Raw genomic sequence first — 55,851 nt, 5'->3', positions numbered from 1 at the left:
ATTTCCATATTGCTTACTACCTTGGCGTTTTAGCAGCAAACGACTCTACCGGTTGTTTTCACATTATTTCAAAAGATACCGGCTTTGATCCGTTGATCAAACATATGAAGGCAAGAAAAATTTCTGTTACACGATCAATTTCTATAGAGCAAATACCTTGCCTTATCCCACCGCCAATAAATGGCAAAAGTGCGAAGGATAATGCGGCTGCAGCCGATCAAAGCAATTCATCAGCCAAAATATCAATTGATGAATCAATTAAAATTATCGTGAAAAATCTCATTAAACAAAAAGCATCCAAGCCAGGCACACCAAAAACTTTAATAAGTACTATTCATGCAAAATGCGGCAAAGATACTTTAACTGCTGATATAGAAGCTGTATATAAAGGTTTAATATCGCGTGGCTATATCAAAGTCGATGGCGCAAAAATAACTTATCATTTACCTGCCGTGTAGGTCTGACAAAGCTACCCAGTCCCCATTTCCTTCCTGCTACTTAATCCAAATCGTTTTGATATTCACGAATTCGCGGATGCCGTGGTACGACAGTTCGCGGCCGTAACCGGATTCTTTCACGCCGCCGAACGGCAGACGCGGGTCGCTTTTGACGATGCCGTTGACGAACGTGCAACCGGCATGAATTTGCCGCGCCAGCGCTTCGCCGCGTGCGGAGTCGCGCGTCCATACGCTGCCGCCCAGGCCGAAATGCGTCCGATTGGCTAAGCGAATTGCTTCTGCGTCATTATTGACCCGCACGATCGCTGCCACCGGACCGAACAGTTCTTCGTCAAACGCCGCCATGCCGGGTTGCACGTGATCCAGAATTGTTGGCGCGTAATATGCGCCCTGCGCGCCGATGAAAGCACCGCCGGTAACCCGCTGCGCCCCCGCCGCGATGCTCCGTTCCACCTGCGCGTGCAGATCGGCACGCAAGTCCTCGCGCGCCATCGGCGCAATCCCGGTGGCGTCGTCTTTCGGGTCGCCGCTTTGCAATTGACTGATCAATGTTTTCAATTGTCCGACAAATGAATCGGCAATTGCATCGCTGAGAATGAAACGCTTCGCGGCGATGCAGCTTTGTCCCATGTTTTGCAGCCGCGCCGTCAGCGCTTGTTTGGCTGTCGATGCAATGTCCGCATCGTCCAGCACGATGAACGGATCCGATCCGCCCAGTTCGAGCACGCATTTTTTCAGATGCTGCCCGGCGATTGCCGCGACACTGCGCCCCGCCGCGCTGCTACCGGTCAGCGTCACGGCGGCAATGCGCCGGTCGGCGATCACCGTCTCCACCTGTGCGGCGTTGATCATCAACGTGCGGAAGGTGTTGGCGGGAAATCCGGCCTGCCGGAATGCCTCTTCCAACGCCAATGCACAGCGCGGCACATTCGAAGCATGCTTCAACACCACCGTGTTGCCCGCCATCAGCGCCGGTGCAGCGGCGCGGATCAATTGCCAGAATGGAAAATTCCACGGCATGATGCACAACAGGGTACCCAAAGGCTGATAAACCACCAGGCTGCGGCTCGCATCGGAAGCGATCACTTCATCGCGCAAATACGCTTGCGCGTGGTCTGCATAATATTCGCAGCCAAGCGCGCATTTTTCCACCTCCGCACGCGCTTCTTTGAGCAATTTGCCCATTTCTTCGGTGATCAGACGGGTATATTCTTCGCTGCGCCGGCGGAATATCTGCGCGAGATTACGCATGAACCCGGCGCGCTGTTCAAAACCGAGCGCCGCCCAGCCGGTTTGCGCGATTTCCACTTGATTCAATACCGCATCGATTTCATCGGCTTGCCAGGTTGAAAAGGATTGCAGGGTTTGGCCTGTGGCCGGGTTGATCGATAGCATCGGCATAGCGGTCGTTCTCCTGTTAGTCATTTACTGCCAGCGCATCTGCGCTATTCACTTGGTCACGCAAATCAGCTCGTTCCAGTTCGTTGTGTATCTGGGACTGCGGTTTCCTTGTTTCATTTTCCACGGCGGAAGCCTTCGGACGCGAGCTTCAGCGTGCTGCCGCCCATTTTGGCATTGATTTGATCCATAACCGCCATTAATTGGCCGGATTTATTTTCTGCCGCTGCCAAACCAAACAGGTCGGATTGCCGGTTACCGGCGGAAACCAGTTCGAACAACATCACCCGCGCTTTCTGATAACGATAGCCACCGCGATAAATTTTACGCAACCCCCATAACGCGGCTTTGGTCAACCGCACGGTATCATCGGTTGGCACGGGAAGCGGAATAGACAGGCCATTGGCATAATACCGCTCTTCTTCGTTGAACGGACTGGTGCGGATCGCAATGTAAATCGCCCCGGCACACAGTTGCTGGCGGCGCAATTTTTCCGTTGCGCGGCGAACATACAACGAAACCGCTTCTTCCAGACTGGCCAGATCCGAAACGGCAACGCCAAACGAACGCGAGCTGACAATTTGCTTTCTCGGTGGCGCGATTTCTTCCAGCTCGATACAAGGCACACCATTGAGCTCACGGATAACTTTCTCCATCACGACGGAAAAACGCGAACGCATCCCGGCTGGGGAAGCTCGCTTCAGATCAAGCACGGTTCTGATGCCACTATCATACAGCTTGGGAAAAAGCCGCCAGCCGATACCCCAAACTTCACCCGCGGCAACCCGGTTGAACCAGTCATTTTGCTGATCGGACGGCATGCTGTTCAGGTCGCATACACCGTCTAATTGCGGGTATTTTTTGGCGATGTGATTGGCCAATTTGGCCAGCGTCTTGGTCGATCCGATACCAACGCAAACTGGCAGACCGGCCCACTGTTTCACGCAGCGGCGGATACGCTGACCGTAGGATGTCAGATCTTGTGTTCCGAATCCGGATAAATCGAGAAAGCATTCGTCAATCGAATAAATTTCCTGCTGCGGGCTGAACATGGCCAAAATGCTCATCACGCGGTTACTCATGTCGGCGTACAACGCATAATTGGAGGATTGCGCGATAATGCCGTGTTTTCTTGCCAAGTTCTTTAACTCAAACCACGGCTGCCCCATCTTCACGCCCAGCGCTTTCACTTCGTTGCTTCTCGCCACCGCGCAGCCGTCGTTGTTGGATAGCACCACAACCGGCTTGCCTTCCAGTCGCGGATTGAACACCCGCTCGCAACTCACGTAGAAGTTATTGCAATCGATCAAGGCGATCGCGCGCGTCATTTGCGTTCACGCATAGAACCGGTCACCATGTTCCATGCCTCGAATGATTGTGTGAAGATTGTGACGGCGAATTCCCCTGCCCGCATTTTCCATCGTGATGAGTTGTGCCTTTATGATATCGGAACGATATTCAAACATGGACGGAAAAGCATGTCAAATGGCCATTCCTAACTCCGGACAGCACTTATATCCGCAGAATCTTCAACCAGAATCCGAATCCCTCGAATCCATTTCCCGCTCAAATGAAAAAATCTTGAATAAAATATGATGACCCAACGATATTTCCCGTACGATACCCCGATGAAAAATTATTTCTCCCCGTTGCATCTACTGCTTTTCATTTTCCTGCTTGGCGTCATGATGGTGCTGTTTCAGGTGGAATTGCTGTCATTTGCCTTTGTAAAGTTGGGGCTGCCGCCGGAATCGGGTCTGATGATACTATTGCTTTCGTTGCTCGGTAGTGCCATCAACTTGCCGGTGGCACGGATCAAAAGCGATGTGCCGGTACAGGAACTCACTCCGCCTACTTACTGGGGATTACTCAGGATGCCGCCGCAACCATTTCATAATGAAACACAAATTTTGATCAATCTCGGCGGCTGCCTTATACCGGCAACGCTCTCGCTGTATTTGTTTTCCCACAGCACACTCAGCCTATCCTCCACGCTGCTGGGAATCGCAATTATCAGTGCGATCAGTTATTACTTCAGCCGCCCGATTCAGGGGCTCGGCATCGGCATGCCAATATTGGTAGCGCCCATCAGCGCCGCGTTGACCGGTTTGATCATCAGCCCGGAGCAAAGCGCCGCGCTCGCGTACATCAGCGGCACACTGGGCGTATTGATCGGCGCCGATCTGCTACACATGAAAGACATCTCCCGGCTCGGCACGCCGTATGCATCGATCGGCGGCGCGGGTACGTTTGATGGGATTTTTATCACCGGCATTGTGGCCGCATTGCTGGCTTAAAAGATTAAACGCTCACAAAAAACCCCGCCGAAGCGGGGTCAGTTGCGGTCTTACTTAGAATTCAGCTGCTGATTACTGTTTTCTGCGGCGTGCGGCAAATCCTATTAAACCCAGACCAGCCAGCAACATTGCGTAGGTTTCTGGTTCCGGAATGGCCGCGATGGCATCGATTTCGCCTTCACCGGGAGAAAATGGACCGCCTACCAGACGATCACCCGATACGACTGCAAAGTAATTATAGGAACCGGTGAAAGACCATTGTGACGTCCAGTCATCGGCATTTTTCAATGTGCTGCTGTCATCCACACCTCGCGCCCATACGCTGGTGATATGCCCTTCTTCAAGCAATGCGCCAGAAGAGTCAGAACCGTAAATACGGAATTCAAAAGGCTCCCAGAATTCACCGGTGTTGTCAGCATTCCAGCCGTGATCGATAGCCGGAATCGCCAATACGGAACTCAATGCAGCAGGACTATAGACCAGAATAGCCGGATCGTACTGCAACCAATGGTGATCGGCCGAACTCATCGCAGCAGCAGCCGTGAAGCCATCGCTACCGTAAGTCGATCCGTCCGCCCAGCCGGTTGCACCATTACCGCCGCTAACATAGCTCAGGTAGCTGGTTGGTGTTACCGTGCCGCTGTTCACCGTCGCGGTATCGGTCAGTGTTGCGCCACCAATCGTGGTTGTAGCAAATGCCGTAGAAATGGATACCGACAGCACTGCCGCAGTCAAAAGAATCTGTTTAAACATAAAGCCCCCTATTTATAAATTAATGCCCTTTTTATCCTCGCGCCAATCAACTTTAAAGTTGCATGTTTTAGTTAGCGCTTCTTACTTATTTCTATCATTAATAACCTTTTTCATTTAAGAAAAGGCTGTTTATTGTAATACGGATTACGTTTCTTTTTTATAAAAATAAGCAATATTTCATAGAACTAACCCTAACCATCTCTGCATTCCGGTCTTAACCCCGGTATACTTTTGCCCATGGATATTTCACGCCCGCACAATCCCGCTGCACCGCACCCGCATATACTGCATCGACTGTATGCGGTACAGCAGCAATTCCGGCATATTTCACCGCACGCCATGCAACGAACCGCTGCCGAATTCAATATACCGCTCAGCCAGGTGGCTGCGGTGGTGGCGTTTTATTCGTTTTTCTCCACGCAACCGCGCGGCCGTTTCGATATTTTATTCAGTAATTGCACCAGTTGCGGCTACCTGTCCGGAGATCAAGACTTGATGCGGATGCTGTGCCAACTCTCACAAGTCAAACCGGGCAAAACACGCGCAGATGGATTAATCAGTATCGGCGAAACCTCGTGCATCGGCATGTGCGATCAGGGCGCATCGCTGTTGATCAATGGACTGCCGGTCACCGCTTTGAATGCGGATAAACTGGCACAGATTGCGCAGCGGATCACAACGGAATCCCCGCTCACCGATTGGCCAATGGAATGGTTTGCCGTACATGACAAGATATATCAACGCGATCTGCTGCTAATGGAACCACACGCTCCCGGCAGCGCGCTGCAAACCGCACTGGCACAAGGCACTGATCAAACACTGGCAGTCATCCAGCAATCCAGCTTACGTGGCCGTGGCGGCGCCGGGTTCGATACCGGCAAAAAATGGCAATTGTGCCGTGAAGCACCCGGCGATGCGCATTATGTCGTTTGCAACGCCGACGAGGGCGAACCCGGCACATTCAAAGACCGGTTGCTGTTACGTGACCATGCCGATGCGATGATTGAAGGCATGACACTGTGCGCGTTAGTCATTGGCGCAAAACAAGGATTTATCTATTTACGCGGCGAATACCGCTATTTATTACCGCATCTGCACGCCGTACTCGATCAGCGCCGCAGCCAAGGATTATTGGGGCAGCATATTCTCGGATATGAAAATTTTGAATTTGACATCGACGTCGTCGTTGGCGCCGGTGCCTATATTTGCGGCGAGGAGTCTGCACTGATCGAATCGCTCGAAGGCAAGCCTGGCATTCCGCGCATCCGTCCGCCATTTCCGGTTACGCATGGTTATTTGGGCCAGCCAACCGTGGTCAATAACGTCGAAACGTTCATCGCGGCAGCGCATATCGCCGCACGCGGCAGCGCTTGGTTTAATTCCATCGGCACGGAGCAATCGCGCGGCACCAAAATCCTCAGTATCAGCGGCGATTGCGAGAAGCCCGGCATTTACGAATATCCGTTTGGCGTGAGCATTGATGAGGTTCTCGATGATTGCGGCGCACGGGATGTGCAAGCGGTGCAAATCGGCGGCCCTGCCGGAAAATTGCTCAGTCCAGTAGAATTTAATCGTACCATCGGTTTTGAGGATGTTTCCACCGGCGGATCGTTTCTGGTATTCAATCAGCAGCGCGATTTACTCGCGATCCACCGCAATTTTGCACATTTCTTCGCGCACGAAAGCTGCGGTTTCTGCACGCCCTGCCGCGTCGGTACGCAGTTATTGAAAAACAATCTGGATAAAATCGCCGAGGGTCGCGGCACTGCACACGATATCGAGGAGCTCAAACAGCTCAGCCATCTGATTCAGCACCAATCGCACTGCGGCTTAGGGCATACCGCCGCCCATCATGTACTGGATGGTTTACAGCATTTCCCGCACACTTTTTCCGTCCCGTTAAAACCCCATTTCACCGCGCGATTCGATCTCGATCAGGCACTGGAAAGCGCCCGGCAGGCAACACATCGTGACGATGCCGCTGCGCATCTGGATAACGGATAATGTCAGACAATCCAAACACAATCCGCATCGATGGCCAGGAAATCCCATTCACGGCGGGACAAACCATCATGGACGCCGCACTCACGGCAGGAATTTACATTCCACATCTGTGCCACTACCCCGGCCTGCCGCCGAGCGGCAATTGCCGCTTGTGCGTGGTGGAAACCGGTAACCGCAGTGTCGCCGCGTGCATCACACCAGCCGTAACGGGACAGGAAATCCGCAATAACACGCCGGAATTGAACGAAGCGCGCAAAGCCATCACACAAATGCTGTTCGTCGAAGGCAACCATATCTGCCCGTCGTGCGAAAAAACCGGCAACTGCAAATTGCAAGCGATGGCTTATCATCTGGGCATGCTGGACGATCACTTCCCGCAGTTCTATCAACGCCGCGAGCTCGATGCATCGCACCCAGAAATTCTACTCGACCGCAGCCGCTGCATTCTGTGCGATTTGTGCGTGCGCGCCAGCCGCGACGTGGATCAAAAAAATGTCTTCGCCATCGCCGGGCGCGGCACAGATGCACACCTGATCGTTAATACACCCAGCGGAAAGCTGGCGGATAGCACGATGGCAGTCACCGATCTGGCGGCAAATATCTGCCCGGTGGGCGCGATTCTGATCAAGGAAATAGGCTACGAAGTGCCAATCGGGCAGCGCATTTACGACCGGCAAACCATCCGCGAAACCGGTTTGCAGGAACATGTCGAACGGAAAAATGACGATTGAGCGTGCAACCGGATGATTGAAAACAGCGCCCTACCCTGCCAGCGCTTGCAGCGCACCTACGATGAAATGCGGCAAACCTGCTAAACTCCGCGCTAGATCTTGAGGTTCATGCACAGGAGAATGGTATGAAAGACGAAACAATCGCTATCCACGCCGGTTATCAAACCGACCCCACCACCAAATCGGTGGCGGTTCCTATTTATCAGACCGTTGCCTATGAATTCGATAATGCCCAGCATGGCGCGGATTTATTCAATCTCGCCGTGCCGGGCAACATTTATACGCGCATCATGAATCCGACCAACGATGTGCTGGAACAGCGGGTGGCGGCGCTCGAAGGCGGAGTCGCGGCCTTGACGCTCAGCTCAGGCCAGGCGGCGATTCATTATGCGGTGATCAATATCGCCGAAATGGGCAATAACATCGTCAGCGTGCCACTGCTGTATGGCGGAACTTATACGCTGTTCGCACACATGCTACCGAAATTGGGAATCGAAGTACGTTTCGCCAAGGATGACCATCCGGCGAGTCTCGAACCACTGATCGACCAAAAAACTTCGGCGGTATTCTGCGAATCGCTGGGTAATCCGGCAGGAAATATTCCGGACATGGAAGCCATTTGCGCGATGGCACACCGGCACGGCGTTCCGGTTATCGTCGATAACACTGTGCCCACGCCGGTCTTGATGAAACCTTTCCAATCCGGCGCAGATATCGTGGTACATTCGTTGACCAAATACATGGGCGGACATGGCACATCGGTTGGCGGTATCATCGTCGACTCCGGCCGGTTTCCTTGGTCGGATCACGCGGAACGGTTTCCGATGCTCAACAACCCCGAACCAGCCTATCACGGCGTCGTCTATACGCAGGAATTCGGCCCCGCCGCCTATGTCGGTCGCGTGCGCACCGTCGCGCTACGCAATACCGGCTCGGCCATGTCACCGATGAATGCCTTTTTCTTTTTACAGGGTATCGAAACCTTGTCGCTGCGTATGGAGCGGCACACCGAGAACGCACTGAAAGTCGCACAATACCTTGAGCAACATCCCGCCGTGGCATGGGTGAAATATGCAGGCCTGCCGTCATCGGAATACTATCAATTGGCGCAAAAATATATGCAGGGACGCCCATCGGCATTGATGACATTCGGCATTAAAGGCGGATTTGAAGCCGGTGTGAAATTTTACGATGCGCTCAAACTGTTCAAGCGGCTGGTGAACATCGGCGACGCCAAATCCTTGGCCGCGCACCCGGCATCGACAACCCACCGGCAATTGACCGGTCCCGAACTCGCCGCGGCGGGCGTAACGCAAGACATGATCCGTTTATGCATCGGCATTGAAAATATCGACGATATTTTGGCGGACTTGGAACAAGCGCTCGCGGCCAGCCGGATTTAAGGAAGCGCTGAAAACTACTGCGTTCAGTCATGCTGTATTGGAATCAGACTCAAAATGCTCATTTACATCTTGTAAACTGCGCTTTTTCACCTGATTTCACCTTGCCTGACCGTCGCTCGCTACCTTTTTCAGAGTTTTCTTAAGTAATCAGCTATCGGATACCAAAAATATAATGAATTTTCCCATCGATATCCGCGAAGAAGCGGGAGTGCGCACTTTGCATTTCGGTTCCGATTGGATACAGGGCGCGATGCGCATCGCACGTCCCTGGCGCTTGGAGCTCGACTACACCCGGGAAATGATGGTCAGCCTGCTGCTGCGGAACGATGCGCGTTTTCCGCGCAAAGTGCTGCTGATCGGTCTCGGTGCGGCGTCGCTGACCAAATTTCTGTATCGCTACTACCCATCGGCAAAACTGACCGTGGTTGAAATCGAACCGCGCGTGGTGGCAGCCGCAAGGCAATTCTTCAAACTGCCGGAAGACCCGCTACGCCTCAATATCATGATCGCGGACGGCGCACAATATATCGCCGGGAACGACAAGACTTACGACCTGATTCTGGTGGATAGTTACGACGCCGATGCACGCCCCGGCGAACTCGACATGCTGCCGTTCTACCAAATGTGCCGGGCGCGCTTGAACCATAACGGCGTCCTCGCAGTAAATCTGCTAGGCCGCAGCCGCGGCCACCAAGCCAGTGTGGAGCGTATCAAAACAGCATTCAACGAACGCGCACTGGCTCTCCCGGCCTGCGACAGCGGCAACGTTATCGCACTGGCCACAACTGGAGAAAAAGTCGAGATTCCGTTGCACAAACTCAAGGAACAGGCGCTCGAATTGAAAGAAAAAACCAGCCTCAACCTGTCACCGGCACTGATGCGTTTGGAACAAGCCAAATCTTGTTTGGGTGGGATGCTTACGATTTAAGGAAAGTGGAATTACAAGCTCGTCTTAATCTACGAACCGTTCTAATTGTTTCTGATCTGACATCTTCTGCTTCCCGCTTAAATGCTCTGCGAAAAGATTCCCAGATCAATCCATAGCTCTCGATGCTGGGCTTTCTTCGGCAGCCCGGCCTACCGTGCTTCACACATTACTGTGCTAATTTTTCAGAAAGATCATAAATCTTATCCTTAATCGTTTTCCATATCTCCGATGGGGGCGAAACTTGTGTTTGTATTTTGATTTGATTAATTTTATTTATAGCGTCCGTATACGTATCTGCCAGTTGATCTTCCAGATCATCCCCCATTTGAGTTGCTTGTTCTTTAGCATCCCCATACTTTTGATTTATCAGATCCTTGGCATTCATATGTGATAATTCTATTTGGACTTTGGCATTATCATATGCTTCTTGCCAATTTTCCTTTACCTCAGCCAGAACCTGCTCTGTTGTAGGCACTTCTATGCCACATATCTGATCCTGATCTTCAAGAGCATGCCCAAACGCACTATTTAATTGGTTAATGTCCTTCATGTTCTGGCAGAGATCATGAATATCCCACACAGTCACTCCAACTATTATTGATGTACCCAATACCGGAATTGCTTCACCTGGGAGCGATACAATATGACGTCTTGCACTCATAACCGATCGAGTGGCAATACGCTTTGATACTTTCTGAGCAGTTTTTATCTTTCTATCAGATTCCTTTTTAAGCTTGGCATGCTTCTCCACCAACTCTGTGTTATTTCTGGCCAATCGCGTGTTTTTATCGACCAATTCTTTTGTTTTAACAGCCACATCGTCATTTCTTTTTACCGTTGGGCTCTGCCCAAGAATTTTCGTTAATGCCGTATCAGTCAATGCATATCCTAAGAAAGATTTTAATGTATTAAAGGCAGCGGTATGCAAGCTGTCGCTGACGAGTGTCGCAATGTTGGCTGATATAAGTCCCAAAAACGATAATAGTAAGAACACATTTTTTATTCTCTTCCGCAACGATGCGCTTTCTAATTTCGGTTTCTGTTCTTGTTCTCGTATTTGTTCAACAATCGCATCCACGGCACATTTCCTTTTTCTGATCGTTATCAATTATCTGTAGCGGCACTAGTCTACATCATGCGAAACACCAATATGCCAATCATCAGCATCCATGAAGCCAAGACCCGCTTATCCCGGCTTATCGAAAAAGCTGCTGCGGATGAAGAAATTATCATTGCGAAAGCTGGGAGACCTATTGCTAAGTGGACGCTGCATAAGCCCGAGGGGCCAATGACCGGTTTCATCGCACTGCCTATTTCCTCCGAGCACGTTGCGGGTGTTGCATATCTACCGATGATCCACTCCGATCCGTTTGATCGCCTGCTGATTAGTCAGGCGCTCGCAATGCCAGCCCGTTTCGTAAACGTCGGCGCCACATTGGCGGATTGTTCTAAATTAGTCGGTTGGATAGGAAAATCATAATATCCACGCGATGAAAGTTTTACGGCGGTGCCAGAATGGCGTGATTATGCGCAGATTTAGTAACTCTTGATTCGCGATCTCTTATTGAGAAAGCTGAGAGATTCACTCCCGCTCGATGCAGAGCTTTTCTCGGCGGCACAGCCTACCATGCTTGCGGAAAAAGTAGCATAATCCGTGAGTGGGTTAGTCAAGCGCACCATCATTAACCCAAAACTAGTGCAAAAATACTAAAAAAACAGTATGGATTTTCCATTACGACCGTCCATGCTTCAGTATATATTTCTGTAATGCACTAGTATTGAAATAAAAATCTAGTTTCTAATGTGCTATTCAAGCAGATGACCTTAGTAACCAGATTTTGATTGAAGGAATATTTTTTACATACAAGGAAAAATAATAATGAATCTTAGAAAAATGAAAAATTCCTCGCCGTTGAGATTGTTTTCATCGATCGGTGTTTTTATTCGCCGCAGCGTCATTGGTGCCGCCGCGATGCTGACTGTTGGCAGCGCTCAAGCATTGGATTTCCAGCTTGTTTCGCATATTGGCGACAACTATAGCTACACGCTAACCTATGGACCAAATGACAATATGTGGTATGTTGAAAATGGTAACGTGCACGCAACGATCCAGCTATCGGGGTTGTTTGGGGTCACCAGTGTTTTCGGGCCGCTCGATAACGACTTTCCGTCCGGTTCTCTTCACGATGGGCAGTTAAAATGGACAGGCAGTGTATTGTTTGGCGGCTCGGTCGTGCGCTTTACGATGCCCGAAGAAGACGTTGGTACCGGTAACTTCGGGTCAGACATGCATGTTATTGGTTTCACACTCGTTGCACCTCACACATCCGAAATCGATAAGATCGTTCTGGATACCAACGGTTTCTATAGCGGCCACACGCTGGCTGACCGGGACGTGCATATGCTCATTTCCGGCCCTGGTGTACCAGCGGTACCTGAGCCTTCTGGCTATGCAATGATGATCGCTGGAATATTGGGTATTGGCCTGATGCTTCGGCGGCGGCGCTTGTGTTAATCGGCACGCCTTATCTTTCTCAAACTGGCATGCAACCTTCGGCATAATCTCTGAGCGCGATTTCCGTTCCTAAGGTATCGACCCGTCGGATAAGACTTTGGGTTGCTATGTGAAATGCTTAAGAACAAATACCACCGGACCTTCCCGGTGGTATTTGTTCACTAACTCCGGCTCGGAAAATACCCTGTATAGGCTTCCAGTGGTTTTTCTGTTCGATGTCGCACCAGATGGCATTTTCAGCGAATCGTTTGGCTGCATTGAGTAGTTCTTCATGATCAGCGCATAGATTCAGATCTTCAATGCGTAGCTGGTTATGAATATCGATTAATACATGGTTTGTTTGTTCGGAACTGGAACGCTCAGCCGTTTTGACATAGTAAGCTGGCAAATCTCCGGCAATCGGGGAAAGCTCGGTGAAAATATGCTGCCGGATGCGGCGGCAATTTTCTGTGCCGTAAGCTGGCTGGGGTTTATCGGGAAGAATATCGGCATACAATTCCCTGGAAAAATCATCGATGGCCACAAACAGGTACTCGCGAGGTTCATTGGCGGATTGCCCTTTCAAGAAGGGAAGTCGCTTGGTATCGAAGTGAACAAGCTCACCTGGGTAAGATTTGTTATAGCGTTTCGCTTCACGTTTGAGACGTTCCTGGATGGTTTGCTCGACCTTGTCCAGACGTTTAAGGTCGTACTGTAACGTCTTGAACCGTTGGTTGGTACTATTATGCGGGACAAATTACTGTAGCCTGGCTCGTTTCAATACGTCATAAATTGTTGGGCGGCTGACGTGGAAGTGCTCTGCCAACTGAACTACCTTCCACAACCGGGTTTGATATAGCCGCCAGATTTCCTGACGATCCAATAATGTTAAGCGAGTGCGTTTGTGTATGTTCATCTACAGTATTCTCCTGAATACTGTAAACAACGCTAGAAATTCTTACAATTAACATTATTAATCTCTCTGCCAGTCTAGAGCCTTCATAATTGCTACAGCTAATTTGCTTAGAACCGGCAATGAAGCCTATGCAATATCCTTTTACATTCCTGTGGATATTGCTTTCAGCGCGAGGTGATGTTGCCATTGTCATCGGAAAGAACGATTTCCACGCGCCGGTTCAATTGACGGCTATCTGCGGAATCGTTGCTGGCAACCGGATAAGCCTTACCATAACCACGAGAAACGATACGATCGCCGCTGATCCCGCTATCGATCAAAGCCACCCGCACAGCATTAGCGCGCCGTTCGGAGAGCTCCTGATTGTAGCTGTCGCTGCCAATGCTGTCGGTATGGCCTTCGATCAGCACTTTGCGCTGGGAATATTGCCTGAGAAAATTGGCCAGCTTCTGCACGGTGCGCATTCCGCCCGGTTCCAGTTGAGACTGATTGGTACGAAACAATACATCACCTAATGTGATGACCAGACCGCGTTCCGTTTTTATGGCATTGAGTTCTTTGAGCTGCATTTCCTGTTCGGCAATAAGCGCCTGATCGAATGCCACCTGCCGTTTGGATTCGTCCGCCTCGGCTGTTCTCGCATCCAGGAGGATTTTGTCACGCTTTCCTCCGGCGCTAGTGACGGCTAATTCAGCCACTTTTCCCCTGGCGGTTTCCTGTGCGATTGCGACTTGTTGATTGGCCATATAGACCAGATGATTGACTGCGATATCGTTTTCCCTATTGTTTAAAGCAGCATCCGCTTTTTCCAGAAAGCTGCTGGCTTCTTTCAATTCAAGTGCTGCCATATTGGTGATTTGGGGATTGGTTTGTGCATTGTTGTAATTGCGATGCGCTTCAGTCAGCGATGCATTCTGCGGTACCGAGCTGCAACCGGAAACAGCAGCGGCAGCTATCAGAATCATAGAGAAATACCAGTTTCTTTTCATGATAAATTCCTTTCAGGATTATTGGGTTTGACGATCTATTTCTTTGCGCAGCACGCGGCTACCTTCCTGCAAAGCATCGGCTGCTTTCTGAGCCTTGGATGAACGCGCCATCGTTCCAGCCAGCTTGGCGTCAATCTGAGCCTGCTCTGCCAGTTGACGTGCCAGCTCATAGTTCCTGTCCGTCATCGCGCGCTCGGCCGCATCCATTTTTTCCATCGCAGACTTGAGCTGTACCGGTGCAAATTCATTGCTGCCAGCACTCAGGGCATTATTCACCGCGGCTTTTGAAACCGCCATTTGTTCAGTCGGTGCCGGAATGCTTGCGCAACCTGCCATAAAGATGGCGGAGATTACTGCCACACCGGCTGTGAGCATCATTTGATGCGATTTTATGTAATAAGAGTTCTTCATCATCCTTTATCCATTGAATTAAATTTCGAACACAATTGTTGCAATGAATATTTATCACCCTTGTAACAATTGACTATTGATTGATAACCGAATCCAGATGAACCTAGCTTGAAAATCAACCGGCTCTAAGATCATCGGAAACCATTAGTTGCTCTTTCTAAACAGAGGGCAGTTCGCTAGCGCACATAAGTACAAAGGCGAGGAAAGGGAGGTGACAAAGCGAATCAATCAGTGATCAATGGGCGCCATTGCGAATACAAAACCCCGCTCAAGGAGCATGGTTTCGATGCGATACGTTCCGAAAATTAAATCGTTTTAACCGGAAACATTTTATTAATCCCTCGAATTCGTTCATAAAACGATTCAAGGACGATTTTCATTTTTTTATCGACACACTGTTCTTTCTTTACGCTCGCACCTTTACATGGCTACTACTTTCTGTTCTTCTTATCGCCGATCTCATGACCTACAACACCCCCGACCGCCGCACCGCCGACCGTTCCGAGCGCACTGCCTCCGGTAAGGGCGGCGCCTCCGACAGCCCCGACGCCCGCACCGATCGCGGTGTTTCTATCCTGTGCTGACATTCCCGCGCAGCCCATTAAACCGGCTATCACTGCTAAAGTCACCGTATTGACTGTAATTGTTCGCATCATTTTCATTGCAGCACCTTGTCGTCGAATATCGAGATATAGGGAATTCCTATATCCATAAAACTTATTTGTTACCTTTGACAGCGGCACTAAGTGTGTTCCAAGCATTCTCCACACCGCTCTTCATATGTTCCCAGGCTTCCTCGCTCGCTTCGCTCAGCTCTTTCAGCTTAGTCTTCGTGGCGCCAATCTTCTGTTCCAGTTCTTCAATTTGATTTTCATATTCGATACGAACATCGGCTGCGGAATTCTTCGTCTCAGCTTTCAATTCTGCCAATTTAGCCTGTGCCAGCTCCACTTCGGCTTCTATCTTTTGTTTGTATGCTTCTTTCGTGCTCATAATATTTCTCCAATGTGAGTAGATCCGGTGTTGTCCTCGGGTTTATGCCGAGTTCGGCCTAAAATAGCCCTATAAAACAAAAGCTATCGAGATATAGGGAATTCCTATATCCATAAAACTTACTTATTACCTTTGACAGCGGCACTGAGTGTGTTCCAAGCATTCTCCACACCGCTCTTCATATGCTCCCAGGCTTCCTCGCTCGCTTCGCTCAGCTCTTTTAGCTTAGTCTTCGTGGCGCCAATCTTCTGTTCCAGATCTTCAATTTGATTTTCATATTTGATACGAACATCGGCTGCGGAATTCTTCGTCTCAGCTTTCAATTCTGCCAATTTAGCCTGTGCCAGTTCCACTTCGGCTTCTATCTTTTGTTTGTATGCTTCTTTCGTGCTCATAATATTTCTCCAATGTGAGTAAATCCGGTGTTGTTCTCGGGTTTATGCCGAGTTCGGCCTAAAATAGCCCTATAAAACAAAAGCTAATTAGTAGCATCTTTGATTGTTTCTTTTATTTCTTTGCCTGCGCCTTTGACTTTATCACTGACATCTTCGACAGCATCTCGCACTTTCTCGCCAGGACGCTGATCCAGAATATCATCGACGTTATCCTTGATTGCTGAGGAATCTGCTTTATTTTGATCACAAGCAGATAACATTATGAGTGCAGCAATGATGAGGGAATAGCATGGTTTCATTTGTATTGCTCCATTTTAAGTTTTGCTAAGTTTTATACTGACTTGGCATTTTCTGTTGCACGTTCTTAACTTTCTAAGACTTTTACAGTTTAATGACAATGTTAGATACCATCTGTACGGTGCCGCACACAATGAGAAAGAAACCTGATTCCAGCGTTTGAAGTTTATCCGGCAACGGCTAACGGCCTTGAATGACGCGAAGCAGGATGACTATCAGCGCAATTACTAAAAGAATGTGAATAAGCCCCCCCAGTGTGTACGAAGAAACCAAACCCAGTAACCACAAGATGACCAAGATGAGCGCGATCGTTTCAAGCATTTTTACTTCTCCTTAGTAGGTCACTATTTGATGTTATTTTTACGGTAAATCATGAGGATGATGCGCTACCGCCCCGGCAAATTGCAGCACAACGCTCAGGAAAACCCAGACTCACTGCGCCATTCTGCGCTAGAAGTGATAATGGGCTCCGACTCCGATATATTCCACTTTGTTTTTAAAGAACTGCCCGCTCGAAGAGTGTCCGTCAAAGTACTCGACAAGTAACTGAAGTTTCCTGCCAAGCACTTGTAAATTTTCAAACTCAACCCCTGCTCTGGCTGATATATCCGTACCCCAGTTATTTTCTTGAAAGTTCTTGAAGTCAGCCGCCAGGATTGGCCGCACGGGCGCGGATGCGATGCGCCATGGACTTCGAAACTCAACGCCATATTGCGCCATCCATACTTTGAGTGCTGCAGGCTCTTTATGAAACAGCCCGCCCCCGCCGCCATACAAACGCACGCCGTAAGGAAATTCATAAGACAACCTTAGATCCACACCTTCATAGCTGAGATTCACGCGCTCAAATGCAGAGCCCGCTTTGCGCAGTAGAAATTCGTCTCCCAGATGCGAGCTTTGATGATAAATGCGGCCAAAAGCTGAGAATTGTTTTGCGCGGATACTGGAATATACCGATGCAATAAAATCGGAATTCACCAAATCCGAAGATGGTGCATTCAGATTGAAGTCACTGAAGACGCCACCTTGCAGTCCGACTTCCCACTGCGCAACAGATTGCCCCACATTCCTGCGGTAAATCGGTATCGTTTCACCGAAGCTCACGGAAGCGATATTTCTGCCATCAAAATTATCGTTCTGGAAATTGCGGTAAGCAGCCGAGAAATGCGCCCAGCGGGGATCCGCTAATAACGGCTTGAATAGATGGCCAGCCGGTAAGAGTCCGGTGGGTAACAGTGCAGGATTGGCGGCTACGGCCACCGGTTTCTCGGAAAATTGCTTGACCGGCTGCGAAGACGCATTAGCTATCGGTGGCTGGTGCGTCACTTCCGCAATCCTGACCGCATTAACGCCAGGAATCTCCGACAACAACCGCACCACGTTTGCTCGATCAACATTGCCTAAACTATCCACAGGCAAAGTTATGGTGCCATCCTGCACGGTCAATGATGGAATATCCAGCATCAATGTATGCTTTAACACGCCGGCGGCATAACCGGCAATGTAAGCATCATCCGGTATTGCAGCATGCACTGCCTGCGCTGCTAACAGCATGATTGCCAATGCTGCGGCAGATCGCAGATAAACCATTATTCTTTACTCGATGCATTCGCATCCAGAAGCAGATCACTCTGTACCGATCTCACATGTTCCTGGTTTGTTGCCACTTCGATCGCCTTGTCGATACTTTGCTGGGAATCAAGTGTACCGCTCAGGTAAACGACGCCATTCTCGGTCGTCACTTTAATTTGAAATGCCTTGAGCAAAGAATCACTAAGAATGGCTTTTTTTACATGCATCGTAATCACTGAATCGTCGATGTATTGATCGGTCGTTTCAGATTTATCGCTGATCGACTTTTTTGCATCATCGAGTTTCTTTTCTGCTTGCTCTGTTGTTTTCTCAATTTTCTTTTCAGCATTTTCAATCGAACGATCCAGTTTTTTCCCTGCTGTCTCAGCAGGTCCTTCCTTTTGGCAACTTGCCAAGCCAGTAACAATGGCTAAACCAGCGATCGTAAGACCAAGGGCTTTTTTTGCTTTTGCTACTGTATTTTGTTCGTTTTCAATTTTCATTTTCATCGTTCTTCCTTAAATTTTTCTTTAAATCAGCAACACGTGACATTCATATTCAGAAAAGTATCATAGAGATGAGCATCCCTTCATTCGGATGGAACGCTATGCACTATGAAGCCTACTTTCTGATTCAAAGATTAAGCGGAAGATTGAAGATGGTCTGTGCGGTATCGTACGTAATGCTTTTAATAATTCTCTGCGATTGCTTTTTCTTGCCCGGTACCTTCTTAACCAGCCCCTCATGCACAGAATCGATTCACTGCATAACTATGTACGTTAACGTACAGACCGTGATGGGTTTTGCGGTTAACTTGCTAGCCAGTGCCGCAGTTCTTCTCCATCGCATTATGTGATTGAGACATCGGTTATAAAACCTTAACAAGTAATAGGAGATTGAATCATGAAACACTTTATCAAATTATTGTTTGCCTCATTTTTGGCTTTAACCTTGCTGACAGTTACAGGATGCGCATCAACCAAAACTCAAGAGGGAACGGGTGAATACCTCGATGACAGCGTGATTACCACTAAGGTAAAAGCAGCCATACTGAATGAACCCACATTAAGCTCCGCTGAGATCAACGTCGAAACTTTCAAAGGCATCGTTCAACTGAGCGGTTTCGTCAGATCCACCGCCAGTATTAATAAAGCAATCGAAGTAGCACGCAGTGTCGGTGGCGTTAAATCGGTCAAAAACAGTCTGCAACTCAAATAAACAGAAAATTTTCTCACGCGCAAGAATGGCTTCTGTGCGCATCCCGGAGGGGCATTGAAATGTTGAGTAAAGGAATTTCGTTGTTGGCGCTGATCACTTCCTTGCCAACGAGCGCTTTTAGTAATGAGCGCGTACCTGCGGATGAAGCGTCAGCTATTCAGGAGATTACGCGAATGGTGGAGGAAAACATTCGAGCCGGAACCAAGCAGGGTTCGGCTCATCGCGATGTGCACTTCAAGGCGCATGGTTGTGTGAAAGCGGAATTTCGTGTGCTCCCGCTACCTGCCTCAATGCAAATCGGGATCTTCGCGGAAGCGCGCAATTACCCTGCCTGGATCCGTTACTCCAATGGCTCCGGAAAAGTGCAAAATGACTCCATTGGCGATGGCCGTGGAATGGCCATCAAGCTTATGGGTGTTGAGCCCAGCCAATCCGGCACACAAGATTTTTTGATGGTCAATCATCCGGTATTTTTTGTCAGAAATGCGGCAGAATATGTTGAATTTCAAAAAGCTGTTTCGCAGGATACGCTTAATAAATTCTTTTTCCCGGGTTTCAATCCGCTGAATTTCCGTCTGCATGAACTTGCGACTGCTATCGCGATCCAGAGCAAGAAGGTTGACAACCCGCTGGATATTCAATATTGGAGCGCAACGCCTTATCGTTTTGGCGATAATACCGCCATGAAGTTTTCCGTTCGTCCTTGCGGTAAACCCAGCCGGTCTTTATCTGCCGAAACCACAGCGCCCGATTTCCTGCGTGAAAATATGCAAAAGCATCTTGCTAGCAATGATGCGTGTTTCTATTTTATGGTTCAGCTCGGTACACATCCTGTCGCGATGCCGGTCGAAGATCCCACCATTGCATGGAGTGAAAAAGATTCCCCTTTTGTTCCTGTAGCGAAAATAACTATTCCAGCGCAAACATTCACAGCACCCGAGCAGCTGAAATTCTGCGAGGATCTTTCCTTCACGCCGTGGCACGCTATCCTTGATCATCAACCACTGGGAGGTATCAATCGCGTCCGCAAGGCCGTTTACGAAACATCCTCACGTGTCCGTCATGAACTAAACGATATCGAACGCCATGAACCGAAGGGCTTCTAATCGTTACAAATCGTTTGCAAATCAGTAGGTGTTTAACGTTTGTCTTGGCGCAGTAAATGGCAATATCCGCTTGATTGATCAACTCACTGCAGTATCGGTGCATGGCTTATGGTGTTGCTTCGCCCGTGCGCTTGGTCTCAATCCTGACGTGAGCAGTACCATCCTTATGCATATCCAGTTTCTTAGCAGCTGCCTTAGAAACATCAATGACACGATCATTGCCGTAGGGGCCGCGGTCGTTAATTCTGACTTCCACTGTTTTATCATTATCGAGGTTGGTCACTTGGGCTTTGGTACCCATCGGCAAACTCGGATGGGCTGCCGTCATCTTGGTTTGATCGAAAATATCGCCATTAGCGGTTTCCTTACCTTGAAATCCAGGTCCATACCAGGATGCCTCGCCAATCTCAGTGCGCACTGAGCGATTGGCACCTGCCCTTTTCTCTTGCTGGGTCAGTTTGTTTTTTTCATTCCCATACTCTAAATTACAACCCGAAATCATAGCGGAGCAAAAAAATAATGCGATTGGCAAAGTCCTCAAGAACTGTGCACGGCAGAATATGATCTGTTTCATCAATCCTCCTGTATTATCAAGGCATAAATGCGCTAAAAAGCTGCAATCGGTAGAACAATGGAATATCGATTGCATATTTCTTACCAGTCCATCGTTGGATTATTTTTCTCTTATTCCCGATATAAATCTGTACGTTCCCGCACATATTATCGTGCGCGGGATCTATTCCTAGCCTAAAATTCTTTCGTACAGTGCTTTTTCCGTGCGATAGCACTCGCAGGAAGCCGCTTCCAGTCCAGCACGGTCGAGAATCTTAATATTCCCTCGTTTGTAACTGATCAATGCTTTATTTTGTAGAGAATTCGCTGCATTAGTGATGCCGACACGCCGCACACCCAACATATAAGCCAGGAATACGTGTGTGACATGAAATTGATCCGATTGCGCCCGATCCTGTGTCATCAATAGCCAGCGCGCAAGCCGAGCTTCCACCACATGGAAACGGTTACATCCGGCCGTTTGAGCAATCTGGCTCATTACAACATACAGGTAGCGTTTTAATTCCCGCTTAAACGCAGCATTTGTCTCAAGTTCATGTAGAAATAAGGGGGCCGATAAGCGCAATGCCTGACCCGCTCCCTGAACCACTGCATTATATGAGGCGACATTAATTGACAAGATGAGAGGAAGACCGAACATGCCTTCATAACCGACCAATCCTACTTCCAGATTGTGATTGCTATCAATCGGCGTGACCAGGGAAACAATGCTCGTGGTTGGGAAATAAACATGCGATATGGGTTCGCCAGAGCAATACAGAGTGTCTGCAAAAGCAAGTTCAGTTTCTACACAACGCGCAAGTAACTGTTCTGAATCATCGCTAGGTAAGGCAGCTAACAGATGATTAGTGCCGGTAACGACTGGAGCAAGTGACATCAGCATTCTCAAAGTATAAAAATAAACCGGTTGATCAGTGAGATATCAGTATCCATATCTCTGAGGAATAAAGCAAAAGGTATTTGGCCCGACACGTTAAAAGGGGCAAGTTACATAAGAAAATTTTGACTGTCTGTGCGGTAGTGTACGTACCTGCATTTAGCCTGACACACCACGAAGCACAGCCGATTAATCTACAAAGCCAATGTTTTGCAGCGAGAAACACAAGCCCGATGATTAATCGTTGAATGCCCCGGTATTTCTGGGAATTCTCAGTGTTGAATCAAACCCAAGTGACCAGCTCTTTCCGCTGGCGTACGCTTGTGATCGATTGATTGAGTGAAAAAATAGATGATCAGTGTCGTCAGACAAAGATCAGGGATGAAGTATACGATCGGATTCCTTCTTAACCACCTGATAGCATTCACAGACTCGTTCTTCCAATCCTTTCCGGTCCAGCACGATGATATGGCCGCGGTTGTATTGAATCAGACCTGCCTGTTGCAATTTTCCGGCCGCTTCAGTGACGCCTTCACGTCGTACGCCTAACATATTGGCAATTAATTCCTGCGTCATGGCCAATTCATTCGAAGAAAGACGATCGAGGCTTAGCAGCAGCCAACGGCAGAGCTGTTGATCGACTGAATGATGCCGGTTGCAAACTGCGGTTTGGGTCATTTGGGTGATTAGTGCTTGTGTGTAGTTCAGCAACTTATAAAGCAGTGTGCCATGACGGTTAAATTCTTGCATAAATAGCTGCTGCCGTATCCGGTAGCAATATCCCGCGCTCTGCACTACGGCACGGTTCGGCATGGTTTGCCCGCCCATGAAGAGCGCAATACCGACAACCCCCTCAAAACCAACCACGGCAATTTCCGCTGAGGCGCCATTTTCCAGCACATACAACAGCGATATGATGCAATCCATGGGAAAATAAACGTACAGGAGTTTTTCTCCTGATTCGTAAATCACATCGCCCAAGGGCATCTCGACAAGTTCAAGATGAGGAAAAATGCGCTGGTATTCTGTTTCCGGTAACGCAGTCAGGAGGTGGTTCTTTTTAGGGCTGCAGTGCGTATCTTTCACGTAAACCCTCCAATTGGTATCAACAATATAGAAAAAACTATATGCCTTGGGCTTTATAACATATTCCTGCTCAATACAGTGTACGCTAGCGTACAGATTCTTCCGGGACTTGCTCGAAACTGGAACGCTCGGCGGTTTTGACGTAGCGGGCGGCCAGGTCTCCGGCAATCGGGGAAAGTTCAGTGAAAATATGCTGCCGCATGCGGCGGCAATTTGCTGTGCCATATGCTGCGGTGCGCTCATCGGCATAAATGACCTGTGGCAAATTTGTGTCATTTTTGTGCCACAACCGAGGCCTTTGGAGACCAATCGAGACTAATGGGGGATTTGTGAGACTGGAACTAAGACCCTGTTTCTTATGGGTCTTAGTTGGTCCTGAGTGGTCTGGATTAGACCACTTATTGGTGGAGACGGCGGGAATCGAACCCGCGTCCGCAAGCCCTCTACAGACAGTTCTACATACTTAGCCATGTTATTTAATTTAGCCTGGCAACCGCCAACCGGCAAGCTGATGACAGGCGAGTCACCTTGCGTTTAACGTTTTATAAAGTGACCCTATAAAACGCGATCCTCGTTAGTGACTCTGCTGTCTGTTGCCAGACCCGGCGTTGAGGCCCACCGGTGCAGAGGCTAGCCGATTAAGCGGCTAAAGCGTAGTTTTCGTCGTTTGCGACTATTGTTTTCAGATGGATTTACGAGGTAATCTGATCCTCGGTATGCCCTGCGCTGCTTTGCAACCCACGTCGAAACCAGATCGTCCCCGGTATTCGTTTTGGTAGTGCATAGGATGGTGCTGAAACCTAAAAGTTCAAGTCCTATGCGCCGGGTATTCTAACAGAAATAGCGAGGGTTTCTTTACAGATAGCTCAGCAGCTCCGCGGGGTGGTCGATCAGGTGCCGGGCGCCCCAGGTTTCGGGCGGCTGATCGTTGCCCAGATAGCCATAGCGGGCGACGATGGGTTGCATGCCGGCTGCCAGGCTGGCTTGAACATCGCGGATGTCGTCCCCGAGATAAATGCAATGCGCGGGGGAAATGTTTATTTTATTGCTGGCGGTCAAGAGCGGTTCGGGGTGTGGCTTGGTATTCGCCAGTTCATCGCCGCAGACGATGCAGGCGACGCGTTGTGCCAGACCCAGTATTTCAATCAGCGGATGCGCAAAACGTGCTGGTTTATTAGTGACGATGCCCCAGGGCAAGTTGCGTTGCTCCAGTTGATCGAGCAACGCATCAACACCGGGAAAAAGACAGGTATCGTGACATAAGCGTTGTGTGTAGAAATCGAGAAACTCGTCGCGCATCGATTCATAACCTGCGTCGCCCGGTTTGATGTTGAAACCGAGTCCCAGCAGCCCGCGCGAACCAGCGGAGGCTTGAGTGCGGATTTTTTCGATGGGCAGCTCGGGCAGTCCGCGCAGGGTGAGCTGCCGGTTCAAGGCGTGGCCGAGATCCGGTGCAGTATCGGCCAGTGTGCCATCGAAGTCGAAGAGAACGGCTTTAATCATGGATTGAGTTCAAATGCTGGAGGTGATAGTGAAACAACGCAATCTGTTTAAGTGCGGTACGCCATGATGTAGTTCACATCGGTATCATCTTCCAGTGCATAGACTTTGGTGATCGGGTTGTATGTCATGCCGATCAGTTGCTCATCCGTCAAACCGGCATTGCGTGCCATACGCGCGAGTTCCGAGGGTTTGATGAATTTTGAGTATTCGTGCGTGCCGCGTGGCAATAGCTTCAAGACATATTCCGCGCCGATGATGGCAAACAGATAGGCTTTCGGATTGCGGTTGATGGTTGAGAAGAAAACCCAGCCGCCAGGTTTGGTCAATTGCGTGCAGGAGCGGATAACGCTCATGGGATCAGGTACGTGTTCGAGCATCTCCATGCAGGTCACCACGTCAAAGTGTTGCGGCTGTTCTTTTGCCAGCGATTCCACGGTGATCTTGCGGTAATCGACGTGATGCCCGCTTTCCAGCAGGTGTAGCTTGGCGACTTTGAGCGCTTTGTCGCTAAGATCGATACCGGTCACATGCGCGCCCATCGATGCCATGCCCTCGGACAGAATGCCGCCGCCGCAACCGACATCCAGCACGGCTTTTCCGGTTAAGCCTTCAACCCGATCATTGATGTAGTTGAGGCGTAGCGGATTGATTTCATGCAGCGGCTTGAATTCGCTGTTGGGGTCCCACCAGCGGTGCGCGAGTTGACTGAATTTTTCCAGTTCCAGCGGGTCAGCATTGATGCCGTCATTTTCCATATGCATTCCTTTGTGCCTAATTTTTTGATGTGGCCGCGATACGCTCTTGCCAGTATGCGGTGCGGTATTGCAGCTCAACCGGGTTGAGCGTCATCAGTTCTTTTTCGTGGAGCAGCATTCTACCATTTACCCACACATGACTCACTTGTTCACGGCTTGCCGTATAGACTAAATGGGAAGCCGGGTCGTAGCAAGGCGCGAGATTGAGGCCGGTGAAGTCGACTGCGGTAATATCAGCCGCTTTTCCACGGGTTAATGAGCCCGTTATTTCTCCCAGCCCCAGAGCATTGGCGCCATTCAAGGTTGCCATTTTCAATGCTTGATGCGCGGGCAAAGCATCGGCCCGTCCGCTGGTCGCTTTTGCCAGCAGCGCCGCCAGGCGCATTTCCTCGAACATATCGAGGCGATTATTACTGGCCGCGCCATCGGTGCCGAGACCGACATTGATGCCTTGATTCAATACAGGCGCAACCGGCGCTAGTCCGCTGGCGAGCTTCATGTTGGACGAAGGGCAATGTGCGATGCTGCAACCGTATTGATGCACCAACTTTATTTCATGATCCGTCAAATGCGTCATATGCACCGCAATCAAATTCGGACTGAGCAGACCCAATTGCTGCAAGCGTTCAATCGGCCGCATGCCGGTGGATTCGAGACTGATGCGGATTTCATCCTGGGTTTCGTGCAAATGCGTATGTATTGGGGTATCGAGCTGTTCCGCGTAAGTCAGAATGTTGCGGAAGGTTTTGTCGCTGACGGTATAGGGTGCGTGCGGCGCAAAACAGAAGGACAGCAGCGGATGCTGATATTGATCTCGTAAATCCAAGCCTTTAGCCAAGTAATCATCGGCATCACTGGCATAGGCGGTGGGAAAATCGATCACGACCATGCCGATGGCAGCACGCATGCCGGAGCCGATAGCGGCTTCCGCGCAGGATTTCGGAAAAAAGTACATGTCGTTGAAACAGGTAACGCCGCCTTTGATCATTTCGGCGCACGCGAGCTGTGTGCCGTCCAAAACAAATTGAGCATTAACGTGCTGATTTTCTGTCGGCCAGATGCGCTGATTGAGCCACGCCATCAAAGGTATATCATCTGCAAATCCACGCATCAGTGTCATGGCGGCATGTGTGTGCAGATTAATCAATCCCGGGATCAGCGCATGATCGTTTAGGGTGATTGTTTGCTTGGCTTGATAACGCAGACTGGCTTCGGATGCCGGCAGAATATCCTGGATAATTCCTTTATCGATGGCGATGGCATGTTGATTCAGTACGACTTCAGCAGGCTCGATGGGAATAATCCATTTCGCTTCAATCAGTGTATCGATTTGCTGCAAACCATTCATGCGTTTCGAGTATGTAGAAAGAAAAAAGCCCTGCTCTTAAGGGCAGGGCTTCATGCGTAAAAATAGTGAACCGGTTTTCGCTTATCGGGTACCAGCTACTTCGATTTCAACGCGGCGATCAGGTGCCAAGCATTCGATCAACGCTTTGGTTTTTTTGTCGCCTACGCAACTATTACCTGTCACAGGATTAGCTTCGCCTTTGCCATCAACAAAAACACGGCTTGGTTCTATACCTCTTGAAACCAGATGAGCTTTGACCGATTCAGCACGGCGTATCGAGAGGTTCTTGTTGTATTCATCGGAACCGATGCGATCAGCATAACCTACAGCAATAATAAGATCGTACTTAACGTCTTTTATGCCGGTTACAAATTCATTCAAAGACTGAATACCATTCGGTTTCAGTTTCGCGCTATCGAAATCAAATAATGCATCAGCAGAAAATGTAATTTTTTCCGGTGCTGTTTTAGCAGCTGCGACTGCAGGTGCTGCAGCTACGGGTACCGCGCCTTCAGATTTTTTAGCCAGATCCGGATCACATTCTGGAATCGCCATTGCCGGTGTCCAGTAACCGGTTTGCCAGCATAGGCCGGTTGTATTTCTTGCCACTACACCACGATCGTCAACACCGTAAGCTTCCGGTTTTTTTACAGCTTTATCCTTATCAATAACTGTTTCTTGTGCCAAAACAGCACCAGAAAACATTACTGGTATAAGAATCATTCCCATGAGAGTATTTTTAGCTGATATTTTCTTCATGCTGTTGTCCTTTTTAATGAAAACTACGGGTTTTAATATTGGTATGCAAAAAACTATTCTGCACTTGAAAACTTTCTAGCATTCTACTACTTCGGGCTTTTGATTGCGCGTTTATCAGTTTGTTTGTTTGTTTTATCAAATCAACATGTTGTAAAATTACAACAAATTACCCTCGCGAATCAAGTTGAAATGAAATTAATGACTTAGCTTGGTTGAGCGATCAGTAACCAGCCATTTTCTGATAAAAAATTAACGATATAACGAATCACAGATCACCCTTGCACATGCGGTGCCGGTATTGGCATCACGTTAAAGCCGGTGAATTATTGATCTATCACACGTATACTGTCCAGCCGCCAAGATGTTGAAATTTCACATCAGCATGCTATACGGCGGAGATTTTCATGAACCCTTTCAATCCATTCTAAAAACATTGCCGTATGCTCGATGAAACAGCAACTCTAACTTTGTCAGCGCAAAATCTAACGCGCCACTATGGTGAAGTTGTTGCAGTTCATCAATTCGACCTGCAATTGCGGCGTGGCGAGGTATTGGGATTGCTTGGACCCAATGGCGCGGGTAAATCGACAACGCTGCGCATGTTGACGGGTAATCTTGCACCCAGTAGCGGCGGTGTTGAAATTTGCGGCATCGATTTACTGGATAAACCGCAGGAAGCCAAAGCACATGTGGGTTTCTTACCGGAGATTCCCCCGCTTTATTTCGATATGACGGTGGATGAATATTTGCTGTTGGCTGCCCGGCTGCATCGCGTCCCGAAGGAAGCGCTCAAGGCGGCATTGGAAAATGTGAAGCAACGCTGTGGCTTGGAACAGCACAGCAACAATTTGATCGGCACATTATCGAAGGGTTATCAGCAACGCGTGGGTATCGCACAGGCGATCATTCACAACCCCGATGTCATCATTCTGGATGAACCGACAGTAGGTCTTGATCCCAATCAGATGCGTGAAATCCGCCAATTGATCCGCGAATTGGGAACAACCAGCAGTGTTATTTTATCGACCCATATTTTGCCGGAAGTTGAAAATGTATGTGACCGGGTACAAATCATGCACCAAGGCAGCATTGTATTCGACCAGCCGATGATCGATTTGCGCCAGCAGAATACCAGTCTGGAAGCGGTATTCACACAACTTACACAGTAACTGCACGAGCCGGAATTTGAAGATGATTGTCACCATTATCCGTAAAGAACTGCATATGCTGTTCATTTCTCCGCTGGCCTGGCTATTGCTGGCATTGGCTCAGCTCGTGCTGGCGTGGGTTTTTCTGGTGCGGCTGGATGCATTTCTGGAAATTCAATCGCAATTATTGCAAATTGCCAATCCTCCGGGAGTTACCGAGATTATCGTGACCCCGGTCTTTGCGGTGGCCGCGATCGTTTTATTGATGATTACGCCATTACTATCAATGCGCCTCATAGCCGAAGAGCGCCGCAACCGCACGCTGACACTCTTGATTTCCGCACCGGTTTCAATGACGGATATCGTGCTGGGTAAGTTTCTTGGCTTAATGGTATTTTTTTCCGCGATCATCGGTCTGATTGTCGCCTTATGTCTTTCATTGCGCACCGGCGGCATGATGGACTTCGGATTGTTGCTCAGTAACACGATAGGATTGCTGCTGACTGTTGCCAGTTTTTCTGCCCTTGGGCTGTATATTTCAAGCCTGACCGCACAACCGGCGATTGCCGCGGCAGGCACTCTGGGCGTGTTACTGGGATTATGGCTGATCGATCTGGCGGCAAGCGCAACACAAAGCTGGCTGCACTATTTTTCTTTGCTGAAACATTTCGGCCATTTTAATCAAGGTCTGATCGACACCTTGAGTACCGCCTATTTCATTTTGTTTACCGTTACCTTTCTGGTGTTGACGATTCGCCGTCTGGATGGAGAGCGGCTGCATGGCTAAGCTGGATAAAAAATTGCACCGGCAATACCGGCTACACCATGGCCTGTTTGTCATTTTGCTGCTGCTATTGGTTTTCTTACTTGGATATTTAGCCCAGCAGACCCGGCAGCAATGGGATATCAGTCAGAACGGGCGTAATAGCCTGAGTGAAGCCAGCGTGGATATCCTGCAAAAATTGCATGGACCGGTCGAGGTAACCGCGTATGCCACTGAACAAGATGCCCAACTGGGCGACATCCGCCGCATCATTACTGATTTTATCGCAATGTATCAGCGCATTAAGCCGGATCTGTCATTACTATTCATCGATCCGGTGGAGCAACCATTGTTAGCGCAGGAAGCCAATGTGCACGTTAATGGTGAAATGATCATTCGATTCAATCAACGGGTTGAACACTTGCTTACCATCAACGAACAAACATTTTCCAATGCGTTGATGCGGCTGGTGCGCGCGGAAGATAAGCTGATTGTGGCGCTAAGTGGTCATGGTGAGCGCAAGCTAGAGGGTAACGCCAATTACGATCTCGGAGAATTCGGCAAGCACTTGCGCACCAACGGTTTTAACAGCCAGCCACTCAATCTCGCCATGGAACGGGATATTCCAGCCGCTGCGAGCATGCTGCTCATTGCGTCACCGCAAACCGACTTGTTGCCAGGGGAAGTGCAAAAACTGCTGGATTATATCGACCGTGGTGGCAATTTACTCTGGCTGGTTGATCAAGAATCGTTGCGCGGATTATTGCCGCTGACAGAAAAATTGCGCTTGTCGCTGACTCCCGGTGTCGTCGCCGATCCTCAGGCGGTGGAACTCAAAGCGCCGATTACCTTTGCTTTGGGCGCAATTTACGGGCCGCATGTCATTACCAACGATTTTAATTACATCACCGTATTTCCCTTCGCGCGTCAGATCGAGATGGATGAGAACGAGGATTGGAGCGGTGTTGCACTGGTTGAAGCGGCGCCGCAAGGTTGGGTGGAAACCGGCGATCCGAATGGAGAAATTCAGTTTGATCAGGATGCTGATATACCGGGACCGGTCAGTATTGCCGTGGCGTTGACGCGCACTATCCAAGACCGCGAGCAACGCATTGCCGTGGTTGGCAGCGGGCATTTTCTTGCCAATACTTATCTGGGCAACGGCAGTAATCTGGATTTCGGCATTAATCTAATTAACTGGTTGACCGGTGATGAAGAACTGATTGTGATTCAGCCGCGCGCAACGCTGGATAGCAGTCTGGTCTTGAGTGAATTTGAACTGACACTGATCGCGGTGGTTTTTTTAGTGGTATTGCCCCTGCTGTTCCTGACATGCGGGGGTGTAATTTGGTGGCGCCGCCGGAGAAAAATATGACTATGACGCATCATGCACGGCTGAATCTCATTATGGTTGCCACGATTGGCAGCTTGCTGTTGTTTCTTTACTTTAAACCGCAATCCCAGGGTAACCCGGAATATTCAATCGCCAGCAATTCTGCCGAAACCGTGCAGAGTGTGCATATCGTCAGGCCGCAACAGGAAATCACGCTCAAACGGCTGAACGATCATTGGTATCTGACAGCGCCCCTGCACGCCCGGGCTAACGAAGAAAAGGTCCGGAGAATTCTGGAAATTCTCCAGGCTAAAAGTCAGCAACGCTTTCCGTTGGCTGATTTAGGACGGTTTGGCCTGGAGCGCCCGAATGTGCTGTTAACCATTGACGATACACAGTTTGGCTTTGGTGGATTTGCACCCACCACTAACCAGCAATATATGGCGGCCGGTGATCATGTGTATCTGATTGCGCCCCGTTATGCGCTGGCATTGCCGGGTAGCGTGAACGATTTGGTCGATTCCAAGTTGCTGGCGTCTGGCGAGACTCCGATCAAGTTTGAATTGCCACATTTTGCAGCAGAATTTCACCATCCCGATTGGCATGTGACATTGCAACGATCGGACCATGTCGTCACCGAAGTTACATTGAAAGATTGGATTCAATTGTGGCAGACGGCCAGCGCCGCGGAACTGATACTAGTGTCGCAGCTGGGATCCGATTTTGTTGAAACCGGTATGTTGAAAATCGGCTTGCAGAATGGGCGGCAAATCGATCTGAAAATACTGCACAATGCGGTTTCGATTGTTTTAGTGCGAACCGATGAGGAAATCGGTCACCAGTTTCCGCTTGATACCGGCCGGCATTTACTCGATCCGGCCACGTTAGCGCAGGCTGAGACTGAAAGCTGATGCCGGAATTACCGGAAGTCGAAACAACGCGGCGTGGCATTGCACCCCATATCGTGGGACAAACGATTGCCCAAGTCATTGTCCGCAATCCCCGGCTACGCTGGCCGGTACCGGATGAGTTACCGTCATTATTAGCAGGCCTGACGATTCAGACCGTAACCCGGCGCGCCAAATACCTGTTGCTGGATTGCGGGACGGGAACGTTGATCATGCATTTGGGAATGTCGGGAAGCTTACGCATCCTGCCACCAACGCAAAATACAAAACTTTCGCCGGGAAAGCATGATCACCTTGACTTGATTCTGCGCGATCGCACGGTCTTAAGGTTGCGAGATCCGCGCCGTTTTGGTGCCGTGTTATGGCAAACCGGGAATGTTCTACACCATCCGCTTTTACAGAACCTCGGCCCGGAACCTTTAACAGCGGATTTCGATGCCGCGCGGTTATTCGCGAAAACCAGAGGCAGTCGTGTCAGCATCAAGCAAACGCTGATGAATCATCACGTGGTGGTTGGTGTCGGCAATATTTATGCGAACGAAGCCTTGTTTCTCGCCGGAATCAATCCCAAAATTGCCGCTGGCAGAATTGGCATAACCCGGTATGAGCGGTTGGTGCAGGCGGTTAAACACACTTTGCAGCAGGCCATCGAAGCGGGTGGCAGCAGTTTGCGCGATTTTGTGAACAGCGACGGCACTCCCGGTTACTTCCAGCAGCACTATTGGGTTTATGGGCGTGAAGGCCAGCGCTGTAAAAAATGTGAGGGTATGATTCAATACATCAGACAAGGTCAACGCGCCAGTTTCTATTGTCCGGCTTGCCAGCACTGATCTCAGTTCAATCAACGTAGCGAGAAAATGACTATGAATATTTCGTTCATCGGCGGCGGTAATATGGCTTCCGCCTTAATCAGCGGATTGTTGCAGCAAGGGTATACAGCCCAACAACTCAACGTGGTGGAAATTAATGCCGACAGCCGCGAAAAATTGCAGCAAGCATTCGGCATCACAGCGGTGGCCAATCTGGCTGAAGGTATCGCTGCCAGCGATGTGATCTTGCTGTCGGTAAAACCGCAGCAATTGTTTGAATTGACGCAGAAACTCGCACCGTTATTGAAAAATCAATTGACGATATCGATTGCCGCCGGAATTCGCGCCACCGACATCATGCGTTGGTTGGGCGGGTATCAGCGGGTCGTGCGTGCCATGCCCAATACGCCTTCGCTGGTACGTTCCGGTGTCACCGGTTTATATGCAGCTCCCAGTGTCGATGCGCGGGACAGAACGAGCGCTGAGTCGATCCTCGCGGCGGTAGGTTCGACCCTTTGGGTAGATGACGAAGAGATGCTGCATGCCGTAACAGCGATCTCCGGTAGCGGCCCCGCTTATGTCTTCTACTTTATTGAAGCAATGCAACAAGCGGCCATAGAACTGGGTCTATCAGCGGCTCAAGCCAGACAACTCAGCTTGCAGACTTTCGCTGGCGCCAGCAAACTGGCCATTTCGAGCGATGAAGATGCAGCCGTATTGCGCGCCCGGGTAACTTCCAAAGGCGGCACCACCGAGCAAGCGATACAAACTATGGAAAAAAATGATATTAAGTGTAAGATCGTCACTGCCATTCATGCTGCGAATAAACGCTCACGGGAATTAAGTGACGAGTTCGGCAAAATATAATGTTCGCGATAACTTATTAGCGATTTCTTAATTATCGATTATAGTTTTTCTGGAAAATTGTTATGTCCAATCAAATCCTGATTTTTCTTGTTGATACTATTCTGGGGTTGTTATCCTTGGCGTTGTTATTGCGTTTTTATTTTCAATTACTGCGCGTCCCCTACTACAACTCGGTCTCGCAGTTTCTGATCGCGGTGACCGATTTTATTGTACGTCCGGCGCGCCGGTTTATTCCCGGCTGGGCGGGGATTGATTTATCGACACTGGTACTGGCGTGGCTGCTGGAATGCATCATCATAGCCAGCATGTACATGGTGCAAGAGTATGATTTCGAGATCAATATCGTCACTTCATTGGGCGTGATGGGATTGCTGGGCATCGTTGAGATCATTAAGACGACGCTCTATATCGTGTTGATCATGATCATCATGCAAGCCGTTCTGTCGTGGGTTAATCCGCACAGTCCGCTCGCGCCGCTGTTGGAAAGTTTTACCCGTCCGTTCCTGGCTGTTTTCCGCAAACGCATACCACCGGTCGCCAATGTCGACTTGTCTCCCTTATTCGTGCTGATCCTGATTCAAGTGTTATTGATGGTCGTGGCCGGTGTGAATAAGGAAATCATCGCAATGCTCTTTTAACTAATCGATCGGCATGGGATGGTACCGGTACGATGATGCGGATAATCTCGTGCTGACACTGCATATTCAACCGGGTGCAAAAAATACCGCAGCAGCCGGTTTGCATGGCGACGCGCTAAAAATAAAACTCGCGGCGCCGCCGGTGGAAGGCAAAGCTAATACCGCGTTGCTGAAATTTCTTGCCGAACGTTTTGATGTGCCGCTTTCTCGCGTGATATTGAAACAAGGGGATAAATCGCGCCATAAAGTGATCGTGATTCAGCAATCCGCACATGATCCGGCGGTGTTATTTGATGAATCTTGCGATTAATTACCGCTGCCAAGATAGGATTCTCATATTAATACCACAGAGAAATCTTAGATTTCCATGCAAATGACTACAGAACGCATCGAATCAGCTCGCGCCGAAGAGATTCAAGAAAATCAATTCACGCGCACTTTTTCCGCCTTGGAGAAGATTTCATGAAACGACGCACTGTGTTGCAAGCGCTGGCCGCAGCTGCCGTGATTCCGCTGGTTCCCGCCTGCTTGCGCACGGCCGCGGTTGGTGAAGCGGCCAGCCCCATCACGCCACTTAACAAACCGCATGAAGAATGGCGCACATTACTTTCACCGAGAGCCTATCAAATCTTGTTTGAAGAGGCCACCGAGCGCCCGGAATCGAGCAATCTGGTGTACGAGGATCGCGCAGGCACATTCATTTGCGCCGCTTGTTATCTACCGCTGTTTGACAGTGCGCATAAATATGAAAGCTGGACTGGCTGGCCCAGTTTTACCCAGCCGATTGCCGGACACATCGCCACCAGACTCGATTTCAAACTGATCAAACCGCGCACCGAATACCACTGCGCACGCTGCGGTGGGCATCAAGGCCATGTGTTCAAAGACGGCCCGCCGCCGCGCGGCGAACGCTGGTGTAACAACGGCATTGCACTCAATTTTGTGCCGAAAGACGAACCGCTACCGGCGCTCAGAAGCTGACTTACCGGTACGCCTTAGCCCGCAAACCTGCCGGATTATTCTCTGACCTGTGTGCTTTTTGATTGCGTACCCACTGCAAGTAGCGAAAACTGACAATGGGGCAAGAATCCATCTGGCGTAAAAATCCACCTTGCGCCGCTAAAATCCCTAACAATTCTGTCAAAGCCCAAATCAATAGCCATTCACTATTTTCCTATTTATACTGGCGGCAACTTCATCGCACAGGATACTTGATTCGCACCATGCACACCGATGATTCAATACAGTCGATCTTCTTCAAATCATTGATTAAAATACCGATATAACATATCTAATAATATAATAACAATAACGAATTAGTTGTAAAGAGAAGATTGGAAGAATCCAAATTTCCCCTAAGCAAATTCCTTATTTTAAAATCAACCATTCCATTTTCAGAGCCGAGACTCCCTTGACACAATTTTCCGTAGTAATACCGACACTCAACGAAGCCGATAATATCGATCCGTTATTAACCAGCCTGTTTGCATTGAATCTCCCGCAGGACAGCTTTGAAGTTATTTTTGTCGACGATGGTTCAAAGGACGGCACTCCGGAAAAAGTACGGGCATGGGAGAAAAAAGCGCAGGTGCGGCTCATTGAGCGCACAGAAAAACCGGACTTGACGGCATCGATTCTGGCCGGCGCCGCACAGGCACAAAGCGATGTAATTGTGGTCATGGATGCGGATCTGAGCCATCCGCCCGAACAGCTTTCCGCCATTGTGGCGCCCGTGCTGAATGGCAGTCACGACGTCTCCATCGGCAGCCGCTATATTCCGGGCGGCCGCACTGAAGGCTGGCCGTTGCACCGGCAATGGCTATCGCGCATCGGCGGCTCGCTGGCGCGCCCGCTGTGCGATGTGAACGATGCCACTTCGGGCTTTTTTGCATTCCGCCGCGAGCTGGCATCGACCATTTCTGGGAAGGCGCACGGCTATAAAATCCTGCTCGAATTGTTGATGGCCGGACAAGGCACGCTGAAAGTGGTGGAAGTGCCCATCTGTTTCCGTGACCGGACACGCGGCACTTCAAAATTATCATTTCACCACCAATGGGCGTATTTGCAGCGCTTGCTTGCGCTATCCGGCGGCGCCACAATTCACAACGCCGGGCGTGTTATTTTGATTGGACTGCTCTGCGCGCTGATCGATATCGGGTTGTTCCAGATCCTGAAAAGCAACGGCGCAGGGCTGGCAGGGGCTCATATCGGAAGTTTTCTTGCCGCAGCGGCGGTATTTCTCGCTTTTAATTCCGGCGGATTGTTCCGCTCCCGGCAGACCAACCAGCTGCAGTGGCCCCGTATCGGCCGTATCGCTGCGGTCGGCAGCATTGCGATGCTGTCACGCGGCGGTTTGCTGTCCTTGCTTGTCAATACCTGGCAAGTAGCGCCGCTATGGGCCATTCTCACCGCTACGGTGACTAGCGCAATCATCTGCTATTTGGGATCGATCTTCTACATATTTCCGCCAAAAGACAATCGCCCTACTGTCGATACGCGCTGGCGCGTGGCTGCGATCGGCATGGTACCGTTCATTATATTGTTCCGTTTGATTTATCTTGGCGAAACACAGCTGATTCCCGACGAAGCCTATTACTGGAACTATACCCAGCATATGGATTTAAGTTTTTATGACCATCCGCCCATGGTGGCGTGGCTGATCTGGCTGGGCACTGCAATTGCTGGCAATAATGAATTCGGGGTCAGGATCGGAGCATTCATCTGCGGCTTGGTAACGATGGGTTTTCTGTATGCTTTGGCCAAAAACCTGTACGACAAATCCACCGGTATACGCACGGTGCTGCTGTTGGCGGTCCTGCCATTCACCTTCGCTACCGGCTTCCTCATGACTACGGACGCTCCGGTAATAGCGGCCTGGGCAGCCACACTCTATTACATGGAACGCGCCTTGATCGCAAATCGCAGCTCAGCTTGGCTAGGAATGGGAATCGCTTTCGGTCTCGGCATTCTATCCAAATATACGCTTGGACTGCTCGGCGCCGCCGCATTGTTATTTGTGCTCATCGACCCGGCTGCGCGCCGTTGGTTGATCCGCCCCCATCCGTACCTTGCCGCATTGCTGGCGCTGCTGTTGTTTTCCCCGGTTATTATCTGGAACTTGGAGCATCACTGGTCTTCGATCATGTTCCAGTCATCGCGCATTCGCGGTGTCGGTGACGATGAGTTCTCGGTTCATTTAATGCTTGTCAATCTGCTGGTATTGCTCACGCCGACGGGTTTGATCGCTGCGATATTGGCATTGCTGCCCGGGAACAAACATGGCACAGGCGAGTTTGCACACAGACGCATGTTGTTTGTATGCCTATTCACGGGAGTACCGCTGGGGATATTTTTGGTACTCAGCATCTTCGACTCGTTGCGCTTTCATTGGACCGCCCCGTTATGGCTTGCCATCATCCCGACAATGGCCTGGATGATGGGACAAAACTTCAGTCCGCGCAGCTTCGCAAACCGTATCCAAGCCGCATGGAAACCAACGATCGCCCTTTCCATAGCAGTGTACGCATTAATAATGCACTATGTGGTGCTGGGGATTCCGGGGATTCCATATCCTGAGTTGATGAATCGCTACTATTGGCGCGAAGCCACCATTGAGATCGAGAAAATTGCGGCAGATGTGCAGCAGCAGACCGGACAGAAACCCCTGGTCGTCGGCATGAGCAAATGGTCGGTTGCCAGTGCGCTGGCATTCTACAATCAGCATGGCGAACCAATGGATATCCGCGCGCGCAATATGTTTGGCGATAGCGGCGCCATGTATGAAGTCTGGCATCCATCGGAACCGCCCGTCACCCGGCCGATTATTCTGGTCAGCATGGCGCGACATCATCTGGAGCACGGCCGTGCCGGCAATGATATTTCCAAGCATCTCGATCAACCTGGCCCAGTCCATAGCCTGATTATCACGCGCGAAGGCAAGCCGCTGCGCTTCGTTTATTACAGAATTGCACAAGGATATTCAGGTCTTTGATACTAATCCGCCGTTCTTGCAAAAATAACCGGAAATTGCAGTTGTTAACCGGTAGAAGCCTCGCTACACTTTCAGGCTCTACCCCATGACACGCATTATTATTTCAGAACATACGATGCAAACCGACTGGACACATCCGGACATCGTGCAATGGTGTCAGTATTTACTCGACAGCTACGCACACTGGGTCAAACAGGAATTGATCGAACGGACTGGCACGCCGCTGGAACAAGCGGAGCGGTTATTCAACAGCGCATTCGTGGTGGCATCGCACGGCACGGAAGATGATCCCATATTAAATTACGGTAACCGCACGGCGCTCAATCTATGGATGATGGACTGGCAGCAATTTACGCATACCCCTTCCCGCCTGACGGCGGAACCGGCTAAACGGGAAGAACGCGCACGCATGCTGGAACAGGTAAAAACCCAGGGTTATCATGCTGATTACAGCGGCATCAGGATATCCAGTACCGGCAAACGTTTTCTGGCCGAGCGGATTCTCATCTGGAATATCCATAAACCGGATGGCACGATAGCCGGACAAGGCGCCACTTTCTCGACATGGAAATTTTTGAGCTAAAATAGCGACAATTCGCAAAACAAATTTGCCCGAAACGGGGAACTGGTTTATTCTTTGCCCCCTTGCCGAAATTACCTGGAGAAGTGACCGAGCGGCTGAAGGTGCACGCCTGGAAAGCGTGTGTACGGCTCAAACCGTACCGCGGGTTCGAATCCCGCCTTCTCCGCCAGTTTAAGGTCTCACCCAGACCACTCAAGACCAACCAAGACCCATAATAAACAGGGTGTTAGTTGTGTTTCAAAAAATAACCGACTGGTCTCAGTTGGTCTCCAAAAGCCTCGGTTGTGGCACAAAAATGACACAAAATTGCCACAAGTCATTTTTGCCGATAACCTCACCGCAGCTTACGGCACAGCAAAATGCCGCCGCATGCGGCAACATATTTTCACTGAACTTGTCCCCCTCGCCGGAGACTTGGCCGCCCGCTATGTCAAAACCGCCGAGCGTGTAAGTTTTGAGCAAGCCAACCATGAACTGCAAGATATTTATAACCAGTTGCGCATCGAGGATCTGAATCTATGCGGCGATAGCGAAGAACTATTCGAAGCCGCCAAGCGCTTCGCCGAAAAATGCCACACAGCCCGCTCTCGCGCACAATCCCCTCTTGAATCCTATCAAGCCTGCCTGCGCATCGTCGATCACTACCAAGTCAAACAGCCATCCATAAAAAGTGACAACCTGGAACCGGCATTGAACCGCATGTGCTGCTCGCGCTGGTGGAATCGCCGCATCCAGATACTACGCCTGCGCAAGATCGAAACAATCGCCCGTAATATAGAGTTGGTCAGCCGCCTGCGTGGCACCTATGCGAGCGATTACACCATTCACGTTAAGCGCAAGCAAAAGGAGCGGAATCGGCTGTACTTGGCCACGAACTTCGTAAGCAACCAGAACGGCGAGATTTTTTCCCTGCAGAACCTAGCCGACCGTTCGGTATCCAATCCAACCGTTCGCCGTGCCGAATTGATGACACGAATCCGCGGTTTTGAAATGGTTGCCAACTATCTGGGTCATAGGGGTGAATTCTATACGCTCACCACGCCATCGCGCATGCACGCTTGTTTGCATACTGGCCATGCCAATCCACGCCATGACGGTACTACCACCCTGGAAGCACATCAGTATCTGACACACCTCTGGTCGCTGATCCGCGCCGAACTCGATCGGCAAGATATCCGGCCTTACGGTTTCCGTGTGGTCGAACCGCACCACGACGGCACCCCGCATTGGCACCTGCTACTGTTCATGCCGGATAAACACCGCGAAGCTGTACGTAAAGTCATGAGCCATTATGCGCTTCTCGATAGCGGCAATGAACCTGGCGCATTAAAACGCCGCTTCAAAGTGGAGCCCATTGACCCAGCTAAAGGCTCAGCCGTCGGTTACATTGCCAAGTACATATCCAAGAGCATCGACGGCTACGCGCTTGATTGCGATTCTTACGGCAACGATGCGATACAGGCGGCGGAGCGCATCACCGCTTGGGCGAATACCTGGGGTATCCGGCAATTTCAGCAAATCGGCGGCCCCAGTGTCACCGTTTGGCGGCAGCTCAGAAAACTTGATAAATGCGACGACCCGGAACTGGAAGCCATTCGCCAATCGGCTACCGCCAGCGATTGGGCAGCCTTCATGCTGGCGATGGGCGACCCTGAAACCCCGCACAACCAGCAAGCCATCAAACCGTTCTACGATGAACCCAAAAACCTCAATCCAGTGACCGGCGATGTGTATTCACCGTTAACCGGCCGCTATGGTGACGCTGCACCGTTACGGGTGGCCGGTATTGTTTGGAGGGGATTGGGTTATAGCACACGTAAGCATGTCTGGATGCCTTTGGTGATGGCGGACAGCGAGGACGTGACATTGCGGAGCGTGGCGCGAGACGCGCGCACGCCATGTCGCGCCGCAGCTGTTTCTCTTGGACTTGTATCAATAACTGTACCAACCCCTTTTTATCATCCGGAGGTTATCCATGAAATCCCAACTCAACACTAAAAAAGACAGAAGAAAAAACATAATGAATACATTCGATCTTGAGGAAGCTGTTTCTTTAATCTACCGCTTAGCCGTACTCAAAAAGGACGCGCTGCAACCTGGCCAGAAATACAGCATCACGCAAATCGGCCATATCTGCGGCGTTTTGACGCTGAACGATCAGATCGAGATTGTCATCAAGTTTCACGACGAAATGCGGCAATTCACCAAAGAGGAGTTTTACGCACAAGTGCAGCTTTTAGATTAAACAGGACAAATATCATATTGACTGCCATGATCAGCAATGTATCATGACGATAACTATTTATCGTGAGGAACACTACTGATCATGGAAGACCAAACAAATAACACCAGAAAACTGCTCGCTCTCGATGATGAGACGGAACAGAAAATACTCCAGAACATGCGGGAATTTAGAGGTGTTGGCACTACGCTTGAAAGTGCTCTTGGCGCATTGGTAATGGGGCAGTATTTCGGCTGGCGGGTTCTCAAGATTCTGCACAACCCGGCCACTTACCGCCGCTATGAAAAAGTGCTCGGCGTTGAGTTTAAAGACGTATGTCCGGAAATCACCGAATTCGGCCAGAAAAAAAGTATTGGCTATGCCATAACCGAAAAGCTTGGCAGTTTCTGGGCGGTGGTCATGGGTAAGCGCAAGGTAGCGGATAAGGGTTTGATCGACAATCAAGCGGAAGTCGAAAAGCAAGTGGCCAAGCATATCGCCTCTAATGACGGGGAGGAAAAGAAATGAACCACTCCGAACATATACTGGTAACGATCAAGAAGTTTGCTGAATTGACCGGCTTAACTGAAGAAGCCATCCGGCAATATATCAAGAAAGGACAATGGCGATACAAAATTCACTGGAACAAAGCACCAAACGGCCGAATCTTCGTCATCACAAAGGCAGCTTACGCATGGATGCAAGGCAGCGAGGCATAACGATTCGCGGCAATAGCGCCCAGATCGCTTTTACCTATCAAGGCGTGCGCTGCCGGGAAACTATTCCCATTCCGCCGACCAAGGCCGCACAAAAAGAACTGGCGCTTAAGCGGCAAGCAATACTGTATGAAATCAGTATCGGTACTTTTGATTATTCCAAGCATTTTCCATATAGCAAGAAAGCCAAGGAATTTAGAAAAAACCGCCCGGATCGTTACACTATCCGCGAAGGTCTGATTGATTGGTTACAACGTGCTCAATCTCGATGCCAACCAAGCACACTGCGCGACTATGAAAGCGCAATTTATCACCATTTGATTCCAACCTTTGGCGATCTCACTATTGAGGAACTGACTGCACTCAAAATTAAAGAATGGCGGGCTGAACTTCCTTGCTCTAACAAGCGTAAAAACAACATTCTGATTCCACTGCGTCAGTTATATGACGAAATGTACCATGATGAAATCATCACCAAAAACCCACTCGATCATGTGAAAAATCTACCGATCCATACGCGAGAACCGAAGCCCTTCACAGCTGATGAAGTCGCAAATATTCTGAATGAACTTGCAGGACAGGAAAGAAACCTGATTCAATTTGCGTTCTGGACGGGGCTTCGAACTTCCGAACTGATTGCGTTGCGCTGGCAAGATGTCGATATAGAGCAAAACTGCATCCATGTCCGGGTTGCTAATGTGAGAAATCACTTGAAAGGCACTAAAACCAAGTCAGGAGAACGCACAGTCACACTTCAACCTCAAGCCAGAGAAGCTTTGCTCAGTCAGAAAAACTACACTGAAAAACAAAAAGAAACTGTTTTTCATAATCCACGCCATGATAAACCTTGGAAAGACGATCAAGCCATTCGTAAAACGGTTTGGATTCCGGCACTGGAACGAGCTGGCATTAAATACCGCAATCCTTACCAAACCCGTCATACTTTTGCTTCAACAATGCTTTCAAGAGGTGAGCATCACATGCAGGTTGCAGAGGAAATGGGGCATAAGGATTGGGGGCAGATCAGAAAGAGCTATGGGCGATACATCCCTCAGAAAAATAATAAAACTTAGTTCTAGTTCTTTTTAATTCACCAACTGATAAATCTAGTAACTTGGTTATGACAATTTCTATTTAATATTCTAAAGCTTCAAATGTAATTCAACTAAATATTTGCAGCTCAAGTACTTATATTTTTTGATTTTAATCAATCAAAAAATTAGTTCTCAAGAAAAGCAGTCAATATCTATCAACTTGTAATAAATAATGTGTGCTGAAACTATCAATCAAGCTTGTTAAGTAGTTCATGTTCTCCCAATCCAAACAAAACGGCAAGAATCTCTATTACCATTATCATTGAATACCACAAGGCAAACCATGCTGCTAATTCAAGTACTTGAGAATTTATGAATATTTGTTGTAGCACTCCAATACCTAATGTTAATGTAATAACTAAAAGAGGGTATGCCATATCGACATTCAACATTAACACAGAGCCAATCTTTGCTTTATCAGTCTCTTTTCTATCATCCAAAGATTCTTGCAATTTTTTGACCAAAATATTTGAGAGGCCAAAAATAAGTGCATAAACTCCAATCCCAAACCCTAGAACACTGGGGAAGATACTAACTATTAAATTCCCGGGAATGGGAATTGCTTTACAGTTATCAATTGATGGGTCACATAACCATATGTGAGATGCGGAAATAACAGTTAGGACAATAACGATTAAGAAATTTTTATAATGCTTTTTAATCCAAAGACCTAAAGGAGCAAATTCAATATCAGAAGCTAGGTCGCCATCATAGGTATAAGCATTGGCAATGCGTAAAATTTCTCCAAGTACTGGAATTTTTAGTGTTTGCGAATACAACCAGCTTCTGTATGGAACCGAAGCATTAGGTTTTTTAATATCATTTTGTTCCGATTCATTTGGTTTCATTGTTTTTATCCGCAAGTGCTTTCATATATCTCCAAGCTCTTTCAACAAAACCAAATTCACCTTCATTCTTTTTTTGTCGTAGTATGAAATACCGTGGATTTTTTGTTGATGAATAGATCATTCTTTTGAATTTAATGACTTTATCGTTATTGGATATAGCTTTAAAAAAAGTGATAGTCGCTTCACCAAACTCTGGAGCCATTTCAACAAGCTTACGAATATATTCTGGCAATCCTGGCATTTGAGCTCCGCGCGCCGGACTAACATGCGCCTGAATATTATGAGCATTTAATTTCTTTAATTCCCTCAATTCATCATTAAGGCGATGACTATTTGGGAATGTTATTTTGACATCAACTGAACCAAACTGGTTACCTTCAGTTAGTGCTTCATTCATGCTTACCTGATCTGAAATAAGATTTAAGGTCAAGCTATGATCTGGGAAATAGTTTTTTGCAGATTTTTCTAAGAAATGTTCTAGTACTTTCAACATTACATCCGGTTTAGGTAGTTTAGTACCATTTTCTTCAATACCGAATCTATGCCATGTATAGTCAAATACAAATCGAAAATAATATACATTTGATACAGCAGCAACTTCTTTGGTAGCTTCAAATAAAGGAGTTTTATCATAGAAATCGGTGACAGTATCTGCTTTGTTATACTTTACAAATTTTCCATAAGCAAACTTTTCATCAGTGTGTACAACAAAAGGGCAAATAAACGTATCATTAATCAAAGCTTTTGCTTGATTGGCCATCTTTTTATTTTTAAAGGCAATTGATGTTTCAGTACTTAGCTGATCGAATAGCTTTTTATAACCTTCAATGCCTACTTCTGGAGTTTTCACTGTATCCAAAGGAAGGAGTTGAATGTTGTACTGACGAAATTTTGCCATTTAATACACCTTTAAAAATTATTAAAGCTATCGCTTACTCTTAACCTTCCTTGCATGAACAACACGAAAGGCAACAAATACATTGATAAAAAAACAATCTTTAGCGTATCATAAAACTCTCAAAAACATCAGGATATGGTGATATTTCATGCCTAACACTGTCCGCGAAAAATTTTCTTCTCAAGCTGCTCCGGAAGTCCTTAGCGCACTTCGAAAAATTGCTGAATCTGAGGGGCGTCCTATTCAAGAAATACTTGATGAGGCTCTGCGGGAATACATCGAACGAAAAGAAAAAGGCCAACCTCGTCGTCAAACGATGGATGCTTTTGCGCAAAGCCTAAGCGAATTTGATCAGCTCTACCGTGAATTAGCTAAATAACGTTGAAAGAGTACCTGACTGTTCCCGATGTACTGGCAATCCATTCAATATTAATCCATCGTTACGGTGGAATACATGGTATCCGTGATCCTGGCGCACTTGAATCTGCTTTATTTCGCCTCCAATCAGGCTATTACGTTGATATAGTTACAGAAGCGGCCGCATTGATGGAAAGTTTAGCCATCAATCACCCCTTTATAGACGGCAACAAACGAGTAGCTTTTGCAGCTACCGATATTTTCCTTCGTATTAATGGTTATCGAATCAACTGTGAATCAATGATTATTTACGCCGACATGATGCAAATGTTTGAAACAGGAACATTTGATTTGGCTCACCTTGAGCCGTGGTTAAGAAAGCTAGTAATCAAAACAGCTTGAAGATATTAGTTTACCTAAGGATTCAACTTATCTTGATGGTTTAATTAAATAAGTTTAAACTGAGTTTATGAAATTTTTGAAACTTGTAGAAATACTTCAAAATGACACAGAAATAGCAGAGGTAAATACTAAATGATTGATAAACTAAACATAGATCAAGGTTCGAATCCCGCCTTCTAATAATCATAATCCCATCAACAACACCATCAAAATAATTTGGGTTAATTCGATTGAATCTTGATTTTTCATCGATGGGATTCCTTATTTGGGTGTAAGCCATCTGCCGATACCCCATATCTCATCGACCGCTATTTTGCTGAACCAATTGTCTTGTTGCTGTGGTGACAAACTGTTCAAATCACAGACACCATTGAATTCGGTATGCTTCTTTGCTATGTGGTTAGCCAGCTTGGCCAGTGTCTTGGTTGAGCCTATACCCACACAAACTGGCAATCCCGTCCATTGCTTGATACGTTTCCGGATTCGCTGCCCATAACCAGCATGATCGATTCTTCTAAACCCAGAGAGATCCAAAAAGCACTCGTCAATCGAGTAGATTTCCTGTTCGGGACTGAACACACCTAAAATGCTCATGACGCGGTTGCTCATGTCGGCATACAAAGCATAGTTAGATGAATAAGCGATGATTCCGTGCTTCCTGGCCAAATCCTTGAGCTGAAACCACGGCTGCCCCATTTTGACGCCCAGCGCCTTGACTTCATTGCTTCTGGCGACAGCGCAGCCGTCATTGTTGGATAACACAACTACGGGCCTGCCTTCCAGCTTGGGATTGAACACCCGCTCACAACTGACATAAAAATTATTTACGTCAATTAACGCGATGGCGCGATTAGGCATAAGATGGTTGGGCATTTCCATGCAGTGGGATGATTTCGACGTTCTTCTGATTCAGGAATTTGAGCAGGTAGCGGTAGGTATCCCGGTCAAAACTAGGACGTGCCGTTAATTCAGCCAATTCCTGGTGATCCTTGACGCTACCCAGATGGCACCATTGGTCAAAGACGTGTATTTCCGTGATGTCGTATTCCGGATTGTGCTCCCTGATGCCAATACGGCCAGCATACGGCCACGCCAGTAGCTTGTAATGGCTTAAAGCCGTGAGCAGGCGCAACCAGTGTGATTCAGCGGATTCCTGGCCAGCACACAAGCCCTTGCAGTGTTTTAACTGATGCGCAAAACACACACCGGAGCCTTTTTCCAGTCCCAATGCCTTATCGCACAGTCCGTATTCATCAGCCAGCTTGTTTAAAACCTCCACAGCCTGCCGCTTCGTTTTGAAAGTACCATAGACATTGTCTGCGTTACGCCAGTCGATGTCGCTGTCATTGATCAAGGTCACCAGCGGTTTGGCATTAGGATCGCTGGATACTTGCCAGGTACAGAGTTGCCGCTCGCGCCTGAGCTGACGGTTATGAATGGGCTGGAGTTCCTTGATCAGACGCGATTCCAGCAACAGTGCACCCAGTTCCCCGCTGGTGATGCGGTATTCGACCCGCTTGATTTCCTGTGCGATGCGCATCTCCTTGGTTGAGCGATGATCGCCCTGGAAGTGGTTGAATACTCGTGAGCGCAATGAAACGCTTTTGCCAACGTACAGTAATGCGCTATCGCCGCGAAATAAATAAACACCGCAGGTTTCCGGGATAGCGTGAATATCCGGGTGATCAAGACCGGTTGGAATCGCTTGCTGCTTCAGGAGTGTTTTTGCAGTTTCCTGAACCGTTGATTCTCCCCGTTCACGGATAGCGGCCTCGATGAATGCCGCCATCATTTCAGTATCGCCCATAGCGCGGTGGCGCTGGCTACAGACTAGTTGAAACCTTTCGATAATGGCATTAAGGCTATGCGAATGATGCTGTGGATAGAGTTTTCTGGACAGTTTGACGGTGCACAGCAATTTGTTCTGAAAGGTAACACCGATGCGCTTGAATTCGTTTTTGAGGAAACCGTAATCGAAGCGAACGTTGTGAGCGCACAATACCGCATCATCCAGCCACTCCAGCAGCGTATTGCTGATTTCCTGAAAAGCCGGTGCATGATTCACCATGTCCTGGGTGATCCCCGTTAATCGCTGTATGAATGGCGAAATGCTGACTTCCGGATTGACGAGGGTATTCCAGCGGCCTACTTCAATACCGTTTTCATAGCGAATCAAACCGATTTCGGTAATGCGATCCTGGGTTGGCATAGCGCCTGTCATCTCCAGATCGAGTAACACATAGCATGGCAATAACGTTGTCATTTAAAGCGGCGAAATGATCCGGTCACGACACCAAAAATCTCGAACTGGGTATCGGGACGAATGTAAATCGGCTTGTAAGCGCCAGTGGAATTGGCTGGTAATAATCTCGGCATTTTGTTTGCGCCGTGATCCAGGATTTTGATGGTGAATTCCCGATCCACTACGGCCAGTACAATGTCACCGATATTGGGTGTTTTGGAACGATCCACCACCACTTTATCCCCCGGCAGTAAGCCGACATCAATCATCGAATCGCCCTTGATCGTAACAAAGAACGTCGATGCCACATGGTCGATCAAGAATTCACTGACATCGAGGCGTTTCTCGACATGATCGTCCGCCGGACTGAGAAAGCCTGCTGCTACTTTGGTCGCAAAAAGCGGTAACAAGGTGGGTTGATCGCTGATCTCTGGAATGAAGAATTCATCCACCTCAACTTCTGTAACTGAGGTATCACCATCAACCCTTTCTCTTTTGCGCTGGTAAGCCTCCAAAAAGCTTTTGACCGTTGCCATCTGACTCTCAGGTATACGCATCGTTACTGTTGATTCACCATACTTACCCTGACCAGCTGGCCTGCCTGCATTTTCTCGTTTTCCGCCACGATTGGACATGTTCGGATACTCCATATTGAAATATGAAACATTATTCAAACATGCCTGATATGTAAGAATTCCTAGCGTTGTTTACAGTATTCAGGAGAATACTGTAGATGAACATACACAAACGCACTCGCTTAACATTATTGGATCGCCAGGAAATTTGGCAGCTATATCAACCCTGGCTGTGGAAGGTGGCGCATTTGGCGGAACGCTTCCAGGTCAGCCGTCCAACGATTTATGACGTGCTGAAACGAGCCAGACTCCAGGAATTTATCCCGCGTGACAGTACCAACCAACGGTTCAAGACGTTGTAGTATGGCCTTAAACGTCTGGCCAAGGTCGAGCAAACCATCCAGGAATGTCTCAAGCGTGAAGCGAAGCGCTATAACAAATCTTACCCGGGCGAGCTCGTGAGCAGAAACCGCAATTTCCAGAAGGATTTGTCCTAACCGCGCTCGAGCAGTCTGTGGATGACACGGGTTGGACGAGTCTCGGTGTTTTTGGTAGTTATTTAACCAAGCTGCAACCCGATTTTGATTCCAGGCTGTACGGCTATAAAAAGCTCTCTGATCTGGTCAAAGCGAAGAAAGACCTTTTTGAAATCGAAGAGCGGCAAACTTCCGGGGCAAGTAGAAAAACACTTTACCTGCGTGCTAAAGCCGGTGGGTGGGTATGAGTTACGCCGGATACATATCGACTAAACGATGCGTCTTATTCCGAATCAATTTTGTGCAATGAAATACTTCAAGCAAATTTTTGATCGCAGAAACTCAGAGAGATCAATTTTTGGTTTGATAACACAAAGGATGATCTTCAATCGTGGTCTCGAAAATCAGCAGTTAATTGAACTTCGTGACTGGCTCCTGCCCATGCTCATGAACGGCTAGGTAACGGTAAAGTGATGAATTTAGCATTATTCCGGTTACCAAGTGTGTGATTATCGATCCTCACGGCCATGCCAGAGTCGCAAAATATAAATCGCTTCATCGGTTAGCTCGTACCTTAACTCATAATCGCCAATTATCATTCGGCGCACATCACGGGGCAAGAATTCTTCGAGTTTTACCCCGAGCTGCGGGTACTGGATGAATTCCGCGATTGCTGCGAAATTTAGTGTGTCTCAGTGCTGCATTTTTACACCGCTATTTATAACTTCTGGTTTTAACATTGCAATCGAGGATAGTACTATCCTCGATTTAAAAGCCGATTTTTGACTTATCGTAAAGAAATGGTGACTGGTGTTTCGCGTCAAGTCAATTATGGTAGCTGGTATGATATAGCTGTGGCCAGATCAGCCCCAGTATGTGTGCGGTCAGACTTCACGTCCGAATAGCCCGTCAAGGATTTTTTTGTCGATATGCTTATCAAGGTAGGCTGCACCAAATCCACCGTAGAGTTCTTTCTTTGTAACATCCAATTCCGACGCTTTAGCCGCCAGTATTTCACGCGCAGCAGGACGCTCGCACATTGCATCGTAAAACGTTTGTAAAGCAGGATCGTCTCGAAATAAATGCATCTCGGGTATTTCGAACAATTCAGAAAACATTTGGCTCAGCTCGAGCGTGTAGAACAACTGAAAATCTGGCAGAAAAGGTTCTTTGCCAAGTAGGAACGGATCCATTTTCGAGCCATTAACGAGTCTGGATAGCCACAATTTGCTCATCAAGACAGAAAAAAGATTATAAATATGGGCTTCTTTATCAACCTTGAGTTTCCAGGCTTTTGGAAAATATCCGCTGACAACAAACCAGTTGAAGAATGGACCTGCTATGGAGAAAGTGATGAAGTCATTCTTGGCATCGACCTGTGCACAGAACAACGGATCATCAATAGGGTAAAACTTTTGCGCTTCTGGGTAAATTTTCGCGAGATAACGACAAATAGCGTGACTTTCCGCAATATCAACACCATTGACATCCCTGAGACTGGGAATTTTTCCAAGAGGGTTTCTTTCTAAGTGTTCTGGCGTGAGCGTACTCCCTTGAAACGGAGACACTCGTTCATAGCGATAAGGCAGACCAGACTCCAAGAGGATGTGCGCAACCTGACTCATATAAGGTGAGAGCCAGAATCCGTACAGCGTGCGTTCGACATTTGATTGTGTGGACATAGAAAATTCCTTTTGCAATGTAGTTTATTGTTAAATAGTTATCTTCGTTAGGGGCATGGTGCTGATGTTTGCCGCCGGTAGTAGTGCCAAGGGTGTTTACTTCTTCCTGTAGGGTAATCTCTTACTAAAGCAAAGTAATTAGCAAGTGGTCAGAGTATAGGTCAGCAGACGGATGGTCGTGTAGTATGTTAAATTGGCACTCAGTGTCCTATTTTTGAAACTATGGGTGGTTTCCTATGCAAGACCTGAATGACCTCTACTACTATGTCCAGGCTGTGGATCATGGTGGTTTTGCTCCGGCAGGTCGAGTGTTGGGCATGCCGAAGTCGAAGCTCAGCCGCCGCATCGCCAAGCTGGAAGAGCGCTTGGGTGTGCGCCTGATCCAGCGCTCGACACGTCACTTTGCGGTTACCGAAGCTGGACAGAGCTATTACATGCATTGCAAGGCGATGCTGGTGGAAGCCGAAGCGGCCCAGGAAGCAATAGACACGCTAAAAAACGAGCCTCGCGGTGTGATCCGGATGACATGTCCCATACCGCTGGTGAATGCCTATGTGGGAGGGATGCTGGCCGATTTCATGGTGAGCTATCCGCATGTTATGGTGCAGATGGAAACGACTAACCGTCGTGTCGATCTGGTCAGCGAGTCACTGGATGTTGCTCTGCGCGTGCGCCATCCACCTTTACAAGACAGTGATCTGGTCATGCGCATCCTGGCTGATCGAAGCCAATGCCTGGTGGCCAGCCCCATCCTTGTCCAACGGCTCGGTTTTCCTGCTACACCAGCTGCTTTGAACAACTGGCCGAGCCTGAGCCTGGGGGAAGGGCTGCAACAAATTCATGCCTGGGTGCTGCATGGGCCAGATGGTGCACAAGCAACCCTTCATCACACGCCACGCTTCGTGACGACGGACATGATTGCGCTCAGAGATGCCGCTGTGGCCGGTGTTGGCGTAGTAGAAATGCCAGTGATTGCGGTACGAGACCAGCTGACGGCTGGTTTATTGGTCAAACTACTACCCGACTGGGCACCACGCCGGGTAATCATTCATGCGGTGTTTCCGTCCCGGCGAGGTCTTCTGCCTTCCGTGCGGGCGTTAATTGATTTTCTCGCGCAGCGTTTCGAGACACTGCATGACGACTAGCAAACTTAAGAGCGCTCCGGAACTTGCCCAACGAATCCATCTCAGCGCGCTGTACTCAAACAGTTGCAAAAATAGGACACTGAGTACCAATTTAACATACTACACGCCTATCTGTCTGCTGACCTATACTCTGACCACTTACCTATTGCAGGCAATGTCGGAGGGCAAATGTCAAGACAATTATCTTGTAACAATCACATTACAACCATCAACGAATCACTTCAACCATTATTAATTCATGGCTTGAAAGGTATCGAAAAAGAAAGTCTCCGAATTAATCAGGAGGGGTCAATATCATTGTTGCCTCATCCGAGTCAGCTTGGAGCCGCGTTGACTCATCCGAATATAACAACTGATTATTCTGAAGCGTTACTTGAGTTGATCACGCCAGCATTATCAGATGGAACGGAAATGCTGAGTTACTTGGCGGACTTGCATAAATATGTCTGCGCAAATATCAATGACGAATTGTTGCTGGCGGCAAGTATGCCTGTCGGTGATTTGCGGGATCTGGCAATTCCCATTGCCGAATATGGTCCATCCAATGTCGGGAGGATGAAGCACATCTACCGTCAGGGTTTAAGCTATCGTTATGGCCGTTGCATGCAGGTTATCGCCGGAATCCATTTCAACTATTCGCTTCCCGAGCTATTTTGGCCCCAATACCAGCATTTCATGAAGCATACCGGCGATCTGCAATCGTTCACGACGCAGGCGTATATGGGAATGATCAGAAACTTGCAGCGTTATGGTTGGCTTATCTTGTATTTATTCGGTTCGTCCCCGGCGGTCGCCAAAAGCTTTGTCGAAAGTCGTCAATCTGCGCATTCCCGCGCCTTGGAAAAATTCGATGAAACCTCCTATTACAAACCTTACGCGACCTCTTTGAGGATGAGCGAGATCGGCTATCTGAATCCAGTTCAATCGGCATTTCATATTTCCTTTAACAGCATTGATGACTATATACGGGACTTGAGCAGGGCAACAACGATTTCTCATCTCGGATACGAGAAGATCGGGACAAAGGTGAACGACCAGTATCGGCAACTGAATAGCAATTTCCTGCAAATCGAGAATGAGTATTACACTTCGGTGCGGCCGAAACAGCCGACGAGACCGAATGAGAGGCCGCTTCAGGCACTGGGAAGCAGGGGGATTCAATATATTGAAATACGCTCGGTGGATGTTGATATGTTTGAACCTACAGGCATTTCGATCGAAACCACGCGCTTTCTTGAAGCATTGAGTCTTTTCTGCCTATTCCAGCCCAATGCGGGGCATGACTTGAAGCAGCATAACGAGATCAGCAATAACGCATTGACGGTGGCCAATCGCGGCAGGGATCCGAGTCTCAAGCTGCTGGATAACGGGCATGAAGTCCCGCTGCGGCAATGGGCGCTGACACTGTGCGAGCAGGTGCGAGAGATCTGTGAAATCCTGGATAACGGTAATGCCGATACATTCTATACCCATGCATTACAACAGCAGATCGAAAAAATTCGCCATCCCGAGTTGACTGCTTCAGCAAGGATGCTTTCTGCCATGCGTACTCAAAAGATGTCAATTACTGAACTGGTATTACAAAAATCCCATGAATACACTCGTTATTTCCAGAAATCTGCGCTAGATACCGCAATAAAGAAGAATTTTGATCTCCAAGTCAAGACATCATTGGCGGAACAAAAACAGCTAGACGCAATGAATGAGATCCCTTTCGATGAATACCTGAGCAATTATTTCTCTCAAGGCAATTCAACCAGCATGAGTCATTCCCAGATCTTGCCTAAAAACTTATCTGAATGGAAGGTCAAAGCTGCGGCGCAATGAATTCGTATACTTTATGCAAAAAAACCAGGCGCTACCAAGGAATAGTCGCGCTAAAACCTACTCGCTGCCTGTAATCGGATGACACTCTACCAAATGAAACTTGCCTTCATTCTCGACCAGCTGGATTCCATCAAAACTTATAAGGATTCAAGTTTTGCCATGATGCGTGAAGCAGGAATTCGCCATCATCAACTTTTTACCCTGCAACAAGGCGACTTGGCATGGAAGGGTGCGCAAACCGTGGGATTCGCACGCGAATTGGAGTTAACCGGCAAGGATGGCGATGGACACCGCTGGTACAGGACAAAGGGGCCGGAGGAAATCCCGCTGCGGGAATTCGATGCTGTTTTGATGCGTAAGGATCCGCCATTTAACATGGAATATGTCTACACCACGTATCTGCTGGAATTGGCAGAACGTCAGGGAGCACTTATCTTTAATAGTCCACAGGCGATACGCGATCATAATGAGAAACTTGCCACAGCTAAGTTTCCGCAATTTACTCCGCCTACCCTAGTGACCCGGCAGGAATCTCTGATTCGCGATTTCCTGGACGAACACCGCGACATAGTACTTAAGCCGCTCGACGGCATGGGGGGAGCCAGCATATTTCGCATTCACAGTGCCGACTACAACATTGGCGTAATCATGGAAACCCTTACGCACTATGGCACACGTACTATCATGGCTCAGCGGTACATTCCTGAGATTACTCAAGGCGATAAGCGCATCTTGCTAATCGCCGGAGAACCGGTGCCTTACTCGCTTGCACGCATTCCCAAGCCAGGCGAAACACGCGGCAATCTTAACGCAGGTGGAAAAGGTGTTGCGCAGCTACTTTCCCGGCGGGATCGCGAAATCGCTGAAGCGCTTGGTCCCGTACTATACGATGAAGGCTTGATGCTGGTTGGGTTGGATGTGATTGGTGATTATCTCACTGAAATAAATGTTACCAGTCCTACCTGCATGCAGGAGATTGCCAGCCAGACCGGATTCAACTCGGCGGAAATGCTGATGGATGCGCTGGAAAGCCGTATCGCCGAGCGATACGCAACGGTCATTCCTCCAGCTGAAACGGAGGTTTCTTCATGACTGCGGCAATCGAAGTCAGACAGGTGCACAAGCATTTCGGTGCATTGCATGCCTTGTACAACGTTGATCTCGAAATCAATGCCGGTGAATTCTTTGCTTTGCTGGGTCCCAATGGAGCGGGAAAGACGACACTGATCAATATTATCGCAGGTCTTACCCTTGCCAGCAGCGGCAGTGTCAGGGTAATGGGTCATGATGTCATCGCCAAGTACCGTGAAGCACGTCGCATGTTAGGCGTGGTGCCGCAGGAATTGGTATTTGATCCGTTCTTTACCGTTAGGGAAACGCTTGTGTTTCAATCCGGCTATTTCGGTCTAAAGAAGAATAACCGCTGGATAGACGAGATAATCCACCATCTCGACCTTTCCGATAAGGCCGATACCAACATGCGTTCGTTGTCCGGTGGCATGAAGCGGCGCGTGCTAGTAGCCCAGGCATTGGTCCACAAACCCCCGGTAATCATTTTGGATGAACCCACCGCAGGTGTAGATGTGGAATTGCGCCAATCCTTGTGGCGTTTCATTAAGCAATTAAACCACGATGGTCATACCATTGTGCTCACCACGCATTATCTCGAAGAAGCGGAGGCTTTATGCAACCGCGTAGCAATGCTCAAAAATGGCAGTATCATTGTACTTGATGACGTCAGAAATCTCATCAGCAGCAACTCTGGATACCGGATACGACTGCAATTATCTCCTGACACCCTTCCAGTAGCTTTGCAACCATTGATGATCAGCCATGACCAAGGTTACTACGTTCTGGCAATCGAGAAATACTTGCAGCTTGAGAATGTGATGGCCGTATTGCGCGAGGCCCAGACCCAAATTATGGAACTTCAGGTATTGCAGCCTGATCTGGAGGAAGTGTTTGTAAAGATCATGCGTAGCGCAGAGAATCTGGAGTCTGCATTGGTATGAATGGATTTCTTACACTGTTCTACAAGGAATTGCTGCGATTCTGGAAAGTTGGGTTCCAGACCTTATTTGCCCCCATGCTGTCCACCTTGCTCTATCTATTGATCTTTTCTCACGTACTGGAAGAAAGGACGCAGATATATCCAAGTGTAACCTACACCGTTTTTCTGATCCCGGGACTCGTGATGATGGCTATGTTGCAGAACGCTTTCGCCAACTCCTCATCAAGCCTGATTCAATCGACGGTTTCAGGCAATCACATCTTCATGCTGTTATCGCCGCTTTCTTACCAGGAAATATTCACTGCTTATGTGCTGGCATCGGTAGTTCGTGGCCTGATTGTAGGACTGGGTATTTACGTGGTTGCAGTGGGTTTTTTTGAACTTCCCCTATATTCATTCGCATGGATAATCGCATTTGCCTTGATCGGAACTGCGCTGCTGGGAGCCTTGGGAATCATTGCGGGAATTTGGGCGGAAAAATTTGAGCACCTTGCTGCGTTGCAAAACTTTGCCATCTTGCCACTGACGTTTTTATCGGGCGTTTTCTATACCATTTCTTCGTTGCCTTCATTTTGGCGAGGATTATCTTATCTGAATCCGTTTTTCTACATGGTAGACGGGTTCCGCTACGGCTTCTTTCGCTCCTCAGATGTTTCACCTTATCTCAGCCTTGGGATTCTGATAGTGTGTTTCCTGGCAGTATCGTGGTGGACATTGCGAATGCTGAAAGCAGGGTACAAAATACGAAAATGATCCGTAAAAACTGTTTCGCGCCAGCAATAAGCTGCCGAACCAAGTCACGCTCAGCCCTTGTAGTTCACCGCAGGATCATTGCTTTTAGTGATTTTTCGAGGCTCTTGGTCCAGGCATCGATTGATGCATGATCGATAAGGCGGCCAGCATCGACATCGACCAATCCCTCCGGTGTGAGTTGATGGCGCTTGGCTTCAAGCTCGACCCAGGAAATTAGAATCTGTTTGGCTTTGTCTATAGGGGAATCGGATAAAGAATTCAATTTCAATTTCCTGGTTTGTCATTTGACACGAACGTATC

65 protein-coding genes, 1 tRNA gene, 1 other RNA gene and 2 pseudogenes (1 of these 69 only partly in view) are annotated in these 55,851 nt (G+C 48.6%); 36 read left to right on the top strand and 33 right to left on the bottom strand.

Annotated elements, in window-relative coordinates; genetic code table 11:
* Positions 1 to 458: the 3' portion of a PIN domain-containing protein gene (locus DU481_RS06075; RefSeq protein WP_350133337.1), read on the top strand. The gene continues 202 nt to the left of window position 1, outside the view; 458 of the gene's 660 nt are visible here — the last part of the coding sequence; the start codon falls outside the window, past its left edge; it ends in the stop codon at positions 456 to 458.
* A gap of 36 nt (positions 459 to 494) precedes the next feature.
* Here DU481_RS06075 and DU481_RS06070 read toward each other — a convergent pair whose 3' ends face one another.
* The 3 genes and pseudogenes from DU481_RS06070 to DU481_RS06060 form a co-directional block, all read right to left on the bottom strand.
* Entirely contained in the window at positions 495 to 1,859 is a 1,365-nt protein-coding gene (locus DU481_RS06070) for an NAD-dependent succinate-semialdehyde dehydrogenase (RefSeq protein ID WP_350133336.1), read from the bottom strand.
* Between the two features lie 48 nt (positions 1,860 to 1,907).
* Complete coding sequence (locus DU481_RS06065) at positions 1,908 to 2,060, bottom strand: DUF4113 domain-containing protein (protein WP_350133365.1); 153 nt, start codon at positions 2,058 to 2,060, stop codon at positions 1,908 to 1,910.
* Positions 2,018 to 3,184, bottom strand: a pseudogene (locus DU481_RS06060) (Y-family DNA polymerase); the annotation flags it as partial. The gene DU481_RS06065 and the pseudogene DU481_RS06060, both read right to left, overlap by 43 nt.
* A gap of 264 nt (positions 3,185 to 3,448) precedes the next feature.
* Here DU481_RS06060 and DU481_RS06055 point away from each other — a divergent pair.
* On the top strand, positions 3,449 to 4,153 hold the full coding sequence (locus tag DU481_RS06055) for a DUF1614 domain-containing protein (RefSeq protein WP_350133335.1): 705 nt from the start codon (positions 3,449 to 3,451) through the stop codon (positions 4,151 to 4,153).
* Between the two features lie 72 nt (positions 4,154 to 4,225).
* Here the strand turns inward: DU481_RS06055 and DU481_RS06050 are convergent, their stop codons facing one another.
* The gene (locus DU481_RS06050; RefSeq protein ID WP_350133334.1) at positions 4,226 to 4,906 is read right to left on the bottom strand and encodes an FxDxF family PEP-CTERM protein; all 681 of its coding nucleotides are present in this window, start codon (positions 4,904 to 4,906) and stop codon (positions 4,226 to 4,228) included.
* Between the two features lie 237 nt (positions 4,907 to 5,143).
* On the opposite strand from DU481_RS06050, the gene DU481_RS06045 reads away from it, so the two are divergent.
* The 4 genes from DU481_RS06045 (at position 5,144) to DU481_RS06030 (ending at position 9,972) form a co-directional block, all read left to right on the top strand.
* A complete protein-coding gene (locus tag DU481_RS06045) occupies positions 5,144 to 6,910 on the top strand; it encodes an NADH-ubiquinone oxidoreductase-F iron-sulfur binding region domain-containing protein (RefSeq protein ID WP_350133333.1) in 1,767 nt (588 codons plus the stop codon).
* Complete coding sequence (locus DU481_RS06040; RefSeq protein ID WP_350133332.1) at positions 6,910 to 7,641, top strand: 2Fe-2S iron-sulfur cluster-binding protein; 732 nt, start codon at positions 6,910 to 6,912, stop codon at positions 7,639 to 7,641. The genes DU481_RS06045 and DU481_RS06040 overlap by 1 nt, the downstream gene beginning before the upstream one ends.
* 125 nt (positions 7,642 to 7,766) lie before the next feature.
* Positions 7,767 to 9,044, top strand: coding sequence for an O-acetylhomoserine aminocarboxypropyltransferase/cysteine synthase family protein (locus DU481_RS06035; RefSeq protein WP_350133331.1), 1,278 nt, complete (start codon positions 7,767 to 7,769; stop codon positions 9,042 to 9,044).
* A 172-nt stretch (positions 9,045 to 9,216) separates the two neighbouring features.
* Positions 9,217 to 9,972: a fused MFS/spermidine synthase gene (locus DU481_RS06030; protein ID WP_350133330.1), complete on the top strand. Its 756-nt coding sequence runs from the start codon at positions 9,217 to 9,219 to the stop codon at positions 9,970 to 9,972.
* A gap of 166 nt (positions 9,973 to 10,138) precedes the next feature.
* On the opposite strand, the gene DU481_RS06025 is transcribed toward DU481_RS06030, so the two are convergent.
* A complete protein-coding gene (locus DU481_RS06025; protein WP_350133329.1) occupies positions 10,139 to 11,050 on the bottom strand; it encodes a hypothetical protein in 912 nt (303 codons plus the stop codon).
* 72 nt (positions 11,051 to 11,122) lie between these two features.
* On the opposite strand from DU481_RS06025, the gene DU481_RS06020 reads away from it, so the two are divergent.
* Together DU481_RS06020 and DU481_RS06015 are read left to right on the top strand one after the other, a co-directional pair.
* Positions 11,123 to 11,452 (top strand): type II toxin-antitoxin system prevent-host-death family antitoxin, encoded by a 330-nt coding sequence (locus DU481_RS06020; RefSeq protein ID WP_350133328.1) that lies wholly within the window; start codon positions 11,123 to 11,125, stop codon positions 11,450 to 11,452.
* Between the two features lie 399 nt (positions 11,453 to 11,851).
* Entirely contained in the window at positions 11,852 to 12,487 is a 636-nt protein-coding gene (locus DU481_RS06015) for a PEP-CTERM sorting domain-containing protein (RefSeq protein ID WP_350133327.1), read from the top strand.
* Positions 12,488 to 12,605: 118 nt separating this feature from the next.
* Here DU481_RS06015 and DU481_RS06010 read toward each other — a convergent pair whose 3' ends face one another.
* The 11 genes from DU481_RS06010 to DU481_RS05960 all read right to left on the bottom strand — a co-directional run bounded on the left by DU481_RS06010 (position 12,606) and on the right by DU481_RS05960 (position 18,548).
* Positions 12,606 to 13,052: a hypothetical protein gene (locus DU481_RS06010; RefSeq protein ID WP_350133326.1), complete on the bottom strand. Its 447-nt coding sequence runs from the start codon at positions 13,050 to 13,052 to the stop codon at positions 12,606 to 12,608.
* A 171-nt stretch (positions 13,053 to 13,223) separates the two neighbouring features.
* On the bottom strand, positions 13,224 to 13,382 hold the full coding sequence (locus DU481_RS06005) for a helix-turn-helix domain-containing protein (RefSeq protein WP_350133325.1): 159 nt from the start codon (positions 13,380 to 13,382) through the stop codon (positions 13,224 to 13,226).
* Between the two features lie 164 nt (positions 13,383 to 13,546).
* Positions 13,547 to 14,371 (bottom strand): OmpA family protein, encoded by an 825-nt coding sequence (locus DU481_RS06000; RefSeq protein ID WP_350133324.1) that lies wholly within the window; start codon positions 14,369 to 14,371, stop codon positions 13,547 to 13,549.
* An 18-nt stretch (positions 14,372 to 14,389) separates the two neighbouring features.
* Positions 14,390 to 14,785: a DUF4398 domain-containing protein gene (locus tag DU481_RS05995; protein WP_350133323.1), complete on the bottom strand. Its 396-nt coding sequence runs from the start codon at positions 14,783 to 14,785 to the stop codon at positions 14,390 to 14,392.
* A gap of 428 nt (positions 14,786 to 15,213) precedes the next feature.
* Positions 15,214 to 15,438, bottom strand: a complete 225-nt coding sequence (locus DU481_RS05990) for a YMGG-like glycine zipper-containing protein (protein ID WP_350133322.1) — start codon at positions 15,436 to 15,438, stop codon at positions 15,214 to 15,216.
* 61 nt (positions 15,439 to 15,499) lie between these two features.
* Positions 15,500 to 15,775: a sll1863 family stress response protein gene (locus DU481_RS05985; RefSeq protein ID WP_350133321.1), complete on the bottom strand. Its 276-nt coding sequence runs from the start codon at positions 15,773 to 15,775 to the stop codon at positions 15,500 to 15,502.
* A 119-nt stretch (positions 15,776 to 15,894) separates the two neighbouring features.
* Entirely contained in the window at positions 15,895 to 16,170 is a 276-nt protein-coding gene (locus DU481_RS05980) for a sll1863 family stress response protein (protein WP_350133320.1), read from the bottom strand.
* An 83-nt stretch (positions 16,171 to 16,253) separates the two neighbouring features.
* A complete protein-coding gene (locus DU481_RS05975) occupies positions 16,254 to 16,469 on the bottom strand; it encodes a hypothetical protein (RefSeq protein WP_350133319.1) in 216 nt (71 codons plus the stop codon).
* Positions 16,470 to 16,647: 178 nt separating this feature from the next.
* Positions 16,648 to 16,788, bottom strand: a complete 141-nt coding sequence (locus tag DU481_RS05970; protein WP_350133318.1) for a lmo0937 family membrane protein — start codon at positions 16,786 to 16,788, stop codon at positions 16,648 to 16,650.
* Positions 16,789 to 16,917: 129 nt separating this feature from the next.
* Positions 16,918 to 18,057 carry a DUF1207 domain-containing protein gene (locus DU481_RS05965; RefSeq protein WP_350133317.1) on the bottom strand — a complete coding sequence of 380 codons (1,140 nt, stop codon included), beginning with the start codon at positions 18,055 to 18,057 and terminating at the stop codon, positions 16,918 to 16,920.
* Positions 18,057 to 18,548 (bottom strand): BON domain-containing protein, encoded by a 492-nt coding sequence (locus tag DU481_RS05960; protein ID WP_350133316.1) that lies wholly within the window; start codon positions 18,546 to 18,548, stop codon positions 18,057 to 18,059. The genes DU481_RS05965 and DU481_RS05960 overlap by 1 nt, the downstream gene beginning before the upstream one ends.
* 394 nt (positions 18,549 to 18,942) lie before the next feature.
* On the opposite strand from DU481_RS05960, the gene DU481_RS05955 reads away from it, so the two are divergent.
* Complete coding sequence (locus DU481_RS05955) at positions 18,943 to 19,257, top strand: BON domain-containing protein (protein ID WP_350133315.1); 315 nt, start codon at positions 18,943 to 18,945, stop codon at positions 19,255 to 19,257.
* A 59-nt stretch (positions 19,258 to 19,316) separates the two neighbouring features.
* The gene (locus DU481_RS05950) at positions 19,317 to 20,363 is read left to right on the top strand and encodes a catalase family protein (protein ID WP_350133314.1); all 1,047 of its coding nucleotides are present in this window, start codon (positions 19,317 to 19,319) and stop codon (positions 20,361 to 20,363) included.
* 106 nt (positions 20,364 to 20,469) lie between these two features.
* Here DU481_RS05950 and DU481_RS05945 read toward each other — a convergent pair whose 3' ends face one another.
* From DU481_RS05945 to DU481_RS05905, 9 genes are all read right to left on the bottom strand, one after another.
* Positions 20,470 to 20,781: a septal ring lytic transglycosylase RlpA family protein gene (locus DU481_RS05945; protein ID WP_350133313.1), complete on the bottom strand. Its 312-nt coding sequence runs from the start codon at positions 20,779 to 20,781 to the stop codon at positions 20,470 to 20,472.
* A 324-nt stretch (positions 20,782 to 21,105) separates the two neighbouring features.
* Entirely contained in the window at positions 21,106 to 21,813 is a 708-nt protein-coding gene (locus tag DU481_RS05940) for a Crp/Fnr family transcriptional regulator (protein ID WP_350133312.1), read from the bottom strand.
* A gap of 375 nt (positions 21,814 to 22,188) precedes the next feature.
* The gene (locus tag DU481_RS05935) at positions 22,189 to 22,899 is read right to left on the bottom strand and encodes a Crp/Fnr family transcriptional regulator (RefSeq protein WP_350133311.1); all 711 of its coding nucleotides are present in this window, start codon (positions 22,897 to 22,899) and stop codon (positions 22,189 to 22,191) included.
* Positions 22,900 to 22,984: 85 nt separating this feature from the next.
* Complete coding sequence (locus DU481_RS05930) at positions 22,985 to 23,164, bottom strand: hypothetical protein (protein ID WP_350133310.1); 180 nt, start codon at positions 23,162 to 23,164, stop codon at positions 22,985 to 22,987.
* Between the two features lie 137 nt (positions 23,165 to 23,301).
* Positions 23,302 to 23,661, bottom strand: a transfer-messenger RNA (tmRNA) gene (gene ssrA / locus DU481_RS05925).
* 93 nt (positions 23,662 to 23,754) lie between these two features.
* Complete coding sequence (gene gph / locus DU481_RS05920) at positions 23,755 to 24,402, bottom strand: phosphoglycolate phosphatase (protein ID WP_121163683.1); 648 nt, start codon at positions 24,400 to 24,402, stop codon at positions 23,755 to 23,757.
* Positions 24,403 to 24,449: 47 nt separating this feature from the next.
* Positions 24,450 to 25,157, bottom strand: a complete 708-nt coding sequence (ubiG, locus tag DU481_RS05915) for a bifunctional 2-polyprenyl-6-hydroxyphenol methylase/3-demethylubiquinol 3-O-methyltransferase UbiG (protein ID WP_350133309.1) — start codon at positions 25,155 to 25,157, stop codon at positions 24,450 to 24,452.
* 16 nt (positions 25,158 to 25,173) lie between these two features.
* Positions 25,174 to 26,505, bottom strand: coding sequence for a TRZ/ATZ family hydrolase (locus DU481_RS05910; protein ID WP_350133308.1), 1,332 nt, complete (start codon positions 26,503 to 26,505; stop codon positions 25,174 to 25,176).
* An 81-nt stretch (positions 26,506 to 26,586) separates the two neighbouring features.
* On the bottom strand, positions 26,587 to 27,264 hold the full coding sequence (locus DU481_RS05905; protein ID WP_350133307.1) for an OmpA family protein: 678 nt from the start codon (positions 27,262 to 27,264) through the stop codon (positions 26,587 to 26,589).
* A gap of 467 nt (positions 27,265 to 27,731) precedes the next feature.
* On the opposite strand from DU481_RS05905, the gene DU481_RS05900 reads away from it, so the two are divergent.
* From DU481_RS05900 to DU481_RS05820, 17 genes are all read left to right on the top strand, one after another.
* Positions 27,732 to 28,433 carry an ABC transporter ATP-binding protein gene (locus DU481_RS05900; RefSeq protein WP_350133306.1) on the top strand — a complete coding sequence of 234 codons (702 nt, stop codon included), beginning with the start codon at positions 27,732 to 27,734 and terminating at the stop codon, positions 28,431 to 28,433.
* Between the two features lie 22 nt (positions 28,434 to 28,455).
* Positions 28,456 to 29,199 (top strand): ABC transporter permease, encoded by a 744-nt coding sequence (locus tag DU481_RS05895; RefSeq protein WP_350133305.1) that lies wholly within the window; start codon positions 28,456 to 28,458, stop codon positions 29,197 to 29,199.
* Complete coding sequence (locus DU481_RS05890) at positions 29,192 to 30,550, top strand: GldG family protein (RefSeq protein WP_350133304.1); 1,359 nt, start codon at positions 29,192 to 29,194, stop codon at positions 30,548 to 30,550. The genes DU481_RS05895 and DU481_RS05890 overlap by 8 nt, the downstream gene beginning before the upstream one ends.
* A complete protein-coding gene (locus DU481_RS05885) occupies positions 30,547 to 31,419 on the top strand; it encodes a DUF4340 domain-containing protein (protein WP_350133303.1) in 873 nt (290 codons plus the stop codon). Before DU481_RS05890 ends, DU481_RS05885 begins: the two co-directional genes overlap by 4 nt.
* Complete coding sequence (gene mutM / locus DU481_RS05880) at positions 31,419 to 32,246, top strand: bifunctional DNA-formamidopyrimidine glycosylase/DNA-(apurinic or apyrimidinic site) lyase (protein ID WP_350133302.1); 828 nt, start codon at positions 31,419 to 31,421, stop codon at positions 32,244 to 32,246. Before DU481_RS05885 ends, mutM begins: the two co-directional genes overlap by 1 nt.
* Positions 32,247 to 32,279: 33 nt before the next feature.
* A complete protein-coding gene (gene proC, locus DU481_RS05875) occupies positions 32,280 to 33,092 on the top strand; it encodes a pyrroline-5-carboxylate reductase (protein WP_350133364.1) in 813 nt (270 codons plus the stop codon).
* 62 nt (positions 33,093 to 33,154) lie between these two features.
* Complete coding sequence (locus DU481_RS05870; RefSeq protein ID WP_350133301.1) at positions 33,155 to 33,730, top strand: YggT family protein; 576 nt, start codon at positions 33,155 to 33,157, stop codon at positions 33,728 to 33,730.
* A gap of 13 nt (positions 33,731 to 33,743) precedes the next feature.
* The gene (locus tag DU481_RS05865; RefSeq protein ID WP_350133300.1) at positions 33,744 to 34,040 is read left to right on the top strand and encodes a DUF167 domain-containing protein; all 297 of its coding nucleotides are present in this window, start codon (positions 33,744 to 33,746) and stop codon (positions 34,038 to 34,040) included.
* A 152-nt stretch (positions 34,041 to 34,192) separates the two neighbouring features.
* On the top strand, positions 34,193 to 34,711 hold the full coding sequence (gene msrB / locus DU481_RS05860; RefSeq protein ID WP_107803470.1) for a peptide-methionine (R)-S-oxide reductase MsrB: 519 nt from the start codon (positions 34,193 to 34,195) through the stop codon (positions 34,709 to 34,711).
* A gap of 430 nt (positions 34,712 to 35,141) precedes the next feature.
* A complete protein-coding gene (locus DU481_RS05855; protein WP_350133299.1) occupies positions 35,142 to 37,721 on the top strand; it encodes a glycosyltransferase family 39 protein in 2,580 nt (859 codons plus the stop codon).
* An 85-nt stretch (positions 37,722 to 37,806) separates the two neighbouring features.
* On the top strand, positions 37,807 to 38,304 hold the full coding sequence (locus DU481_RS05850; protein WP_350133298.1) for an MEKHLA domain-containing protein: 498 nt from the start codon (positions 37,807 to 37,809) through the stop codon (positions 38,302 to 38,304).
* A gap of 77 nt (positions 38,305 to 38,381) precedes the next feature.
* Positions 38,382 to 38,473, top strand: a tRNA-Ser gene (locus DU481_RS05845).
* 137 nt (positions 38,474 to 38,610) lie between these two features.
* Positions 38,611 to 40,302, top strand: coding sequence for a replication endonuclease (locus tag DU481_RS05840; RefSeq protein ID WP_350133297.1), 1,692 nt, complete (start codon positions 38,611 to 38,613; stop codon positions 40,300 to 40,302).
* Positions 40,280 to 40,549 carry a hypothetical protein gene (locus DU481_RS05835; RefSeq protein ID WP_350133296.1) on the top strand — a complete coding sequence of 90 codons (270 nt, stop codon included), beginning with the start codon at positions 40,280 to 40,282 and terminating at the stop codon, positions 40,547 to 40,549. The genes DU481_RS05840 and DU481_RS05835 overlap by 23 nt, the downstream gene beginning before the upstream one ends.
* Positions 40,550 to 40,630: 81 nt before the next feature.
* Positions 40,631 to 41,053, top strand: a complete 423-nt coding sequence (locus DU481_RS05830) for a hypothetical protein (protein WP_350133295.1) — start codon at positions 40,631 to 40,633, stop codon at positions 41,051 to 41,053.
* Positions 41,050 to 41,244, top strand: coding sequence for a MerR family transcriptional regulator (locus tag DU481_RS05825; RefSeq protein ID WP_350133294.1), 195 nt, complete (start codon positions 41,050 to 41,052; stop codon positions 41,242 to 41,244). The genes DU481_RS05830 and DU481_RS05825 overlap by 4 nt, the downstream gene beginning before the upstream one ends.
* Positions 41,220 to 42,314 carry a tyrosine-type recombinase/integrase gene (locus tag DU481_RS05820; RefSeq protein WP_350133293.1) on the top strand — a complete coding sequence of 365 codons (1,095 nt, stop codon included), beginning with the start codon at positions 41,220 to 41,222 and terminating at the stop codon, positions 42,312 to 42,314. The genes DU481_RS05825 and DU481_RS05820 overlap by 25 nt, the downstream gene beginning before the upstream one ends.
* Positions 42,315 to 42,523: 209 nt before the next feature.
* Here the strand turns inward: DU481_RS05820 and DU481_RS05815 are convergent, their stop codons facing one another.
* Both DU481_RS05815 and DU481_RS05810 read right to left on the bottom strand, forming a co-directional pair.
* Positions 42,524 to 43,183 carry a hypothetical protein gene (locus tag DU481_RS05815; RefSeq protein ID WP_350133292.1) on the bottom strand — a complete coding sequence of 220 codons (660 nt, stop codon included), beginning with the start codon at positions 43,181 to 43,183 and terminating at the stop codon, positions 42,524 to 42,526.
* Entirely contained in the window at positions 43,170 to 44,081 is a 912-nt protein-coding gene (locus DU481_RS05810; protein ID WP_350133291.1) for a DUF4747 family protein, read from the bottom strand. The genes DU481_RS05815 and DU481_RS05810 overlap by 14 nt, the downstream gene beginning before the upstream one ends.
* A 148-nt stretch (positions 44,082 to 44,229) precedes the next feature.
* On the opposite strand from DU481_RS05810, the gene DU481_RS05805 reads away from it, so the two are divergent.
* Both DU481_RS05805 and DU481_RS05800 read left to right on the top strand, forming a co-directional pair.
* Complete coding sequence (locus tag DU481_RS05805) at positions 44,230 to 44,460, top strand: hypothetical protein (RefSeq protein WP_350133290.1); 231 nt, start codon at positions 44,230 to 44,232, stop codon at positions 44,458 to 44,460.
* Positions 44,461 to 44,462: 2 nt separating this feature from the next.
* Positions 44,463 to 44,840, top strand: a complete 378-nt coding sequence (locus DU481_RS05800; protein ID WP_350133289.1) for a type II toxin-antitoxin system death-on-curing family toxin — start codon at positions 44,463 to 44,465, stop codon at positions 44,838 to 44,840.
* Between the two features lie 264 nt (positions 44,841 to 45,104).
* On the opposite strand, the pseudogene DU481_RS05795 reads toward DU481_RS05800, so the two are convergent.
* From DU481_RS05795 to DU481_RS05785, 3 genes and pseudogenes are all read right to left on the bottom strand, one after another.
* Positions 45,105 to 45,698: pseudogene (locus DU481_RS05795) on the bottom strand (Y-family DNA polymerase); the annotation flags it as partial.
* Positions 45,691 to 47,103 (bottom strand): 3'-5' exonuclease family protein, encoded by a 1,413-nt coding sequence (locus DU481_RS05790; protein WP_350133288.1) that lies wholly within the window; start codon positions 47,101 to 47,103, stop codon positions 45,691 to 45,693. The gene DU481_RS05790 and the pseudogene DU481_RS05795, both read right to left, overlap by 8 nt.
* Positions 47,100 to 47,717, bottom strand: a complete 618-nt coding sequence (locus DU481_RS05785) for a LexA family protein (RefSeq protein WP_350133287.1) — start codon at positions 47,715 to 47,717, stop codon at positions 47,100 to 47,102. The genes DU481_RS05790 and DU481_RS05785 overlap by 4 nt, the downstream gene beginning before the upstream one ends.
* Before the next feature lie 98 nt (positions 47,718 to 47,815).
* Here DU481_RS05785 and DU481_RS05780 point away from each other — a divergent pair, with 98 nt between their 5' ends.
* Complete coding sequence (locus DU481_RS05780) at positions 47,816 to 48,019, top strand: hypothetical protein (RefSeq protein ID WP_350133286.1); 204 nt, start codon at positions 47,816 to 47,818, stop codon at positions 48,017 to 48,019.
* A gap of 152 nt (positions 48,020 to 48,171) precedes the next feature.
* On the top strand, positions 48,172 to 48,381 hold the full coding sequence (locus DU481_RS05775; protein ID WP_350133285.1) for an OST-HTH/LOTUS domain-containing protein: 210 nt from the start codon (positions 48,172 to 48,174) through the stop codon (positions 48,379 to 48,381).
* A gap of 261 nt (positions 48,382 to 48,642) precedes the next feature.
* Here DU481_RS05775 and DU481_RS05770 read toward each other — a convergent pair whose 3' ends face one another.
* Together DU481_RS05770 and DU481_RS05765 are read right to left on the bottom strand one after the other, a co-directional pair.
* Complete coding sequence (locus DU481_RS05770; RefSeq protein ID WP_350133363.1) at positions 48,643 to 48,804, bottom strand: type II toxin-antitoxin system RelE/ParE family toxin; 162 nt, start codon at positions 48,802 to 48,804, stop codon at positions 48,643 to 48,645.
* Between the two features lie 213 nt (positions 48,805 to 49,017).
* Entirely contained in the window at positions 49,018 to 49,815 is a 798-nt protein-coding gene (locus DU481_RS05765; protein WP_350133284.1) for a glutathione S-transferase family protein, read from the bottom strand.
* A 236-nt stretch (positions 49,816 to 50,051) separates the two neighbouring features.
* On the opposite strand from DU481_RS05765, the gene DU481_RS05760 reads away from it, so the two are divergent.
* From DU481_RS05760 to DU481_RS05740, 5 genes are all read left to right on the top strand, one after another.
* Positions 50,052 to 50,960 carry a LysR family transcriptional regulator gene (locus DU481_RS05760; protein ID WP_350133283.1) on the top strand — a complete coding sequence of 303 codons (909 nt, stop codon included), beginning with the start codon at positions 50,052 to 50,054 and terminating at the stop codon, positions 50,958 to 50,960.
* A 168-nt stretch (positions 50,961 to 51,128) separates the two neighbouring features.
* Entirely contained in the window at positions 51,129 to 52,787 is a 1,659-nt protein-coding gene (gene gshA / locus DU481_RS05755; protein ID WP_350133282.1) for a glutamate--cysteine ligase, read from the top strand.
* A 93-nt stretch (positions 52,788 to 52,880) separates the two neighbouring features.
* Complete coding sequence (gene gshB / locus DU481_RS05750) at positions 52,881 to 53,879, top strand: glutathione synthase (RefSeq protein WP_350133281.1); 999 nt, start codon at positions 52,881 to 52,883, stop codon at positions 53,877 to 53,879.
* Positions 53,876 to 54,799: an ABC transporter ATP-binding protein gene (locus DU481_RS05745; RefSeq protein ID WP_350133280.1), complete on the top strand. Its 924-nt coding sequence runs from the start codon at positions 53,876 to 53,878 to the stop codon at positions 54,797 to 54,799. Before gshB ends, DU481_RS05745 begins: the two co-directional genes overlap by 4 nt.
* Positions 54,796 to 55,551 carry an ABC transporter permease gene (locus DU481_RS05740; protein ID WP_350133279.1) on the top strand — a complete coding sequence of 252 codons (756 nt, stop codon included), beginning with the start codon at positions 54,796 to 54,798 and terminating at the stop codon, positions 55,549 to 55,551. Before DU481_RS05745 ends, DU481_RS05740 begins: the two co-directional genes overlap by 4 nt.
* A gap of 64 nt (positions 55,552 to 55,615) precedes the next feature.
* On the opposite strand, the gene DU481_RS05735 is transcribed toward DU481_RS05740, so the two are convergent.
* Positions 55,616 to 55,813, bottom strand: a complete 198-nt coding sequence (locus DU481_RS05735; protein ID WP_350133278.1) for a hypothetical protein — start codon at positions 55,811 to 55,813, stop codon at positions 55,616 to 55,618.
* Positions 55,814 to 55,851: the final 38 nt, after the last annotated feature.

Source organism: Nitrosomonas sp. (genome assembly GCF_040240425.1).
Classification (GTDB): Bacteria; Pseudomonadota; Gammaproteobacteria; order Burkholderiales; family Nitrosomonadaceae; genus Nitrosomonas.
Note: the sequence above shows the minus strand (reverse complement) of the source record. Positions and strands in the feature narration are given on the sequence as shown.

Excerpts from the sequence above, each read along its gene's own strand:
- DU481_RS05740 (WP_350133279.1), top strand. The coding sequence starts at position 54,796 with ATGAATGGATTTCTTACACTGTTCTACAAGGAATTGCTGCGATTCTGG.
- ubiG (WP_350133309.1), bottom strand. The coding sequence starts at position 25,157 with ATGGAAAATGACGGCATCAATGCTGACCCGCTGGAACTGGAAAAATTC.
- DU481_RS05975 (WP_350133319.1), bottom strand. The coding sequence starts at position 16,469 with ATGAAACCATGCTATTCCCTCATCATTGCTGCACTCATAATGTTATCT.
- DU481_RS06020 (WP_350133328.1), top strand. The coding sequence starts at position 11,123 with ATGCCAATCATCAGCATCCATGAAGCCAAGACCCGCTTATCCCGGCTT.
- DU481_RS05905 (WP_350133307.1), bottom strand. The coding sequence starts at position 27,264 with ATGAAGAAAATATCAGCTAAAAATACTCTCATGGGAATGATTCTTATA.
- DU481_RS05835 (WP_350133296.1), top strand. The coding sequence starts at position 40,280 with ATGAAATCCCAACTCAACACTAAAAAAGACAGAAGAAAAAACATAATG.
- DU481_RS05760 (WP_350133283.1), top strand. The coding sequence starts at position 50,052 with ATGCAAGACCTGAATGACCTCTACTACTATGTCCAGGCTGTGGATCAT.
- DU481_RS06000 (WP_350133324.1), bottom strand. The coding sequence starts at position 14,371 with ATGAAAAGAAACTGGTATTTCTCTATGATTCTGATAGCTGCCGCTGCT.
- DU481_RS05825 (WP_350133294.1), top strand. The coding sequence starts at position 41,050 with ATGAACCACTCCGAACATATACTGGTAACGATCAAGAAGTTTGCTGAA.
- DU481_RS05910 (WP_350133308.1), bottom strand. The coding sequence starts at position 26,505 with ATGAATGGTTTGCAGCAAATCGATACACTGATTGAAGCGAAATGGATT.
- DU481_RS05970 (WP_350133318.1), bottom strand. The coding sequence starts at position 16,788 with ATGCTTGAAACGATCGCGCTCATCTTGGTCATCTTGTGGTTACTGGGT.
- DU481_RS05815 (WP_350133292.1), bottom strand. The coding sequence starts at position 43,183 with ATGAAACCAAATGAATCGGAACAAAATGATATTAAAAAACCTAATGCT.
- DU481_RS05765 (WP_350133284.1), bottom strand. The coding sequence starts at position 49,815 with ATGTCCACACAATCAAATGTCGAACGCACGCTGTACGGATTCTGGCTC.
- DU481_RS05940 (WP_350133312.1), bottom strand. The coding sequence starts at position 21,813 with ATGTCACTTGCTCCAGTCGTTACCGGCACTAATCATCTGTTAGCTGCC.
- DU481_RS06040 (WP_350133332.1), top strand. The coding sequence starts at position 6,910 with ATGTCAGACAATCCAAACACAATCCGCATCGATGGCCAGGAAATCCCA.
- DU481_RS05895 (WP_350133305.1), top strand. The coding sequence starts at position 28,456 with ATGATTGTCACCATTATCCGTAAAGAACTGCATATGCTGTTCATTTCT.
- DU481_RS05745 (WP_350133280.1), top strand. The coding sequence starts at position 53,876 with ATGACTGCGGCAATCGAAGTCAGACAGGTGCACAAGCATTTCGGTGCA.
- DU481_RS06045 (WP_350133333.1), top strand. The coding sequence starts at position 5,144 with ATGGATATTTCACGCCCGCACAATCCCGCTGCACCGCACCCGCATATA.
- DU481_RS05810 (WP_350133291.1), bottom strand. The coding sequence starts at position 44,081 with ATGGCAAAATTTCGTCAGTACAACATTCAACTCCTTCCTTTGGATACA.
- msrB (WP_107803470.1), top strand. The coding sequence starts at position 34,193 with ATGAAACGACGCACTGTGTTGCAAGCGCTGGCCGCAGCTGCCGTGATT.
- DU481_RS06050 (WP_350133334.1), bottom strand. The coding sequence starts at position 4,906 with ATGTTTAAACAGATTCTTTTGACTGCGGCAGTGCTGTCGGTATCCATT.
- DU481_RS05790 (WP_350133288.1), bottom strand. The coding sequence starts at position 47,103 with ATGACAACGTTATTGCCATGCTATGTGTTACTCGATCTGGAGATGACA.
- DU481_RS05960 (WP_350133316.1), bottom strand. The coding sequence starts at position 18,548 with ATGAAAATGAAAATTGAAAACGAACAAAATACAGTAGCAAAAGCAAAA.
- DU481_RS06055 (WP_350133335.1), top strand. The coding sequence starts at position 3,449 with ATGATGACCCAACGATATTTCCCGTACGATACCCCGATGAAAAATTAT.
- DU481_RS05785 (WP_350133287.1), bottom strand. The coding sequence starts at position 47,717 with ATGTCCAATCGTGGCGGAAAACGAGAAAATGCAGGCAGGCCAGCTGGT.
- DU481_RS05780 (WP_350133286.1), top strand. The coding sequence starts at position 47,816 with ATGAACATACACAAACGCACTCGCTTAACATTATTGGATCGCCAGGAA.
- gph (WP_121163683.1), bottom strand. The coding sequence starts at position 24,402 with ATGATTAAAGCCGTTCTCTTCGACTTCGATGGCACACTGGCCGATACT.
- DU481_RS06070 (WP_350133336.1), bottom strand. The coding sequence starts at position 1,859 with ATGCCGATGCTATCGATCAACCCGGCCACAGGCCAAACCCTGCAATCC.
- DU481_RS05885 (WP_350133303.1), top strand. The coding sequence starts at position 30,547 with ATGACTATGACGCATCATGCACGGCTGAATCTCATTATGGTTGCCACG.
- DU481_RS05890 (WP_350133304.1), top strand. The coding sequence starts at position 29,192 with ATGGCTAAGCTGGATAAAAAATTGCACCGGCAATACCGGCTACACCAT.
- DU481_RS05850 (WP_350133298.1), top strand. The coding sequence starts at position 37,807 with ATGACACGCATTATTATTTCAGAACATACGATGCAAACCGACTGGACA.
- DU481_RS05980 (WP_350133320.1), bottom strand. The coding sequence starts at position 16,170 with ATGAGCACGAAAGAAGCATACAAACAAAAGATAGAAGCCGAAGTGGAA.
- DU481_RS05950 (WP_350133314.1), top strand. The coding sequence starts at position 19,317 with ATGTTGAGTAAAGGAATTTCGTTGTTGGCGCTGATCACTTCCTTGCCA.
- DU481_RS05805 (WP_350133290.1), top strand. The coding sequence starts at position 44,230 with ATGCCTAACACTGTCCGCGAAAAATTTTCTTCTCAAGCTGCTCCGGAA.
- DU481_RS06030 (WP_350133330.1), top strand. The coding sequence starts at position 9,217 with ATGAATTTTCCCATCGATATCCGCGAAGAAGCGGGAGTGCGCACTTTG.
- DU481_RS05985 (WP_350133321.1), bottom strand. The coding sequence starts at position 15,775 with ATGAGCACGAAAGAAGCATACAAACAAAAGATAGAAGCCGAAGTGGAG.
- gshA (WP_350133282.1), top strand. The coding sequence starts at position 51,129 with ATGTCAAGACAATTATCTTGTAACAATCACATTACAACCATCAACGAA.
- DU481_RS05955 (WP_350133315.1), top strand. The coding sequence starts at position 18,943 with ATGAAACACTTTATCAAATTATTGTTTGCCTCATTTTTGGCTTTAACC.
- DU481_RS05990 (WP_350133322.1), bottom strand. The coding sequence starts at position 15,438 with ATGATGCGAACAATTACAGTCAATACGGTGACTTTAGCAGTGATAGCC.
- DU481_RS05870 (WP_350133301.1), top strand. The coding sequence starts at position 33,155 with ATGTCCAATCAAATCCTGATTTTTCTTGTTGATACTATTCTGGGGTTG.
- proC (WP_350133364.1), top strand. The coding sequence starts at position 32,280 with ATGAATATTTCGTTCATCGGCGGCGGTAATATGGCTTCCGCCTTAATC.
- gshB (WP_350133281.1), top strand. The coding sequence starts at position 52,881 with ATGAAACTTGCCTTCATTCTCGACCAGCTGGATTCCATCAAAACTTAT.
- DU481_RS05830 (WP_350133295.1), top strand. The coding sequence starts at position 40,631 with ATGGAAGACCAAACAAATAACACCAGAAAACTGCTCGCTCTCGATGAT.
- DU481_RS06005 (WP_350133325.1), bottom strand. The coding sequence starts at position 13,382 with ATGAACATACACAAACGCACTCGCTTAACATTATTGGATCGTCAGGAA.
- DU481_RS05995 (WP_350133323.1), bottom strand. The coding sequence starts at position 14,785 with ATGATGAAGAACTCTTATTACATAAAATCGCATCAAATGATGCTCACA.
- DU481_RS05865 (WP_350133300.1), top strand. The coding sequence starts at position 33,744 with ATGGGATGGTACCGGTACGATGATGCGGATAATCTCGTGCTGACACTG.
- DU481_RS05820 (WP_350133293.1), top strand. The coding sequence starts at position 41,220 with ATGGATGCAAGGCAGCGAGGCATAACGATTCGCGGCAATAGCGCCCAG.
- DU481_RS06015 (WP_350133327.1), top strand. The coding sequence starts at position 11,852 with ATGAATCTTAGAAAAATGAAAAATTCCTCGCCGTTGAGATTGTTTTCA.
- DU481_RS06035 (WP_350133331.1), top strand. The coding sequence starts at position 7,767 with ATGAAAGACGAAACAATCGCTATCCACGCCGGTTATCAAACCGACCCC.
- DU481_RS05965 (WP_350133317.1), bottom strand. The coding sequence starts at position 18,057 with ATGGTTTATCTGCGATCTGCCGCAGCATTGGCAATCATGCTGTTAGCA.
- mutM (WP_350133302.1), top strand. The coding sequence starts at position 31,419 with ATGCCGGAATTACCGGAAGTCGAAACAACGCGGCGTGGCATTGCACCC.